This is a genomic window from Corynebacterium silvaticum, assembly GCF_004382825.2.
GTDB classification, from domain to species: domain Bacteria; phylum Actinomycetota; class Actinomycetes; order Mycobacteriales; family Mycobacteriaceae; genus Corynebacterium; species Corynebacterium silvaticum.
On record NZ_SDQO02000001.1, the window covers coordinates 171,515 to 229,185 of the forward strand.

General features: G+C 56.6%; 45 protein-coding genes and 12 pseudogenes (2 of these 57 running past the window's edge). 36 read left to right on the forward strand and 21 right to left on the reverse strand.

Translation table 11 applies throughout. The features are described 5' to 3' along the window. Both obgE and proB read left to right on the forward strand, forming a co-directional pair. Positions 1 to 512, forward strand: the 3' end of a protein-coding gene (gene obgE / locus ET810_RS00845) for a GTPase ObgE (RefSeq protein WP_087454388.1). The gene continues 1,015 nt to the left of window position 1, outside the view; 512 of the gene's 1,527 nt are visible here — the last part of the coding sequence; its start codon lies beyond the left edge, outside the window; its stop codon occupies positions 510 to 512. Between the two features lie 66 nt (positions 513 to 578). Beyond that, on the forward strand, positions 579 to 1,832 hold the full coding sequence (gene proB, locus ET810_RS00850; RefSeq protein WP_134317680.1) for a glutamate 5-kinase: 1,254 nt from the start codon (positions 579 to 581) through the stop codon (positions 1,830 to 1,832). A 37-nt stretch (positions 1,833 to 1,869) separates the two neighbouring features. Here proB and ET810_RS00855 read toward each other — a convergent pair. Both ET810_RS00855 and ET810_RS00860 read right to left on the reverse strand, forming a co-directional pair. Continuing rightward, positions 1,870 to 3,469: pseudogene (locus tag ET810_RS00855) on the reverse strand (aspartate:alanine exchanger family transporter). Between the two features lie 109 nt (positions 3,470 to 3,578). Next, a complete protein-coding gene (locus ET810_RS00860) occupies positions 3,579 to 3,926 on the reverse strand; it encodes a YbaN family protein (protein WP_087454386.1) in 348 nt (115 codons plus the stop codon). 204 nt (positions 3,927 to 4,130) lie between these two features. On the opposite strand from ET810_RS00860, the gene ET810_RS00865 reads away from it, so the two are divergent. The 11 genes from ET810_RS00865 (at position 4,131) to ET810_RS00915 (ending at position 13,777) form a co-directional block, all read left to right on the forward strand. Then, positions 4,131 to 5,045: a D-isomer specific 2-hydroxyacid dehydrogenase family protein gene (locus ET810_RS00865; protein WP_134316295.1), complete on the forward strand. Its 915-nt coding sequence runs from the start codon at positions 4,131 to 4,133 to the stop codon at positions 5,043 to 5,045. A 58-nt stretch (positions 5,046 to 5,103) separates the two neighbouring features. Further along, positions 5,104 to 6,390 (forward strand): glutamate-5-semialdehyde dehydrogenase, encoded by a 1,287-nt coding sequence (locus ET810_RS00870; protein WP_087454385.1) that lies wholly within the window; start codon positions 5,104 to 5,106, stop codon positions 6,388 to 6,390. A 48-nt stretch (positions 6,391 to 6,438) separates the two neighbouring features. Next, positions 6,439 to 7,095: a nicotinate-nucleotide adenylyltransferase gene (gene nadD, locus ET810_RS00875; protein WP_087454384.1), complete on the forward strand. Its 657-nt coding sequence runs from the start codon at positions 6,439 to 6,441 to the stop codon at positions 7,093 to 7,095. 54 nt (positions 7,096 to 7,149) lie between these two features. Beyond that, the gene (gene rsfS / locus ET810_RS00880) at positions 7,150 to 7,617 is read left to right on the forward strand and encodes a ribosome silencing factor (RefSeq protein WP_087454383.1); all 468 of its coding nucleotides are present in this window, start codon (positions 7,150 to 7,152) and stop codon (positions 7,615 to 7,617) included. 4 nt (positions 7,618 to 7,621) lie between these two features. Then, the gene (locus tag ET810_RS00885; protein ID WP_087454382.1) at positions 7,622 to 8,368 is read left to right on the forward strand and encodes a histidine phosphatase family protein; all 747 of its coding nucleotides are present in this window, start codon (positions 7,622 to 7,624) and stop codon (positions 8,366 to 8,368) included. An 11-nt stretch (positions 8,369 to 8,379) separates the two neighbouring features. Continuing rightward, complete coding sequence (locus ET810_RS00890) at positions 8,380 to 9,210, forward strand: DegV family protein (RefSeq protein ID WP_134316294.1); 831 nt, start codon at positions 8,380 to 8,382, stop codon at positions 9,208 to 9,210. Between the two features lie 151 nt (positions 9,211 to 9,361). Next, the gene (locus ET810_RS00895) at positions 9,362 to 10,042 is read left to right on the forward strand and encodes a ComEA family DNA-binding protein (protein WP_087454926.1); all 681 of its coding nucleotides are present in this window, start codon (positions 9,362 to 9,364) and stop codon (positions 10,040 to 10,042) included. Further along, positions 10,039 to 11,718, forward strand: coding sequence for a ComEC/Rec2 family competence protein (locus ET810_RS00900; protein ID WP_134316293.1), 1,680 nt, complete (start codon positions 10,039 to 10,041; stop codon positions 11,716 to 11,718). The genes ET810_RS00895 and ET810_RS00900 overlap by 4 nt, the downstream gene beginning before the upstream one ends. A gap of 47 nt (positions 11,719 to 11,765) precedes the next feature. Next, positions 11,766 to 12,728, forward strand: coding sequence for a DNA polymerase III subunit delta (gene holA / locus ET810_RS00905; RefSeq protein ID WP_087454924.1), 963 nt, complete (start codon positions 11,766 to 11,768; stop codon positions 12,726 to 12,728). 10 nt (positions 12,729 to 12,738) lie between these two features. Further along, positions 12,739 to 13,140 (forward strand): ankyrin repeat domain-containing protein, encoded by a 402-nt coding sequence (locus tag ET810_RS00910; protein ID WP_087454925.1) that lies wholly within the window; start codon positions 12,739 to 12,741, stop codon positions 13,138 to 13,140. Further along, positions 13,130 to 13,777, forward strand: a complete 648-nt coding sequence (locus ET810_RS00915) for a LysE family translocator (RefSeq protein ID WP_087454380.1) — start codon at positions 13,130 to 13,132, stop codon at positions 13,775 to 13,777. Before ET810_RS00910 ends, ET810_RS00915 begins: the two co-directional genes overlap by 11 nt. A 98-nt stretch (positions 13,778 to 13,875) precedes the next feature. Here the strand turns inward: ET810_RS00915 and rpsT are convergent, their stop codons facing one another. Next, positions 13,876 to 14,139 carry a 30S ribosomal protein S20 gene (gene rpsT / locus ET810_RS00920; RefSeq protein WP_023636099.1) on the reverse strand — a complete coding sequence of 88 codons (264 nt, stop codon included), beginning with the start codon at positions 14,137 to 14,139 and terminating at the stop codon, positions 13,876 to 13,878. Between the two features lie 284 nt (positions 14,140 to 14,423). After that, a complete protein-coding gene (locus tag ET810_RS00925; protein ID WP_087454379.1) occupies positions 14,424 to 14,978 on the reverse strand; it encodes a type II toxin-antitoxin system PemK/MazF family toxin in 555 nt (184 codons plus the stop codon). Positions 14,979 to 15,173: 195 nt separating this feature from the next. On the opposite strand from ET810_RS00925, the gene lepA reads away from it, so the two are divergent. The 7 genes and pseudogenes from lepA (at position 15,174) to ET810_RS00960 (ending at position 23,666) form a co-directional block, all read left to right on the forward strand. Next, complete coding sequence (lepA, locus tag ET810_RS00930; protein WP_134316292.1) at positions 15,174 to 17,021, forward strand: translation elongation factor 4; 1,848 nt, start codon at positions 15,174 to 15,176, stop codon at positions 17,019 to 17,021. Positions 17,022 to 17,239: 218 nt separating this feature from the next. Then, positions 17,240 to 17,710, forward strand: a complete 471-nt coding sequence (locus tag ET810_RS00935; protein ID WP_225870268.1) for a hypothetical protein — start codon at positions 17,240 to 17,242, stop codon at positions 17,708 to 17,710. 131 nt (positions 17,711 to 17,841) lie between these two features. Continuing rightward, positions 17,842 to 18,470: pseudogene (locus ET810_RS00940) on the forward strand (ATP-binding cassette domain-containing protein). After that, entirely contained in the window at positions 18,467 to 19,174 is a 708-nt protein-coding gene (locus ET810_RS00945; protein ID WP_134316291.1) for an ATP-binding cassette domain-containing protein, read from the forward strand. Before ET810_RS00940 ends, ET810_RS00945 begins: the two are co-directional and overlap by 4 nt. Then, a pseudogene (locus ET810_RS00950) lies at positions 19,171 to 20,419 on the forward strand (MFS transporter). The gene ET810_RS00945 and the pseudogene ET810_RS00950 overlap by 4 nt, the downstream one beginning before the upstream one ends. Beyond that, positions 20,416 to 21,924 (forward strand): ABC transporter substrate-binding protein, encoded by a 1,509-nt coding sequence (locus tag ET810_RS00955; protein WP_087454376.1) that lies wholly within the window; start codon positions 20,416 to 20,418, stop codon positions 21,922 to 21,924. The pseudogene ET810_RS00950 and the gene ET810_RS00955 overlap by 4 nt, the downstream one beginning before the upstream one ends. A gap of 6 nt (positions 21,925 to 21,930) precedes the next feature. Continuing rightward, a pseudogene (locus ET810_RS00960) lies at positions 21,931 to 23,666 on the forward strand (ABC transporter permease subunit). On the opposite strand, the gene ET810_RS00965 reads toward ET810_RS00960, so the two are convergent. The 4 genes from ET810_RS00965 to ET810_RS12125 form a co-directional block, all read right to left on the reverse strand. Then, positions 23,667 to 24,362 carry an ABC transporter ATP-binding protein gene (locus ET810_RS00965; RefSeq protein WP_225870398.1) on the reverse strand — a complete coding sequence of 232 codons (696 nt, stop codon included), beginning with the start codon at positions 24,360 to 24,362 and terminating at the stop codon, positions 23,667 to 23,669. Positions 24,363 to 24,383: 21 nt separating this feature from the next. Continuing rightward, complete coding sequence (locus ET810_RS12225; protein ID WP_225870269.1) at positions 24,384 to 24,995, reverse strand: FtsX-like permease family protein; 612 nt, start codon at positions 24,993 to 24,995, stop codon at positions 24,384 to 24,386. A gap of 66 nt (positions 24,996 to 25,061) precedes the next feature. After that, positions 25,062 to 25,268 carry a hypothetical protein gene (locus ET810_RS12120; RefSeq protein ID WP_193432997.1) on the reverse strand — a complete coding sequence of 69 codons (207 nt, stop codon included), beginning with the start codon at positions 25,266 to 25,268 and terminating at the stop codon, positions 25,062 to 25,064. 62 nt (positions 25,269 to 25,330) lie between these two features. Beyond that, on the reverse strand, positions 25,331 to 25,783 hold the full coding sequence (locus ET810_RS12125; RefSeq protein WP_194085557.1) for an FtsX-like permease family protein: 453 nt from the start codon (positions 25,781 to 25,783) through the stop codon (positions 25,331 to 25,333). A gap of 477 nt (positions 25,784 to 26,260) precedes the next feature. On the opposite strand from ET810_RS12125, the pseudogene ET810_RS00975 reads away from it, so the two are divergent. Beyond that, positions 26,261 to 27,582 (forward strand): annotated as a pseudogene (locus ET810_RS00975) (YeeE/YedE thiosulfate transporter family protein). Here ET810_RS00975 and ET810_RS00980 read toward each other — a convergent pair. After that, positions 27,579 to 28,277, reverse strand: a complete 699-nt coding sequence (locus ET810_RS00980) for a YggS family pyridoxal phosphate-dependent enzyme (protein WP_087454375.1) — start codon at positions 28,275 to 28,277, stop codon at positions 27,579 to 27,581. The pseudogene ET810_RS00975 and the gene ET810_RS00980 sit on opposite strands and share 4 nt — an antisense overlap. A 9-nt stretch (positions 28,278 to 28,286) precedes the next feature. Then, positions 28,287 to 28,433 carry a hypothetical protein gene (locus ET810_RS11920; protein WP_166741038.1) on the reverse strand — a complete coding sequence of 49 codons (147 nt, stop codon included), beginning with the start codon at positions 28,431 to 28,433 and terminating at the stop codon, positions 28,287 to 28,289. Between ET810_RS11920 and ET810_RS00985 the strand changes: the two are divergent. Further along, positions 28,423 to 29,691: pseudogene (locus ET810_RS00985) on the forward strand (alpha/beta fold hydrolase). The gene ET810_RS11920 and the pseudogene ET810_RS00985 sit on opposite strands and share 11 nt — an antisense overlap. Positions 29,692 to 29,720: 29 nt before the next feature. Further along, positions 29,721 to 29,855 (forward strand): hypothetical protein, encoded by a 135-nt coding sequence (locus ET810_RS12955; protein WP_256219704.1) that lies wholly within the window; start codon positions 29,721 to 29,723, stop codon positions 29,853 to 29,855. On the opposite strand, the pseudogene ET810_RS12155 reads toward ET810_RS12955, so the two are convergent. The 4 genes and pseudogenes from ET810_RS12155 to ET810_RS01010 all read right to left on the reverse strand — a co-directional run bounded on the left by ET810_RS12155 (position 29,847) and on the right by ET810_RS01010 (position 34,623). Further along, a pseudogene (locus ET810_RS12155) lies at positions 29,847 to 31,279 on the reverse strand (ATP-binding cassette domain-containing protein). The gene ET810_RS12955 and the pseudogene ET810_RS12155 sit on opposite strands and share 9 nt — an antisense overlap. Then, entirely contained in the window at positions 31,276 to 32,127 is an 852-nt protein-coding gene (locus ET810_RS01000; RefSeq protein ID WP_134315983.1) for an ABC transporter permease, read from the reverse strand. The pseudogene ET810_RS12155 and the gene ET810_RS01000 overlap by 4 nt, the downstream one beginning before the upstream one ends. Positions 32,128 to 32,131: 4 nt before the next feature. After that, positions 32,132 to 33,082 carry an ABC transporter permease gene (locus ET810_RS01005; protein ID WP_134315982.1) on the reverse strand — a complete coding sequence of 317 codons (951 nt, stop codon included), beginning with the start codon at positions 33,080 to 33,082 and terminating at the stop codon, positions 32,132 to 32,134. Beyond that, a complete protein-coding gene (locus ET810_RS01010; protein WP_134315981.1) occupies positions 33,082 to 34,623 on the reverse strand; it encodes an ABC transporter substrate-binding protein in 1,542 nt (513 codons plus the stop codon). Before ET810_RS01010 ends, ET810_RS01005 begins: the two co-directional genes overlap by 1 nt. A gap of 90 nt (positions 34,624 to 34,713) precedes the next feature. Between ET810_RS01010 and ET810_RS01015 the strand changes: the two genes are divergently transcribed. The 3 genes and pseudogenes from ET810_RS01015 (at position 34,714) to ET810_RS01025 (ending at position 38,075) form a co-directional block, all read left to right on the forward strand. Further along, positions 34,714 to 35,634 carry an AEC family transporter gene (locus ET810_RS01015; protein WP_087454371.1) on the forward strand — a complete coding sequence of 307 codons (921 nt, stop codon included), beginning with the start codon at positions 34,714 to 34,716 and terminating at the stop codon, positions 35,632 to 35,634. 15 nt (positions 35,635 to 35,649) lie between these two features. After that, the gene (locus ET810_RS01020) at positions 35,650 to 36,198 is read left to right on the forward strand and encodes a hypothetical protein (RefSeq protein WP_087454370.1); all 549 of its coding nucleotides are present in this window, start codon (positions 35,650 to 35,652) and stop codon (positions 36,196 to 36,198) included. 45 nt (positions 36,199 to 36,243) lie between these two features. Further along, positions 36,244 to 38,075: pseudogene (locus tag ET810_RS01025) on the forward strand (BCCT family transporter). Here the strand turns inward: ET810_RS01025 and ET810_RS13075 are convergent. The 4 genes and pseudogenes from ET810_RS13075 to ET810_RS01045 all read right to left on the reverse strand — a co-directional run bounded on the left by ET810_RS13075 (position 38,056) and on the right by ET810_RS01045 (position 43,668). Then, a pseudogene (locus tag ET810_RS13075) lies at positions 38,056 to 39,244 on the reverse strand (HNH endonuclease signature motif containing protein). The pseudogenes ET810_RS01025 and ET810_RS13075 overlap by 20 nt on opposite strands. Before the next feature lie 125 nt (positions 39,245 to 39,369). Next, positions 39,370 to 40,356 carry an LLM class flavin-dependent oxidoreductase gene (locus ET810_RS01035; RefSeq protein WP_087454369.1) on the reverse strand — a complete coding sequence of 329 codons (987 nt, stop codon included), beginning with the start codon at positions 40,354 to 40,356 and terminating at the stop codon, positions 39,370 to 39,372. A 7-nt stretch (positions 40,357 to 40,363) separates the two neighbouring features. Further along, complete coding sequence (gene brnQ / locus ET810_RS01040) at positions 40,364 to 41,683, reverse strand: branched-chain amino acid transport system II carrier protein (protein ID WP_087454368.1); 1,320 nt, start codon at positions 41,681 to 41,683, stop codon at positions 40,364 to 40,366. 136 nt (positions 41,684 to 41,819) lie between these two features. Then, positions 41,820 to 43,668: pseudogene (locus ET810_RS01045) on the reverse strand (ABC transporter ATP-binding protein). Between the two features lie 123 nt (positions 43,669 to 43,791). On the opposite strand from ET810_RS01045, the gene ET810_RS01050 reads away from it, so the two are divergent. From ET810_RS01050 to idi, 4 genes and pseudogenes are all read left to right on the forward strand, one after another. Beyond that, positions 43,792 to 44,298: a hypothetical protein gene (locus tag ET810_RS01050; RefSeq protein WP_087454366.1), complete on the forward strand. Its 507-nt coding sequence runs from the start codon at positions 43,792 to 43,794 to the stop codon at positions 44,296 to 44,298. A gap of 302 nt (positions 44,299 to 44,600) precedes the next feature. After that, positions 44,601 to 45,275, forward strand: a complete 675-nt coding sequence (locus tag ET810_RS01055) for a DUF3558 family protein (protein WP_087454365.1) — start codon at positions 44,601 to 44,603, stop codon at positions 45,273 to 45,275. A 3-nt stretch (positions 45,276 to 45,278) separates the two neighbouring features. Continuing rightward, positions 45,279 to 46,822 (forward strand): annotated as a pseudogene (locus ET810_RS01060) (hypothetical protein). Positions 46,823 to 46,855: 33 nt separating this feature from the next. Continuing rightward, positions 46,856 to 47,409, forward strand: a pseudogene (gene idi / locus ET810_RS01065) (isopentenyl-diphosphate Delta-isomerase). Between the two features lie 137 nt (positions 47,410 to 47,546). Here idi and ET810_RS01070 read toward each other — a convergent pair. Next, positions 47,547 to 48,818 (reverse strand): carboxylesterase family protein, encoded by a 1,272-nt coding sequence (locus ET810_RS01070; protein ID WP_134315980.1) that lies wholly within the window; start codon positions 48,816 to 48,818, stop codon positions 47,547 to 47,549. A 32-nt stretch (positions 48,819 to 48,850) separates the two neighbouring features. Between ET810_RS01070 and ET810_RS01075 the strand changes: the two genes are divergently transcribed. Genes ET810_RS01075 through ET810_RS01085 form a run of 3 tightly spaced genes read left to right on the forward strand, consistent with a single transcriptional unit; the run spans position 48,851 to position 51,336 of the window. Further along, positions 48,851 to 50,935: a M3 family metallopeptidase gene (locus ET810_RS01075; protein ID WP_087454363.1), complete on the forward strand. Its 2,085-nt coding sequence runs from the start codon at positions 48,851 to 48,853 to the stop codon at positions 50,933 to 50,935. Then, positions 50,935 to 51,153 (forward strand): hypothetical protein, encoded by a 219-nt coding sequence (locus ET810_RS01080; RefSeq protein ID WP_087454362.1) that lies wholly within the window; start codon positions 50,935 to 50,937, stop codon positions 51,151 to 51,153. The genes ET810_RS01075 and ET810_RS01080 overlap by 1 nt, the downstream gene beginning before the upstream one ends. A gap of 42 nt (positions 51,154 to 51,195) precedes the next feature. Next, a complete protein-coding gene (locus ET810_RS01085; protein ID WP_087454361.1) occupies positions 51,196 to 51,336 on the forward strand; it encodes a hypothetical protein in 141 nt (46 codons plus the stop codon). A gap of 55 nt (positions 51,337 to 51,391) precedes the next feature. On the opposite strand, the gene malQ is transcribed toward ET810_RS01085, so the two are convergent. Continuing rightward, positions 51,392 to 53,578: a 4-alpha-glucanotransferase gene (malQ, locus tag ET810_RS01090; RefSeq protein ID WP_087454360.1), complete on the reverse strand. Its 2,187-nt coding sequence runs from the start codon at positions 53,576 to 53,578 to the stop codon at positions 51,392 to 51,394. A gap of 227 nt (positions 53,579 to 53,805) precedes the next feature. On the opposite strand from malQ, the gene ET810_RS01095 reads away from it, so the two are divergent. Continuing rightward, complete coding sequence (locus ET810_RS01095; RefSeq protein ID WP_134315979.1) at positions 53,806 to 55,641, forward strand: AMP-dependent synthetase/ligase; 1,836 nt, start codon at positions 53,806 to 53,808, stop codon at positions 55,639 to 55,641. On the opposite strand, the gene ET810_RS01100 is transcribed toward ET810_RS01095, so the two are convergent. Further along, positions 55,638 to 55,895, reverse strand: coding sequence for a hypothetical protein (locus tag ET810_RS01100; protein ID WP_134315978.1), 258 nt, complete (start codon positions 55,893 to 55,895; stop codon positions 55,638 to 55,640). The two genes, ET810_RS01095 and ET810_RS01100, sit on opposite strands and share 4 nt — an antisense overlap. A 96-nt stretch (positions 55,896 to 55,991) precedes the next feature. Here ET810_RS01100 and ET810_RS01105 point away from each other — a divergent pair, with 96 nt between their 5' ends. Beyond that, positions 55,992 to 56,672: a hypothetical protein gene (locus tag ET810_RS01105; RefSeq protein ID WP_087454357.1), complete on the forward strand. Its 681-nt coding sequence runs from the start codon at positions 55,992 to 55,994 to the stop codon at positions 56,670 to 56,672. 3 nt (positions 56,673 to 56,675) lie between these two features. Continuing rightward, on the forward strand, positions 56,676 to 57,671 hold the 5' portion of the coding sequence (gene hemW / locus ET810_RS01110) for a radical SAM family heme chaperone HemW (protein WP_087454356.1). It continues 159 nt past the right edge of the window; the window shows 996 of its 1,155 coding nt (coding positions 1-996); it begins with the start codon at positions 56,676 to 56,678; its stop codon lies off the right edge, out of view.

The following is a 57,671-nucleotide window of genomic DNA, read 5'->3' on the forward strand; positions in this document are numbered from 1 at the left end:
TTGTGCAAGAGGATCGGCGCAAGCGTCCGAAGCAGAAGTATGAAGAGCGCATCGTGGTGCGTCCTCAGGCCGTGGACTCCCGTAAAAAGAAGAAGGACTTTGAGATTATCGAGGATCCTGACGTGGAGAACGGCTACGTTGTGCTGGGTGAGAAGCCCGAGCGCTGGATCATCCAGACGGACTTTGAAAACGACGAGGCCGTGGGCTACCTGGCAGACCGTCTCGCCCGAATGGGCGTGGAAGACGAGCTGTTCAAAAAGGGCGCACGTCCTGGCTGCACCGTCAGTATCGGCGAGGTGTCCTTTGAATGGGAGCCAACCACTGCCGCTGGCGTAGAGGTGACCATGTCCGGACGCGGAACAGACATGCGTTTGGACAAAAACACCCGTATGTCTGCCTCCGAGCGCAAGCGTGCCTCGCAGGTGCGTCGTGGTCTTATCGATGAGTTCGACTTCGGCGAGGGCCAGGAAGTCACCCGTGAGTCTGCTAACCGCGATAGGTGGCAGGGTTAGCGTTCTGCTGTTCTAACTCCAAGGGGAATCAAATGTGCGATTCCCCACGGGCTACACTAGATCCTCATGGAGAATAGCCACGATCCCCTTGGTACTGCGGAACTCACCGGAATCGGTTTAGCAAGTTCGCCATACACTGGCGCCACCAGCTCCCTGGGCTTCCCGGAGTTGCCAGCCGAGGTTGCCGACTCACCGGCGTACGGCCACGATTCTCCTGTGCGTGATCGCATCCGTGAGGCGCGTCGTATCGTGGTAAAAATCGGAAGTTCCTCGTTGACAGACGAGAATTTTCAAGTCGATCCGGTACGCATCGATAAGCTTGTCGACGCCCTCCAAGCCCGTATGGAGCGCGGTTCCGACGTCATCGTCGTATCCTCAGGCTCCATAGCCGCGGGCATGGGTCCCCTAGGACTTACGCAACGCCCCACCGACTTGGCCACCAAACAGGCGGCAGCCTCCGTGGGGCAGGTATATCTCGCCCATTCGTGGGGAACCTCCTTTGGCCGGTACGGGCGTTCCATCGGCCAAGTCCTGCTTACTGTCTCTGACGCGGGGCGTCGTGATCGCGCCCGCAACGCGCAGCGCACCATCAATAGGCTCCTCCAGCTAGGGACTGTGCCCGTGGTCAACGAGAACGACACCGTGGCAACCACCGGTATGCACTTTGGTGATAATGACCGTCTCTCTGCCCTCGTGGCCCACCTCACCTGCGCGGACGCGCTGATCCTCCTTTCGGACGTCAACGGCCTCTACGACCGCAACCCCATAGACTCCGATGCGCGTTTTATTCACGAGATTCATGACGGCAATGACCTCAAAGATGTGGTTGCTGGCGATGGGGGGCGGGTAGGAACTGGCGGTATGGCGGCGAAGGTCACAGCTGCGCGCCTTGCCTCCCGTGGGGGAATTCCGGTGTTGTTGACCTCCGCGGACAGCATCGGTGCGGCATTAGATTCTGCTCGCGTGGGAACGGTATTTGATCCCAAGGAAGATCGCCTTTCGGCCTGGAAATTCTGGGTGCTCTACACCGCTGACGTGGCAGGAATTTTGCGTATCGACGCAGGCGCCGTGGAGGCCGTCACCGTGGGCGGAAAGTCACTGCTCGCCGTGGGAATTACAGATGTTGAAGGTGATTTCCAAGCAGGGGAGATCGTAGAGATCCATGGGCCTGAGGGCGAAGTCGTTGGCCGGGGAGAGGTCTCCGTGGACTCTGCTACGCTGAGCGCGCTGAAAGGTCTCCCCATGTCCAGCTTCCCCTGTGGGCAGCAACGCGCCGTGGTGCACGCGGACTATCTTTCTAACTACGCGACACGCGCGTAAGGGCGGCGGGGGCGTCGATAAGCCTAACCGCAGGGCGCTATAGGCCGGCAAGGACCTGCGTAGTGAGGATTTTGGCGATCATCGCGACCGGGTAGATGAGCGAGTAGCCCAGCGCGACGCGAGGATCAAAACCGGTGCGCGAGTTGGCAAAAGCCAAGACCGCAGGTTGCGTCTGCACGCCAGCGATATAGCCGGCTAGTTTGGTGCCTCCCATGCCGAACATCCAGCGCATCACCACATACACGGAGGCGGCTAGGAGAGAGGTCAGGATGAAACCGAGGGTCAAAATGCTGAGCCACTCACCGGAACTGAAGGCGTGAATGATTTGGCCGCCGGCTACGGTGCCGGCTTGGGCGAGGAAGATGAGCAGCCCAAATTCAGAGAGAACGATGGTGGCTGTGTAAGGCAACGTTGTGATTATTGAGCCGATTCGGCCGATCTTTCCTAGGATGAGCCCCACGATGAGCGTGCCCGCTGCCGCCCCGATATGGAATGTAGAGCCGCCACCGGTGGGGATGGGAATGCCTCCCAACAGCAGACCGGCCACCATGCCCAGGCCTAAGATGACTGGATTGATGTCGCTGAGTCCGCCTGCGGAGTCGCCGAAGAATTTAGTGATCTGCGGCATCTTCTTGGTGGGGGCGACCACGCGGACTCTGTCGCCTTCCTGGAGGACTAGGTCGGCTTGGGCAATCATGTCTACGTCCCCACGGCGAACGCGAGAGATCGTGGCATGGTAGTCGTCGGTGAGGTTCAACGATGAGACAGTGCGCCCGGCGATCTTGGGGTCGGAGATCGTAATGCGACGGAAGTCTAGCTGAGAGCGGTCTTGTATCAGTGAGCGGGTGGAATCGCGGTCTAGAAGCGTTGCGGCACGATTGATGTCTTTGCGCGGACCCACAACGGTAATCAGATCCCCCTTAAGCAGCACACGCTCGGGGGCGGCGTGTTGGACCGGTTGGTCGCCACTTTTTACGCGGGAGAACGCTACTTTGTTGTCTACCAGGGTAAGAATGTCTTGGATAGTTGGCTTATCAGTGCGATCGACCACCACTGTTTGATTATCCAAAGGGGAAGGCGCGTCTCTATCAGTGCGCGAGTATCGCAGAGCAAAGAGCACCGCGATCATCATCCCTACGACGCCATACAGATAAGACACTGAGTATCCCACTGTTGTGAGGGCGGGTTCTCCCGATGCTGCGCTGGCAGCGGCGAGGGAAGGTGTATTTGTTAGCGCGCCGGCGTAGGTACCGGCGACGACGGCGATGTCTAGGTGGAAGAGGTGGACTCCTACGCCGTAGGCCACAGCGGCGACTGCGCCAAAGAGAACCACGGTTGCTAGCAGCGGTAGCGGTACGAGAAAGTTTTTCACACTGTGGAAGAAACTCGGCCCAGCGGTGATGCCGATGCTAAAGGCAAATAAAGCAAGACCGAAATGACCAATGTCGCTGGGTAAGGCCAGTTGCACCCCCGTAGCGGGGAGCAACAGCGGAGAAGAGGATCGCGCAGAACAACACACCCGCTGCGCCGAGCCCAATAGCGCGTAGTTTGATACGGCCAAGTGCCATACCTAATCCGCAGAGCAAGAAGACAAGAACTACTGGATGGTCAGCCAAATAGTGGAAAAGACTGGACACAGCAGCGTACCCCTTAGCGATTCAAGTGTTGTATCACAAATCATGGTACTGGCTGTGAAGCAAAATTTAAGGGTTTTTGAACAACGATCAATTGACTCGTTGTTTTAGTTCATCTTCCGAGCCGCACGATATGCGTGGAGACAGCCGCACCGATACACATAAAGACAAACCACATCACAGGCTTGTCGACGAGAAACGCTGACACCAATAATCCTGTCCACATCAGCGTGAGCGTGCGTGCCTTGTGCGAGGTGGTCATCTTCCCCTCGTAGTAGTTGCTGAGGTAGGGGCCAAACCATCTGTGATTGAGCAACCAGTGATGGAAACGTTCAGAGCTCCGTGCAAAGAAGAAAGCAGCCGCTAACAGAAAGGGTGTCGTGGGAAGTATCGGTAGGAAGACCCCGAGCATCCCAAGTGCCACGCACAGCATCCCCAATGTAATCAGAACAAATTTCACAAGGTGTGATTGTAGCGGAGAACGTGGAAAAAATTTAGGGGACGCTAAGTTTCGGGTTGGGAATCACTCGCGGGATCACTTGCCGGAGCATCTGTTGGAGACTGCCGTGGGAGACACGGCGGGAAATTCCCCACGGGGAATAAAAGCGTACCTTGTGTGGCAAGACACAAAGTGACAGATCCGCGACAAGAAAGGCAGCAACCGATGAAGTTTGTCATGTACCCGGAGATCTGGGAGAAGGCCACTGGACAGCTGGAAGCAGCCGGACATACCCGAGTGGACGACCTGGATGAGGCGGATTTCCTTGTCTTTAATGGCACGGGTCGGCAGTTTCCGGAATTGCCCGCAGGCTTGAAGTTTGTGCAGGTGGCCTTTGCTGGCGTTGACGGGCTCGCAGAGGCGGGGGTGCTCACCCCGGAAGTACGGTGGGCCAATGCAGCTGGTCTCTATGCGGATTCAGTCGCTGAGTCCACGCTCACCATGTTGTTGTCGGTGCTGCACCATATTCCGGCAGTGGTGCGGGCCCAGACGTGGGGCATAAGAAAACTGCCAGATGAGAAGACTAATTGGCTCTATGACAACAAGACCTTGGTTGTGGTGGGTGCGGGAGGGATTGCTCGCCGTCTGTTTGAACTTGTGTCTGGTTTTGGGCTGCACACGATCGCTGTCAACCGTTCGGGGCGGCCGGTGGAACAAGCCGATGAGACGGTGAGTTATGTGGAGCTGGACCGAGTACTCGGTGTCGCGGATTATGTGGTGCTTCTTGCGCCCTTGACCTCCGAGACCCGTGGCATGGTGGATGCGCGGACCCTAGGGATGATGAAGCCGGAAGCCGTGCTGGTGAACGTGGGGCGCGGTGGTCTCGTGGTTACGGAAGACCTTGTTCATGCGCTACAGCAGGGCACCATAGCCGGAGCGGCTCTTGACGTTACAGATCCAGAACCGCTGCCCGATGGGCATCCGCTGTGGTCAATGGACAATGTTCTTGTCACCCCACATGTGGCGAACACGAAGGACCGCATGCATGCGCTCAGCGGCGAATTGTTCGTGGCCAATGCTCGGGCGTTTGAGGCGGGGGAGACGATGCCCACGGAAGTGGATGTGGCAGCGGGGTATTAGCAGGCAGCCCGGCGCTGCGCACGACGCTTAGCTGTGACGTTGGGTACGGTAATACGTTATGACCAACGCAGATATCCGCAGCATCGAGCGTGACGACGTCCTAGCCAAGGCGCGCGCAGCGCATGCCATTTCCCCACGGGTGGCACGTTTACGTAGCTCACAGAAAAACGCGATCCTTCTTGCCGCCGCTGAGGCCCTCTGTGCCCACACCCCGACGATTCTTTCGGCGAATGCCCGCGATGTGGAGGAAGGGCGCGCTCACGGGATGAGCGAGTCGCTCATTGACCGTCTGAGCCTGGACGAGGGGCGTATTACTGCTATGGCTGATGGGCTGCGTCAAGTCGCGTCTCTCGCAGACCCCGTGGGCAATGTCGTGGATGGTCGAGTAATGCCTAACGGCATCCAGATGCGTCAAGTACGCATTCCTTTGGGCGTTATGGGCATGGTGTACGAGGCTCGCCCTAACGTGACGGTGGACGCATTTGGTTTGGCGCTGAAGTCGGGAAATGTGGCTCTGCTGCGCGGTTCCAAATCTGCCCGTTACTCCAATGCTGCTTTGGTGAGCGTGCTCCAAGACGTGCTGGTTTCTCATGACGTCCCTGCGGAGGCCGTGCAATTGTTACCGTGTGATACCCACGAGAGCGTGCAAGATCTGATCACTGCACGTGGACTTGTCGACGTCGTCATTCCACGGGGCGGCGCAGGACTCATCGAAGCTGTGGTCACGGGAGCCACGGTTCCCACAATCGAGACTGGAACAGGAAACTGTCATTTCTATATCGATAGAGACGTCGCCGATATCGACCAGGCCATTGAGATGTTGCTCAACGGCAAGACACGGCGTTGTTCGGTGTGCAATGCAACAGAGACTGTCTTGATCGATGGTGCATTGCCGGTGGAAACGCAGCGGAAAGTGATCGACGCCCTGCAGCAGGCTGAGGTGACGGTACATGGGGACGTCGACACGCTAGGACAGCTGGGCGTTAGCAACATCGTGCAGGCGAAAGAGGAGGATTGGGCCGAGGAATATCTTTCCATGGACATTGCCGCGCGCATCGTTGATGGCATCGACGGCGCACTTGACCATATCCGAACCTATTCCACGGGGCACACCGAGGCGATAGTCACCGGAAACATCGTGACTGCACAGCGTTTTGCAGATGAAGTAGACGCTGCAGCGGTCATGATCAATGCTTCCACGGCGTTCACAGACGGTGAGCAGTACGGGATGGGGGGCAGAGATCGGGATCTCTACCAAAAGCTGCACGCCCGTGGCCCGATGGCGCTGCCGGAGCTGACCACCACCAAGTGGATCTTGCAAGGTACCGGCCAGACGCGCCCCTAGTCGGAGACTTATCGGAATCTGATTGGAATAAACAGGAAGGATACGGCCATGACCGTCATCGAGCATCCGCGCCGGGTAGGGATCATGGGCGGCACCTTTGACCCGATTCACCATGGTCACCTGGTGGCGGCCAGCGAGGTAGCCGCCAGATTTGATCTGGACCTGGTGGTATTTGTCCCCACGGGAACATCCTGGCAGAAGGAAGAATGCGATGTGTCGCATGCCGAGGACCGCTATCTGATGACGGTGATTGCCACCGCTTCTAACCCACGGTTTAGCGTGAGTCGGGTAGACATTGATCGTCCAGGGGCAACCTATACCGTTGACACCCTGAAAGATCTGCAAGAGCAATATCCGGATGCGGAACTGTTTTTTATCACCGGTGCGGATGCCTTAGGTAATATCCTTACGTGGAAAAACTGGGAGCGCGTTCTTGAACTTGCCACGTTTGTGGGGGTCACGCGCCCCGGATACGTGCTTAAAGAGGACATGCTGCCGCTGAAGTATCAAGAGCGCGTTGAGCTCATTGAGATTCCGGCCATGGCTATTTCTTCTACGGGGTGCAGGCGCCGTGCGCGTGAAGGCCTGCCCGTGTGGTATCTGGTACCCGACGGAGTTGTGCAATACATAGCAAAACGCCGCCTGTACCATCCCGGTGGTGCGGACACATATCGTGATCCAACTCCGAAACCACGAACCAGTTAGCCAATCATGGCTATTACATGGAACAATTAGGCTCGATTTAGGAAAGGACCCCCTGTGACCGCAACCCAAGACACTATTCGCTTGGCTTCCAGTGCAGCACTTGCCGCAGATGAGAAACAAGCAACCAACATCGCAGTGATTGATGTCTCCGATGTCATGGCGATCAGTGAGGTATTTGTACTGGCCTCCGCAGACAATGAGCGTCAAGTACGCGCCATCGTCGAGGAGATCGAGGACGTTCTCACCGCAGAAGGATACGAGCCAAAGCGCCGTGAAGGAAACCGCGAAAACCGCTGGGTGCTTCTGGACTACGGCATGCTCGTCATTCACGTCCAACGCAACACCGAACGCGACTTCTACGGGCTGGATCGCCTCTACCAAGACTGCCCGCTTATTGAGATCGAAGGCGTAGAGACGATGAACCGTCCCGAAGAATGGGCCGATGACATCGATGTACGCAACGTAGAGTCTCTCGACGAGATCCCCCTCGCCGGTGAGGAACCCGCCGAAGAGGAGTTCTAGTTCCATGACCCGCCGTCTCATCCTGCTCCGCCACGGACAGACTGAATACAACGCGACGCGTCGCATGCAGGGGCACCTCGATACTGTGCTTTCCGATGCCGGTTGGTCGCAGGCTGAAGCGGCGGCGGACTTCCTGGCTACACTTCCCATCGGAAAAATCATCTCCTCAGATCTCGCCCGTGCTCGCGACACGGCTGCCGTGGTCGGCAAGCGCCTCGGCATCGACGTGACCACCGACCCTCGGCTTCGGGAAACCGACTTGGGAGAGTGGCAAGCCAAAACCATAGGCGAGGTGGATGCTGACTATCCCGGTGCGCGCGCTGTGTGGCGTCACGACGCCACCTGGGCACCTCCCCGTGGGGAATCGCGACTCGACGTGGCACACCGGGCACGCCCCGTTGTCGACGAGCTGATGCGGGATTACCACGACTGGGATGACACAAGTGTGCTTATCGTTGCCCACGGTGGGACGATCAGCGCGTTGACCTGTCATCTCCTAGGCCTGGAGGTCGGTCAATACCCGATATTCTCGGGCCTGAATAACACCTGTTGGGCGCAGCTCACAGCACGCCCTGAGTTCAAAGACCCACATAGCGCGAGCCAAGAGGCGGAAGAAAAGGCCTATGCCTCCCAGCTGACAGCCCGTTTCACCCCAGAGACCGCAGCGCATGCGCAATGGTATCTCGACGGCTGGAACATGGGCGTGAGCCTCGGGCGAACCAACGTTACTCCTTCGTCTCAACCACAGTAGGGGGTCAGTCGATGCCAGTCAGAATTATCACTGACTCCTCGTCTGGGCTGCCGCAAGACGTGATAGAGGAGTTGGGGATTACCGTCCTTGACCTCCACATCCTTCGTGGGGAATCAGAGGTATCAACGTCTGGGCTCACTGCCCTGGAACTTGCCGCTGCCTATGCGCGTCAACTGGAACGCGGCGGCGACGACGGCGTGGTTGCTCTGCACCTTTCCAAGGAACTTTCCGCTACCTGGTCGGCTGCTGTTGCTGCTTCCGGCGTTTTCGACGGATTAGTCCGCGTGATCGATACCGGAACCGTTGGTATGGCTGTGGGGGCTGCTGCTATGGCTGCTGCCCGCATTGCGCTCGACGGGGCTTCCTTGGACGACTGCGAGGCGTTAGCGCGGGACACGCTCACGCGCTCTGATACATGGCTTTACCTGCACCGAGTAGATGAGCTGCGCAAGTCGGGGCGTATTTCTGCGGCCACCGCGGTGGTATCCGCTGCACTGGCTACCAAACCCATTATGAAGCTGCACAATGGAAAAATTGAGTTAGCTGTAAAAACGCGTACGCAGTCGAAGGCCTTTGCCAAGCTCTCTTCCGTCATTGTGGAACGCTGCGCAGACCATCCGGCGTTCGTGGCGATTCAGCACGCCGATGCAGAAGAAGCTGCACACAGCCTGGCAGAACAGCTGAGGTTAGCGCTGCCTAGTGGGTCGAGTTTTATGATTACCACGCTTGATCGCAGCGTGACGGTTCACTGTGGCGCAGGGGCTTTGGGAATTTCCGTTGTCTTCTCTGAGTATTCTTCCCCGGAGGAAGACACAGATGATCCCGAGCCTAATAAAAACTAGTCTCACTGCATAGCGCCCCACGGAGTTATCCACAGCGAGAGGGGGTGGTGAAGCGTTATCCACAGGCAGAGGCGCTTCTCACGCTAGGCAGTGGCAGTCCATAGCGCCCGGAGTTTAGTGTGACCCCATGAAGCGGGTGCAGAAAAAGGCTATGGGGAGGCTGCGCGAGCTCACACGTCCGACGGGGACTGAAGACGTGATGGATGTGGATTTTCCCCACGGGGTTCGATGGGAGATCAGTAAAAAGCACGCAGTGATATGGGCAATCGTTCTGATCGTGGCGGTAGGAGCGATAACGCTAGCTCGCGGTGGGGGACCCACGGCTACCGACAAAGCGCTCAAACCTGCGGATCTTGCTGCAGAGACCCATATCCATCAACAAAGCGTGACTACGACAGCAGAGACGACGGTCGTGGTTGCCGTGGTCGGGGCGGTGGAAAAATCGGGGCTTTATACTCTGCCTGCCGGGGCACGTGTCGCGGATGCCCTCCGGTTGGCCGCACCATATCCTGACTCGGATGTGCGTTCCTTGAATCAGGCACAAAAGCTTGTCGACGGCACCCAAATCAGCGTTCCCGGCGCCGGCGAGCCGCACGCCGCGGTAGCACCTAATGCAGCTGGGGCATCTTCGCAAGAGGGAGGGAAAACATCTCTGAACAGCGCAACAGCGGAACAACTGGCTCAGCTTCCTGGCGTCGGTGGGAAAACCGCCGAGGCGATCATCTCGCACCGCCAACGAATCGGCGGGTTTAAAGATATTGGTCAGTTGAAAGACGTCAAGGGGATAGGTCCCAGGAAATTTGAGGCCTTATCGGGGAATGTGATGTTATGACAGAGCTTCGGCTAGTTCCCACTGCAGTCGTGGTGTGGCTGTGCACGTTAGCTGTGTTGTGGAGCCGAACCCCGTGGTGGGGGTTGATCATCGCAGGTATAGGAGCTGTAGCGGTGGTGCGGTGGGATCGCGGGCAGGCGATTGCTGTGGCCGCTGGAGGGGCGTCGATAAGCATAGGGTGCTGGCTGCGGGTCATCGCGGCAGACACTGCACAGTTTGGTAGGGAAATCACTGCGAAGGTGAGTACTACTGTGCAAGAAGTGCGTTCCGGTTGGTTGTTTCGCGCGCATGTTCCGGGGTTTCCCGAGCCAATACCAGTGTTGCTACGAAAGCCAGTAGCAGGATTAACTCCGGGAACGGACATAACCATGACTGGCACAGTGACAACGAGCCGTTCTGTGGGGTTGGGGCGGAGGTTTTTCTTTGCCGACGACATCACAGTGACAGTGACACATGGCCCAGACGGAATACATGCGATAAGTGCCCTTCTGCGCACTCGCTTTAATGAACGCGTGGCGGCGCTCACTGATTCGCCGTCGCAGGGCCTGGTACCCGCCATGGTAATGGGGGACACGTCGCTGCAAACGTCGGAAGAAAAGCAGGAGTATATTGCGACCGGCCTTGCACACCTTTCCGCTGTGAGCTGGGGAAACGTCACTATTCTCATCACCACCGTTATGTCACTTTTGGCAGCATGCGGTTGTAGCCCGCGCGTGCGTAGATGGGCTGCAGGCAGTGCGCTTGTGGCTTTCGTCTGCGTTGTTGGCCCAGAGCCTTCCGTGTTAAGGGCCTCTGTCATGGGAGGCGGGGGTCTTATCGCGGCGATGAATGCGTCAAGAACCCCACCGATTCACGCTCTGTGTCTCGCTGTGGTCTGCCTCCTCCTCTGGGAACCCGGGCTAGCGGCGCACTATGGTTTCGCTCTTTCTGTAGGAGCGACTGCTGGGATTATCACTCTGCACCCCCTGATCTACCGGCCTCTGGCACGCGCCAGTCTCCAGCGACAACGAACACAATTGGGTATCCCTGACATTATTTTGCGGTCGATAGCGGTTGCGATCGCCGCAGAACTCGTGACCGTCCCACTCGTAGCCATGATGGCAGGTCGTATTTCTTTGGTGTCAGTCCCCGCCAACGTTATCGCCGCACCTGTCGTGCCTCTCATTACCGTGATCGGCCTTGCAACCGTCGCACTCGTGTGGATTCCTCCCTTCGATTGGCCGGCGATTCAGCTTCCTGATCTCCTCGCCAGCTGGATCGGCCTGGTCGCCCACACCTGCGCTTCCTGGCGAGGCTCAACGTTAGGCGTACCCCTGCCAGAATCCACGCTGCTTGGCACCTGCTGGGTGATCGTGGTTGCGCTATGGGCTTTGTTGGCTTTCCACTCTCACAAGGCGTGGCCGCTGGGCATTGCGCTGCTCGTTGCCGGGCCTTTTGTCGTACACACCCCACGCGAAGTCGATTACCGCACCTTAAGCATCGTCGTAGTGGAAACCTCCGCCGACGCTGAGACCGCTCCCACCGGCGTTGACTTGATCGTGGTCAAAGAAAAAACAAAACCACCCAAACGGCCCGTGATGCGTCTCGACGGCACGCCTGTCCTCTTTCCCCACGGGGACGGAAACGTGGCTGTGCTTATCGACGGCACCCAGAAAGCCTCCGACGGACGCTTCTGAGGAACAGTGCCCGCCTCTATGGCACTATTGTCTGCGTGGGTACAACAGTGGGACCGGTCCATCTTGTTCTTGGCGACGACGAATTTCTAGCCGAACGCGCACGTCTGCGCGTCATCGACAGCATCAAAGCTCAAGCCGGCGACGACATCACCGTGTCTTCTCTCCGGGCCGGTGAAGTCAACCAATCGGAACTCATCGACTTATTGAGCCCCTCCCTGTTCGGCGAAGACCGAATCATCGTGCTGAACAAAGTCGAAGAAGCCGGCAAAGAACCAACCCAGCTCATTCTCTCTGCTGCCGTCGACCCCGGGCCCGGCATATACATGATCATCGTGCACTCCGGTGGCGGCCGGCAAAAAGCGACGATCCCCAAATTCAAAAAAATCGCTGAGGTTCATGAGGCCAACAAACTCAAACCCAGCGAACGCATCCCGTGGGTAAACGCAGAGTTTCGTGCACACGGAATTCGTCCCACGCCTGACGTCGTTCATGCGCTTCTAGAAGGCGTGGGCTCTAATCTACGAGAGCTGGCATCCGCGATTAGCCAGCTGATAGCGGATAACAATGGCGAGATAACTGCCGCGAAGGTCCGTGATTACTACGTAGGAGTTGCCGAAGTCTCCGGGTTCGACGTGGCAGACCTGGCATGCTCAGGGCAAACGCAGCGAGCAGTGGCGAGCGCGCGCCGGGCATTGCAATTGGGGGTTAGCCCTGTGGCGCTGGCGGCGGCATTGAGTTACAAGATCGGCGGAATCGCAAGGCTCTACTCCGCCCGCGGCCGGATTGACTCTGCGGGGCTTGCTCGCCAATTAGGTATGGCGCCTTTTGTGGTTGAAAAGACGGCTAAAGTCGCGCGCGCATGGAATGGCGATGCAATTAGCCAAGCAGTCATTCTCATGGCTGACCTTGATGCGAGCCTCAAAGGACATGGCCCCAACGGGACCCTAGGCGGCGACCCGGATTTCGAAATAGAGAATGCAATCCGGCGCATCTCTGAGCTGGCCCGCTAAAATATTGACCGTGAATGACAAATCTGTACCCGAAGACGTCCAAGAGCTGGCATCCAAGCTTTTCGACATGGCCCGCAACGGCGACACCACCAATCTCGCCGCCTACATCGACAACGGCGTAGACCCCAACCTCACCAACCAAGACGGCAACAGCCTGCTGATGCTCGCTGCATACGCCGGGCATCATGAGACACTCGACGCCCTTATCTCCCGTGGAGCAAACGTCAACCAGCTCAATGGTCGCGGGCAGTCACCTCTTGCGGGTGCCGTGTTCAAACAGGATATGACGGTGGTGGAAAAGCTACTCAACGCCGGCGCATTTCCCCACGAAGGGCATCCGAATGCCATCGACACTGCCCGGATGTTCGGATTAGACGAGCTAGCCGCCACGCTTTCCCAACATGGAGCTTAGCCAGCTCGGGACCTTGGTCGTCATCAGCCTGGTCGGCATGGTGACACCTGGATCCGATATCTTTTTTGTCACCCGTCTGGCCACCAAGTCGCGTCGACACGCGTACGCCGCGGTGTGCGGCATTACGATTGGCGTTACGATCTGGCTTACGTTGACCGTGTTTGGTGCGACTGCGTTATTGACTGCTTATCCAGCTATTTTGAGCACGATTCAGCTGGTAGGTGGCCTGTGGATTTTGTGGATGGGAAGCCGGTTGCTGTTGTCGGCGCGGGCGCAGTTTCGCGATGGTGGGGTTACGGTGGCCGCGAATCTTGATTCCCTCGTGGGGACTCCGGCGAGTTGTCTCCGACAGGGATTTTTCACAAATTTGTCTAACCCCAAGATTATTCTTTACCTTGCGGCGATTATTGCTCCGTTTCTCCCCTCGGAGCCAAGCATCGGCACGGCGCTGTTGGTCATTGTGACGCTGGTGGTGTGTACATTCGGCGGCTTTATGCTTCTGGCTACCGTGATTAGTACTAACGCGATGCGGGTGAAGCTGCTCAAGGCTGGCCCATGGATAGACCTGGGCGCTGGCCTTTTCTTTATTTTTGCGGGTTGCGGTTTGGTCTTTACCGGAGCGACTTCGTTGTTCTGACCAAAGCAGCGTGCACCGTCCTCTGTGTTCCCCACGAGTAAGCGCCCGGTATCGTGAAGCAAAACTCCAGATACCGGGCGCTTACTCGTGCGTAAGACTTAAGCCATCTTGTTCAGCGCGTGAGCCATGTTGGACTTCTTGTTTGCCGCGTTGTTGCGGTGGAAGACGCCCTTGGACACGGACTTGTCCAGTGCGCGGGATGCGACGCGAAGCTGGGTCTCAGCTGCGGTCTTGTCGCCGGCAGCGACAGCCTCACGGAACTTGCGGATCTCGGTGCGAACAGCGGAACGAATGGTCTTGTTACGCAGACGAGCCTTCTCGTTGGTGAGAACGCGCTTTTTCTGGGACTTGATGTTTGCCATGGCAATACCTCTTAATTTTCTGTTGAGCCTTTTGTTGGATTGCGGTGAGCTGACACGCGGAACGCGCTAGCTGAGCTGTTCTCGCTATGAAAGCGGACCCAAGGTCCTGACCGCCTTGCGGGAACATCCACCAAAAGGACATTAATGGACAACGAGCGGAAATTTTACCAGCTCGTGGGGGCGGGAACAAACTATTGTGGTCGTGTTGAGAAGGCTAGGGGTGAGGATGCACTTATAAAAAGCTGCCGTGGTGGAAGTCAGTGGTCAGTTATAGGTTTTCCGTGTTATTCCCAGCCGAATTCCCCACGAAGGCGGTTGGCGATGCGATCAAAGCGCCTAGACGGCATGACCGCCCCTGAGCGTCGAATATCGGCTTCTGGCACGGAGACGACTTTGTCTAGCCGTACCCAGCTTTGTCGCCCGGCTTCATCCCAGGGGCCGGCGCCGATGTCGAGCCAGTGGTCGTCGTTGTTGTGCGTCGGGTTGGGGGAGATGAGCAGACCGAGAACTTTGGGGCCATGGCGCCCTACGACCACGATGGAGCGTTCGCGGAGTTTCTTGGGGGAGTTGTCGCTGGGGGCCCAGAACCATACGACCTCTCCGGGGTCGACTTGTCCGTCCATGTTGGGGGCATAGAAGATGGTGCGCGCGCATTCGCCGGAGGGGCGTACTTTGCAGGAGACGATATCCATCCGGTGGAAGCGTCGGTGTTCGTGGTCGAGTCCGATTCGGTCGTTAAGTCTGTCCAGGCCGCGATCGAGTGGGATAGTGGATTCGCGTGTGAGTATGGCTGCGAGTCTGCTTAGCCAGCGCATCTTCACTAGGTCTTTCATGCCCATGCTCCCATACCCTAGCCCTCGCGTAGTGAGTTTGCATGTGTTGTGTAGTTTTGGGGACTTTTGTGGGGGCTGTCGCGTTACGCTTTTGTGTGTGGGGGTGGGCTGCTGAGATGCTAACGCTGCATTGTTCGAGTGTGGCGTGGGTCGGGTAGTGTTAGGGAGAATTCACAAGGAAAGGTACGAGTAGTAACGCCCATGGCCGATAAATTCGCGGAGACGACGTTTACGGATCCCTCGCAGATTCGAAACTTCTGTATCATCGCTCACATTGACCACGGTAAGTCCACCTTGGCGGACCGAATTTTGCAGCTGTCCAATGTTGTCGACGCCCGGGACATGCGTGACCAGTATCTGGACAACATGGATATCGAACGTGAGCGTGGCATCACCATCAAGGCGCAGAACGTGCGTTTGCCGTGGGTTCCGCGTTCTGGCGCGTTTGCCGATCAGCAGATTGTCATGCAGATGATCGACACCCCCGGCCACGTGGACTTTACCTACGAGGTTTCCCGCGCACTTGAGGCCTGCGAGGGCGCGATTTTGCTTGTCGACGCCGCCCAGGGGATTGAAGCCCAAACGCTTGCGAACCTTTATCTAGCTATGGAAAAAGACCTGGAAATCATTCCAGTCTTGAACAAGATAGACCTACCCGCTGCCGACCCCGAGAAATACTCGTTGGAGATAGCCAACATCATCGGCTGCGAGCCTGAGGACGTCTTGAGGGTTTCCGGTAAGACCGGTGAAGGTGTGGCGGAGCTCCTGGACAAGGTTGCCGAGCTGGTTCCGGCCCCCGCTACTGATTTTGGCTCGGAAGCACCCGCCCGCGCGATGATTTTCGACTCGGTCTATGACATCTACCGGGGCGTCGTCACCTACATTCGTATGATCGACGGCAAGCTGACCCCGCGCCAAAAGATTCAGATGATGTCTACCGGCGCAGTCCACGAGTTGCTGGAAATCGGCATCGTTTCCCCCACGCCTAAGAAATGTAAAGGTCTGGGCCCTGGCGAGGTGGGGTACCTGATCACCGGTGTGAAGGACGTGCGCCAGTCCAAGGTGGGCGACACCGTTACGTGGGCCGTCCACGGGGCAGAAGAGCCGTTGCAGGGGTACGAAGAACCGCGTCCCATGGTCTACTCCGGTCTTTTCCCGATTTCCCAGGCTGATTTCCCGGATCTGCGCGATGCTCTGGAAAAACTACAACTTAACGACGCCTCCCTCACCTACGAGCCGGAAACCTCCGTGGCTCTGGGCTTTGGCTTCCGGTGCGGCTTCCTCGGACTTCTGCACATGGAGATCACCCGTGATCGCCTGCAGCGTGAGTTTGACCTCGACCTGATCTCCACGGCACCGTCGGTAAACTACCGCGTGGTCGCCGAAGACGGTGCAGAAACCCGGGTTCATAACCCTTCAGATTGGCCTGCCGGAAAACTGCGTGAGGTTTATGAACCGATCGTGAAGACCACCATCATTGTTCCCTCAGATTTTGTGGGCACCACCATGGAGCTGTGCCAGACTAAGCGCGGAATCATGGGAGGAATGGATTATCTCTCCGAAGACCGCGTGGAGCTGCGCTACACCATGCCGTTGGGCGAGATCATCTTTGACTTCTTTGATCAGCTCAAGTCTCGTACTAAGGGCTACGCCTCCCTCAACTACGAGGAATCAGGTGAACAGATGGCAGACCTGGTCAAGGTAGACATCCTCCTGCAAGGCGAGCCGGTCGACGCATTCTCCGCCATCGTTCACCGAGATAACGCTCAGTGGTACGGCAACAAGATGACCAAGAAGCTCAAGGAACTCATCCCTCGCCAGCAATTCGAGGTCCCCGTGCAGGCAGCAATTGGCTCCAAAGTGATCGCCCGCGAAAATATCCGAGCCCTGCGTAAAGACGTCCTCGCCAAATGCTACGGCGGCGATATTTCGCGTAAGCGCAAGCTGCTGGAGAAGCAGAAGGCCGGTAAGAAGCGCATGAAGAACATCGGCTCGGTGTCCGTGCCGCAAGAAGCCTTCGTGGCAGCTTTGTCCACGGACGAGGGATAAACACCGCCTGTAACACACACGAGTTCTCCCGATACCATACCCCCTGTATCGGGAGAACTCGTTTATTATTCCCCACGGGGATAGTTTTTGAATCTATGGACATAGGATCACTAGCGGAATGGGCGGGAGCTTTGAGCGGCCTCGCGGCGCTGTTCGTCGCGGTTCAGGCGAATCGGCAGTCGAGAAAATCTGAAAAGTATGCCTGAGAGACAGAAAGCTTGAGCGTTGAACTCAATAGGCATATTCGTGAGGAACAACGACAAACCGAGCTTGCTATGCACAAGCGCGAGCAAGAGCGGGATCACCGAGATATGGAACGCGATCGTCGTCTGATCGCAGGGGGATTACAGGCCTGGTGGTCCTACCGTGACCAACAAGACACATGCCAGCAGTGGGGCCTTGTTGTATCCAATGAAGGCTCGCAGGTATCGATCTTCTACAACGTACAGATCGACGTAGAGGTTCAGGGAATCACCACCCGACCTTTGTGCATAAAAGTACTTCCACCAGGTCGTTATTTTGCTATCAATAGGTTTGAGCAGGGATGGGAGCTTCCGGAGGAATGTGGGTCTTCGCAGACACACGCGCTGTTATCGAGTACCAGGCATCAAGTAGTGAGGATTAGCTTTCAGGATTCCTTGGGAAAGCGCTGGGTGTGGAATCCTCAGGAAGGCCTGAATCCGGGTTAGGTGCACACCTGTGTCTGTGCTAAGCTAGCCGGCGGCAGAACTATTGAAAAGCGAAATACGTTCAATAGCGTCGGTGCGCCGTTGACGGGTCGCGCCGGGAAATAACCGCCCAGGCCCGTGAGGAGTAGATCGTGGAACGCGACCCCGCTGAGCCGATCGTTAGTGTACGGAGTCTCACCATAGCAACAGCGTCTGGTACGACGCTGCTGAGCGTGGATAAGCTTGATATTTTTTTGGCGACAAAATCGCGATCACTGGTCGCAGCGGCTCAGGAAAAACTATGTTGTTGCGTGCGTTGTGTGGGGCGACGACGCCGGGAATCGTCGTCACAGGTGAGATCACACGCGCACGACGCACGGCGCTGATCATGCAGGATTCTTTGGGCTCGCTTAATCCGTTGGTGCGCTGCGATAAACAGGTGCGGCTCATGGCAACGTCCAACCAGGTGGCAGAGCGAGCTTTGGCTAACTGCGGTATCACCAGTGAGCTGGGACATCGCTATCCATTGGAGTTATCGGGCGGTCAGCGCCAGCGCGTGGCGATCGCGGGAGCTCTTGCGTCGCACCCCGAGCTTTTGCTTGCCGACGAGCCCACCTCAGAACTCGATCCCATAGCCACCCTTGCTGTGATCGACGCATTGGACGCATTCCATGAGGCCACGGGCGGCGCAGTAGTGATCTCCACCCATTCGCGGGGAGTTGCTAGGCGATTAGGCACCCGGCAGTTGCATGTTGCCGACGGAAAGGTGACACAGCTATGACCAGACGCGTTCTTGTAAAATTTTGCGAGGCTACCGTGGCTGGGCGCGTCGAAAAGCTATCTTTTGAGGTGAATGCGGGCGCGAAACTCGGAGTCATCGGCCCCTCGGGTGCCGGCAAAACCACGCTGATTTCCCTCATCACAAAAATGATCGCCCCGGATTCCGGCAGCGTGAGCGTCGACGCGGCAGTGGTGGGCTACATTCCTCAAGATCCTGGTTCCTCACTGTGCCCACGGATGACAGTGGCCGAGTGCATCATCGAACCGCAAGTGATTCGGCTTCGTGGGCAGGAGGGGAGCGCGGAAAAACTCAACCACCTCCGTGGGGAAATACCCGGTCTTCTGCAGGCGCTTGGGCTGGACCCGGCGGTAGCACAACGCAAGCCCAGGCAGCTCTCTGGCGGGCAGCGGCAACGCGTGGCGATCACCCGTGCGCTGCTGGGATCTCCTGAACTCGTGATCGCGGACGAGGCCTTTTCGGCCTTGGACGGCGAGACCGCGCGGCTATTGCAGGCGCTGCTCTTGGAATCCGATGCAACAGTTATCTTTGTCTCCCACAATGTTGCCGCGCTGCGCGCCACGTGCAGCCAGCTTCTTGTGATGGTCGGTGGAACAGCGCGCTATGTCGGGCCAGCCGATCACATAAAAACAACCGACCCTGAAGTACAGGTATTTCTCCGCGCTGCTTTGGAGCTTGACCAGTGAAACTAACCAATCTTCCTATCCATATCTCTACGCTGCTTGTCACTCAGATGCTCTTTAACATCGGGTTTTACTTAGTGGTGCCGTTTATTGCAGTTCAGCTTTCAGAAAACCTTGGGGCTGCGGGAGCCGTGGTTGGCCTGGTTTTGGGGATTCGTACCTTTAGTCAACAAGGGCTGTTCTTCCTAGGCGGCGGGCTGGTAGATAAATGGGGCGCTGGTCCCATTTTGCTGGTGGGCGTTGCCATCCGGGTGCTGGGCTTTATCACCGTGGGCATGGCGACGGGTGTGGGGTCGATGACGCTCGGCGTGGTGCTCATTGGTTTTGCAGCAGCATTGTTCTCCCCGGCAGTGGAATCCATTTTTGCCTCTGAAGGCTTCACGCTGGAAAAACAGGGCGTGATTACGCGCGCACGGTTGTTTGCCCTAGACGCGTCCTATTCCCGGGTGGGCTCGTTAACAGGGCCTTTGCTGGGAGCGTTGCTGATCCCCCTCGGATTTTCCACCGTCTCGTTTGCCGGCGCCGCCATCTTCGCTGGCATCTTTGTGATGCACGCGTTGCTATGGCGCCGGTGGAACAAGAACCCAATTCCCCACGGGGAGAGTGCACCTTTGGGGATGGTCGCAGTATGGGCGAGCGTGATCACCAACAAAAAGTTCGTGGTCTTTGCGATTTTATATTCCACGTATCTGCTCGCATACAACCAACAGTATCTTTCGCTGCCGGTGGAGCTTCGGCGCGCTGCTGGCTCGGATAGCTCATTGGGCTGGTTTTTTACAGGCGCTGCGATTTTTGTGATCGCGCTGCAAACGAGTGTGACCCGCTGGGCTGAAAAGCAGCCTACCAAGGTGGTCTTAGGCGGCGGCTTTGGCCTCATGGCTGCGAGCTTTGCCGTGGTTGGTGCAGCGTCAGGGATAGACATACACGGCTGGGCAGCGTACCTGCCAGCCGTGATCATGATGGTGCTGCTGCATACCGGAATTATGATCGCGGTCCCGATAGCCCGAGATCTTGTTGGCGACCTAGCCAGCAACGAGAACCTGGGCTCTTACTACGGGTTCCTTAACGGCTTCGGCGGCTTGGCAGTTCTGCTGGGTTCTGTGGCCGTGGGGGCGACTCTGGACAAAGCGGAAATCACTCAGCCGGCGGGCCGCAATCCCGTGGCTGACTATGACTGCGCTGCTTGCCGTCTCGGCGGTGGGGCTTGCCAAACTTAAAGAACAAAAGAAAGTAGACGTTCAACAATGAAAATGAAGAAACTCGGATTGGCAGTTGCCACCTTGACCGTTGCCGCGACTCTGTCTGGCTGTTTCACCAACTCAGGTTCTGACTCCGCCGACGGACAGACCTTGCGCGTTGCGCTGCAGTTCAAGCCCGTCGCTGGTTTCTCCCTGTTCTCTGACGATTCCGTGCTTAACCTGCGTATGGGTGTCGCGGAGACCCTGGTCACCCTTGACCAGAACGCCAAGCTCAAGCCAGTACTCGCTGAGAAGTGGGAGATGAAAGACGACCGCACTGCTGTGCTTAGCCTGCGTCAGGGCGTGACCTTCCACGATGGAAGCAAACTCGATGCAAAAGCCGTGAAAAATGCCCTTGAACACGCTCTTTCTGCAGCTACCCGACCAAAAGGCCTGGGCAAAGCAGACCTGAAAGTCGAGGCCACCGGCGAGCATGAGGTGACCGTCACGTCGCCTAAGGCTGACCCCATCTTGGTTCAGCGTTTCTCTGACCCCGGCACCGCCATCCTCGCGGAGGCCGCATATCAGGGGGAGAATCCCGACCCATTTGCCCACGGGACGGGGCCCTTCAAGCTGGTCAAGAAAGAAACCGACGGTTCCGTCACCGCTGAGGCCTTTGGCGACTACTGGAACGGCAAGCCCAAGACCTCCGCTCTAAAAGTCTCCTTCATTGAAGACGGCGCAGCTCGCGCCAATGCTTTCCGTGCTGGTGACCTTGACGTGGTCAAGGGCGTCCCTGTGGTCTCGCTGCCAGAGCTTTCCGACGCTCACATCACCGACGTTCACCTCCCACGCGCCGTGCTGCTGCACCTCAACGCTGAAAAGGGCGTGTTCGCAGACGCTCACCTGCGCGCTGCTGTCGCGGGCGCCATCAAGACAGAACCCATCGTGGAGAAAATCTACGAGGGTAAAGCCAATAAGACGCAAGGCTCTCTCTTCAACCAGGACACCGAGTGGGCTGCAGCTCAGAAGGCTAAGCCGCTTGCATCGGAGGCTCCTAAGGCCGACGCGAATCTCGGGGCAGGCAAGACTGTTCGCCTAGCCACCTGGGACTCTCGCGCCGAGCTCCCCGAAACCGCGAATCTCATCGCCGACCAGCTTCGTGCTTTGGGCTTTAACGTGGAGATCACGGTCGCCGACTATGCCTCCCTGGAAAAGCAGCTTCTCGACGGCTCCTTTGACGCCATCATCGGATCCCGCAACTACATGTCTGGTGCTGGTGACCCCCTCGCATTCCTAGAGACCGATTTCTCCTGCGAGGGTTCTTACAACCTGTCGCGCCTCTGCGACCCGAAGATCGACAAGGACATTGCCGACGCTAAGGGCGAGAAAGATCTCAACACTCGCCTCCAGAGCGCCGCATCCATCGGCGCAGACGTGGTATCCACCGGAGCCGTCGTCCCGCTGGCCCACGAGCAACTACTGGTCGCTTCCAAAAATGTAGAGGGCCTGTCCACCGACCCCATGGAACGTTCCCTCATCACAGAAAAGACGGAACTTTCCGCTAAGAAGTAACCCCACATGAGATCGCCTCGCTTTCGCGCACGCACGCTCACCACGGTGGGCATTGCCGTAACAACATATCTGCTAGCCCTCGTAGCCACCGCCTTATTGCCGTGGTTTACCGGGCGCGAGCCGGCTTTCGCCGTCCTCCGAGCCCGCGAACGCGAACGCGAGGCAACTCCCGAATTACTCCAAGCGATCCGGGAGGAATTCGATCTTCCGCAGACTCCGTGGGAATCGGTGTTGCGGTGGTTTGCCGGCCTCTTCCGTGGGGAATTTGGGGTTTCAACCCTGCGCAGGATGCATGGCAGCAGGCCACCCACGGATTAGGAATTACCGCCACCCTCACTTTTGCCTCCACGATGCTGTGTTTGGTGGTGGCCCTCATGATCGTGGGGCCGCGCCTGGCCGGGGCCGCTCGCGGTAAAAGCGCCGGGGCGGCAGCGCCCCAGGTGTTGGCAGCGCTGGCGGCGCTTCCAGACTTTGTTGTCGCTGTGATCGTGTTGTGGTTTTTTCCTTGACTCTGCACGTGTTACCCGTGGGCGGGTGGTCGTCGCCGGCACATATGGTGTTGCCGTCGTTAGCCCTGGGGGTATGCGCCGGCGGTGTCTATGGGCGAGTGCTGTTGATTTCATCTGATTCCGCGATGCAAGAAACGTGGGTGGAATCCTGGCGGATTAATGGCGTGGCACATTCTCGTATTGTCCGCCAGCTACTGTGGCGTTCATTGGTACCCACGATTCCTCTGCTCACCCTTTTCTTCGCCGGTACTCTTGCGAGCACTGCAGCCGTCGAGGTCACCTTTAACATTCCTGGCTTTGGTCGCACCGTGGTGGAATCCGCATTGAGTTCCGATCTTCCTGTGTTGCAAGCTGCAGTGTTTGTGGTGCTTGTTGTCGGCGCAGTGAGCGGCATCGTGGCGAATTGGCTGCGTCGCTTCATCTTGCGACGTCTGGAAAGCGACGTGGCTGGGGTGTCGTTAGGCACCGGCGTGAACGCAGGAACCAGCGCGGTGTTCGATCGCATCAGCCTTGCTGTGGCGCTGCTTCCGCTTATCGCAGTGGGCGTTGGCGTTGTGCACAGCGGTGCGATTAACACCGACGACCGTTTTTCCGGGTATTCCCTTAGCCATCCGCTGGGTGCAGATCAGCTTGGCCGCGACATCTGGGCCAGGCTTGCCGACGGCTTTGCCTATTCCATAGGAGTCGCCATCGCAGTGACCGCCGCCTGTGCACTCATCGGGCTGATCGCTGGGCATATGGGGTCGTGGGTGCTGCACATCGGCGATGCTCTCAACGCTTTTCCCGCCGTCCTCCTCGGCCTCATTCTGGCTGGTGTTAGGTCCTTCCACCACCACGGCTGCCGTTGCAGTGCTATCCGTTGGATGGATTCCGCTGGCCTCTCACTGCGCAGCGGTGGTGCAAGAGGCCAAAGCCAGCGGGCATTATCGTTTCGCTGCAACGATGGGAGCCACCCGATGGCATCTGCTGCGCCACCATGTTGTGCCGTGGACTGCGCCGGCAGTAATCCGCCACTCCGTGGGGAGAATCGCTCACAATGCGATCTCGCTGGCGGCATTGGGATACTTAGGCGTGGGGGCCAGCGTCGGAAGCCCTGATTGGGGCGTGATCCTGGAAGAATCTACGCGTTATCTAGAACGCGCCCCGTGGATGGCACTCGGGCCGATGGTGTGCCTCGTGTGCTTGGGGGTTGTGGCGGCTGTGGCAACCGATACTTTTGAGCGGAAGCGGTGATCACACGCCTTTATCCGCTGTCTGCCCATGAATGCGCGCAAAAAGCTCGGCAGAAGAGGGCGCGTTGAGGACGGCACTGTTGTGCCCGTTTTCCAGGACGATAACGCGATCGGCGGAAGCCGCAATGTCGAGATCATGGGTGACCATGGCTAAAGATGTGCCTGCCGACGTGACCCCGCGGAGCAGATCCATCACGGTGGAACTTGAAGTTACGTCGAGAGAACCTGTGGGCTCATCGGCGAAGAGCAGGGGTGGACGACGCAGCAGGGATCTCGCGATGGCAACACGCTGGCGCTGCCCGCCAGAAAGCTGGTGAGGGTGCTTTTTGCCGATGCCTGGCATCCCCACTTGCTCCAATACGTTATCGACCTTCTTTTTGCTCACTCTTTTCCCTGCCAGCTGCGAAGGGAGCCGTACGTTATCTGAGACATTGAGCGCACTAATCAGATTGAGATCTTGGAAAATAAAGCTCATCGTGGCGCGCCGAATACTGGCCAGCTGCGCCCGAGACGCGCCAGCGACGTCATGCTCGCCGAGACGTATGCGGTCTTCGTCAGCTTGGTGCAAACCGCAGAGGCAATACAACAGCGTCGATTTTCCGGAGCCGGACTTACCAACGATTGCGACGAACTCGCCAGGGTAGGCGTCTACATCGACGCCGCGTAGGACGTCGATACGCTGCGAGCCTGAGCGCAACGAGAAGGGGCCTATTCACGATTACTTACTCCCTATGACGATAGATACTGAATTCTTGCGTGCGCCCCTGGCCGCGATGACCAGCAGCATAATGAGCAGCAACACAATCCCAAGCACAATCACAGCCACTGGTTGCCACCCCGGGGCAGTGAAGGAAGCGACCGGGACGGGGCCGCTTTTAAGAGCAAAGACCATAGCAACCTCGTTGACCGCAACAATGATGCAGGCGCACACTAGCGCAGTTATACCGTACACAACGGATTCCGTTATCGCTTTGGAATACATCATCGGTGGAGTTGCCCCAGAGACCAACAACAGGGCGTTATCCTCGGAACGCTGGTTATACGTTGCAAAGACAACCGCAGCTGCCGAGACACATGCAACCACAATTGGACCACCCAAAAGAAGCGCCATCTGCTCAGGAGGCGCAGACACCGAATCCTCAGCACCATAACCTTGCGTGAAGACCGCTGTGAGTTTTCCTACCCACATGGTCATCACACCAACCGCAGCGGCAGCCAAACTGACTGGCATGACCAAAGAACGCGTAAGCGGTGGGCGAGCGGAGGCCTCCCGGGTGGCCAAAAACCATGCATTGGACTTCACCGGAATGAACCGAAGCAGTGAGATCACCGGAGGAATGACAGCCCCGCCTAGCATTGCGAAAACAAAGCAAAGCAAAATTCCCATACCTGGGTACTACGTAAGGAAATTTCCTACGGATTGAGCCGAATCTGGTTCCGGCGCGCGAGACAAAGCCACATAGAGGCTTAACACCCCGAGTATCAGGATGACTCCTTCCAACGCAGCGATGATGCGTCGAACACGAGATTTTGTTTCCCCGTGGGGAAACCCGGCTGAAGATGAGAAGGCGTGAACAAGGTTGGACTGGACAACCTTAAGCACACTGCGGATACCTGTGACCACATTTACTGCCGCGGTAAGCGAGACCCCTATGACAAGGGCAATCAAAGGTAGCGGGGCAGTAAGGACATCGCTCTGCGGAAGACCACTATAGAAGCCACGAAAGCGGCGTACGCGGGCCACACGGCGATAGCCACAAGGGCTCCGATCACCGCTGATAGCGCGCTCACTAAGAGGACCTCAAGGAGCAAAATACTAAAAGCGGCCTTTGGCATAACTCCCACGATCTGCCAAAGCGCGACATGCCGTTGTTGCAACCGGATACAAATACCGACCACCAGAACAAAAGAAGCAAAACCGGTAAGAGCAGTAAAACCAAGTGCCACGCCGCCCATAGCGATAAATGCCTGTTGCGCTTTACCATCGGCTGCCACCCCAGCTGCAACAAGCCCGATATTGAGAGAAAGGACAACAGACAAAGCGATGGAAGAGATAAATAATGCAATCCAGGTGGTCGAAGACCGAACTACAGAACGAACAATGAGTTTCCCGAGCATGTAATTCCATCCTGCTTTGGCGATTGATCAACTTTAAGGGCTGTGGAGGGAGGGGTACATCTGAAAATTTCTAGAAATAGGACTACCAAAATACATTAGAGAAATTTCAGCGTTTCATAAGTTAAGGATATATATCTAAAAAGGATAAAGGAAGATGTGAGGGGTGCTTTGCTGAATAGGGGGTGCAACATTGTCGCTTTTGAGAACGCTAAAAATTGTGTCCTGGGGTTTTGTAGGGTGTGTACGCGCTAGCGTTCTCAAAAACGACAAACAGGTGAGGGAAAGGGGATGGAACTCGGCAAAGGGGAGGAGAACGCTGCACAGTTTCCCCACGGGGTTAAAGCTGAATTTTAAAAAATCGCAGCAAACCCCTATTTATTCAAAATAGACAGAATTGTCTTTAAAATCCTTGTAGTTCTAGACGGATAGGTCTACCGTGTGTGGGGTACGCAACCCAGACCAAAGGAATATCCCCTCATGATTGCAACAGGTCTTCTCCTTGGCGCAGTGCTCGGCGTTGTTTTACAGCGTGGTCGCTTCTGTGTCACCGGAATGCTCAGAGACATTTATCTTTTAAAAACGTGGCGTGGCTTTGTGGCGCTTCTTATTGTGATTTCCGTGCACGCGGTGGGCTTATCAGCGCTACGCACGCTCGGCGTCATCACCACTCCAGTGGATGCGTTCGCGCCTCTTGCTGTTGTTGTAGGTGGCTTTATTTTCGGTATCGGCATCGTGTTGGCCGGTGGCTGTGCTTCTGGGACGTGGTATCGCTCAGGGGAAGGATTGGTCGGATCCTGGTTTGCGCTGCTTTTCTATGGCATATCGGCTGCTGCGATGAAGACCGGAATTCTCCACGGGGGAGCGACCTGGCTCAAGGGATTTACCATTAACGCAACCACCATCCCTGATACGTTTGGGCTCTCCCCGTGGTGGTTCGCGATTGGGCTTTCGCTGCTTACGGCATATTCGGTGTGGTATTACCGCAGTAAAGACGGGGTGAGTGTGGCTACGCTGGGGCGCACCGGATGGAAGCGCCCGCTGAGCCTGAACACGGCTGGTCTCCTCGTGGGGATTCTCGGGGTGCTTGCCTGGCCGCTGTCGGCTGCTACTGGACGTAACGACGGCCTAGGCATCACCACCCCAACAGCGCACTTGACTAGCTGGCTCACCACGGGCGATGCAAAATTCCTGAATTGGGGGACGCTGCTTGTTGTGGGAATCCTTGTAGGGTCGTTTGCTTCGGCAAAGGCCACGGGTGAGTTTCGGGTGCGGGTGCCGGATGCGACGACCTCGATACGCTCGATCGCAGGCGGCACACTCATGGGCATAGATGCGGCGCTTGCCGGCGGATGCACCGTGGCAATGGCATGGTACAGACCAGTCTGTTTAGTTATCAGGGGTGGGTGGCGCTGCTGTTTATCGGCCTAGGAGTTGCTGCTACCGCGAAGGTATGGCTCAAGCCTACGCAGAAAACTCGCGTGAACAGCGCCTTTGAGGTGGCGCCGGCGGGGGTGAAGGTGGGCGTCGATAAGCAAGGATTGCGCGCAGTCGCACCGGGCGCATACGTTATAGACACGCTGGGCGCGGTGTGCCCGTTCCCTCTTATCGACGCAAAAACCGCCATCAACCAGCTCAGCGACGGGGAAGCGCTCGTCATTGACTTCGACTGCACCCAAGCCACCGAAACCATTCCACGATGGGCCGCCGACGACGGTCACGCCGTCACCGATTTCCATGAGGTCGGCAGCGCCGGATGGCAGATCACCGTGGTGAAACACGGCGCCCTCCTGCGCACCTAACCCAGATATTCCCCACGGGGGCCAAACAGCGCGCTGCCTACCCGCACGCTCGTTGCGCCCTCCTCGATTGCCCATTCAAAGTCGCCGGACATGCCCATCGACAATTCGGTTGCGGTGGGGAAGTCCGGCTGGAGGGCATCGTGAAGTTCGCGCAGCTGAACAAACGACGACCTCACAATGGCTTCCTCGGGGGAATTCTGAGCCATCGTCATTAGTCCTCGTACGTGGAGGCGGTCATAGTCGGCTAGCTGCCCTAAAAACTTCGCAGCCTCGGCCGGAGCAATGCCACCTTTCTGAACCTCTCCGGAGGTATTGACCTGTACAAATACTTCTAACGTGCGGTCTGCGGTCTCTAGCCTTCGCTGCAACGCCTCCGCCAGGCGTATCGAATCCAACGCATGGAACTCCTGCGCCCACGCCGCCACCTCCTTGGCCTTATTGCGCTGCAGCCGGCCAATCGCGCACCACGTCACCCCCGACACCTCGCTGGCCTTAGCCGAAAGCTCCTGTGGCCTATTTTCTCCCAGCACCGTCATCCCCGCCGCCACTGCATCTCGTACGGTTGCCACCGGGTGAGTCTTGGTCACCGCGATAAGACGGACCTCTGCGGCGTCGCGGCCGGCGCGCTCGGCAGAATTGGCGATTCTTTCCAGGACGGCCTCGTGGGCGAGGCGGAGAGCTTCCACGTTTTCCATGCCCCAATCCTATCGTGGGGAAATAGAGATCTTGGTGCACAGGTGCGGGCCAGGCGCGAGTCCTGCGCGGGTGCGGGGCATGCGGTTCATGTGGTTCATGCGGTTTGGAGGTGCACGGCGAGGAATAAGGGTGCCTGCGAATACGATGGGTGCCATGAAGACCCGTTACCTTGGATGCACAGTTTATGAACACACCCTGGAGGTCCCTTGGGATCCGCAGAACCCGGAACTGGGGACGTTTGAGCTCTTTGCTCGCGAGTTAGTGCCCGCTGGGGAGAACACTATCCGGCCTTTTGTATCTCCAAGGAGGAACCGGTTTTCCGGCCCCGCGCCCGATTTCTATCAGTGGCGTGATCAAGGAAGCTCTGAAGACACATCGCGTGATTCTTTTAGATCAACGTGGAACCGGTCGTTCGCATCGCATCGATTGCGACACCCTCGGCACAGACGCAGACAAACTGCACCTTTTGCGCCAAGAATTTATCGTCCATGATGCAGAGGCATTGCGTAAAGCTTTGGGAATCTCCGCATGGACTCTGTACGGACAAAGCTTCGGCGGATTCTGCATTACTTCTTATCTTTCCCTGTACCCAGAATCGGTTGACAAATCCTATATCACTGGTGTTCTTCCAGCCCTTGAAGCTCACGTGGACGATGTGTATCGTGCCACCTACGCAGCCATCGCACGCCGCAGCGAGGAATTCTATAGCCAATTCCCGTGGGTTGAAGCGCGCATCAGGGAAATCTGCCATCACCTTGATAACTCCGACGAGAAACTCCCCACGGGGGAGCGGCTTAGCTCAAGAAGGTTCCGCACCATCGGCATTACTCTCGGCAGGTCGGCGGGATTCTATTCCTTGGGTATCTCCTTGAGAGTCCGTTTCAGAAAAACGGAGAGAAGAAACTCAGAACTGATGTCCTGGCAGAAATTGGTGCACAGGTCAGTTTTGCGAGTGCCCCGCTCTACGCCGCGATCCACGAGTCAATTTATGGCGGGATTGGCGGGTCGCAGACGGCGTGGTCCGCCCACCGCCTCCGTGGGGAAATAGAGGGGTTTGCGCAAGATGTTGATCCACGGTCTGCGGAGAAGTTTTATCTCACCGGCGAGCACATTTATCCGTGGCAGTTCGAGGAGGATCCGGCCCTGGTTCCGTTTACTCAGGCTGCGCAGGACTTGGCCATGCGTCGGTGGGATGCGTCACCGTATCGCCCGGAAGCGCTGACGCAGAGCCCCGTCGCAGCCGCGTGCGTGTACGTCGACGATGCGTTTGTGCCCTATGAGTATTCGCTGCACACCGCGGATAAGCTTTGCGACGCCCGCCTCCACATCACCAACCAGTATCAGCACGACGGCATCCACTGGGCTGGCGAGGAAATCCTGGCGCTTCTCAAAAACAAGGTTGCGGATCACTAATGTGAGCCCCGTGGTTTACACTCATTCTCATGAATAATCCCGTTGTTCTTTCCGCCCACGAAGTCGAGGCGTTTGATCAGCTGGCCCACGTGGTAGGAGGGCTTAACTATTCTGAGGAACACATTCTTGATCCCAGCGTGTTGCTGTATATAACGTCATCCTAAGTGGGGGATCGCCGCCAAGAGTTGCTTGGTGTATTCGGCCTTGGGATTGGCAAACACCTCGTCCACAGGGCCGGCCTCCACGATACGACCTTCGTGCATCACCACCACAGAGGAGCACACGGAGCGGATCACGTTGAGGTCGTGGGAGACAAACAAGAGGGTGAGATGGCGCTCGTGAACCAGCCGGTCTATGAGGGCGAGGACCTTCTTTCTTACTGAGACGTCGAGGGCTGAGACGGGCTCATCGGCAAGCAGAATATCCGGTGACGCAATCAGCGCGCGAGCTATAGAAATGCGCTGGCGCTGCCCGCCCGAGAACTCGTGGGGAAAACGGTCGAGAATCTCCCCACTGAGGCCTACTTCTTCTAAAACCTCAACGATGCGCTCGTCGCTGGCACGCGGGAGCGGCTCGGCGACGATCTCGCGGATGGTCATGCGGGGATCCAGAGACCGCATGGGGTCTTGAAAGACCATCTTTTTGGTGCCGGAGACGGAGATGCTGCCTGACGTGGGGCGTATGAGTCCCGCGATCATTTTCAACAGCGTTGTCTTCCCCGAGCCCGAGCCGCCCACGATTCCGACTCTTTCCCCACGGGAGACGTGGAGATCAATGCCATCGACCGCTTTGTGGCGTCGATAATGCTTGTCGACGCCCCGCGCCCGCACCATGGACTCATCAGTAATCATGGCGGGCGGGCGGGAGGGAGCTGGGAGGCGTCGATAAGCGTGCGCGTATAAGAGTGCGCAGGGGAGTGGAGAACCTGCTCTACGGTTCCTTCCTCGATGACTGCGCCGCCTTGTATCACCAGAATGCGTTGGCACGTGGCGGCCACCAGACCCAGATCATGAGTGATAAAGAGCAGGCCAGTTCCGCGCTCGGCGACAAGACGCAAAATCAGGTCGACAATCGCCTTTTGAGAAGTCACGTCTAACGCAGTTGTTGGCTCATCGCACATCAACACGTCGGGGTCGTGGGCCAGGGCCATGGCAATCAATACGCGTTGACGCTGCCCGCCCGAGAGCTCGTGGGGAAAACGCTTGCCGAGTGCAGGGTCGAGTTCCACGCTCGACAGCAGCTCCGCAACCTTCCCCCGTGGGGAAACAGAATGAACTTTGAGCACCTGAGCGATCTGCTTATCCACTCGCATAAGCGGGTCGAGAGCCGTCATGGGTTCCTGGAACACCATGGCAATTTTGCGACCCCGGATACGGCACATCGCTTTCTCCGACAGCGCCGTGAGCTCTTGTCCGTCGAGTCGAATGGAACCTGACGCGTTGATGAGTCGCATGATGGACAGCGCGGTCATCGTTTTGCCGGAGCCGGATTCCCCAATCAGTCCGACGCGCTCGCCGCGGTCGACTGCCAGAGCCACATCCTTCAGGATTCCCGCAGCAGTGAGATTGCGGACTTGGAGAAGCGTCATGATGAAGACTCCTTAGAAAAACCTGCGGAACGGCGCGCGGAACGGGGGTCGGTGAGATCGCGGAGGCCGTCGCCAAGCAAATTAAAGCCCAAAACGGTCAGCGCGATAGCCAGACCTGGCCACACAGCCAACAGCGGTGCGGTAGCCAGCGATGATTGCGCAGATTGCAGCATCCGACCCCAGCTAGGATCGGGCGGCGGAGTGCCAAGGCCTAGGAAGCTCAGGCCGGCTTCGGCAAGAATGGCGAGGGCAAAAGCCACCGACGCTTGCACCACCACCACACTCAAAATATTGGGAATCACGTGGCGCACTGCAATGCTCAATTCCCCACGGGAGGAGTCGCGGGCTGCAGCAACATAATCCTGCGCCATCACCTGCATCGTCGCCGCGCGCGCCACACGAGCAAAAGCCGGAATATTGGCCACTCCAATAGCCATCATTGCGGTCAACGTGGTGGCCGAAAACATCGCGATGGCCACAATCGCCAGAAGCAGGCCCGGAAACGCAAGCAGCAGATCTGCGCCGCGCATGATCACCGAATCTATCCAGCCGCGCCGCATCCCTGCCCACACGCCGAGCGGCACCCCCACGAGCGCTGCCACAGACACTGCGACAATCCCCGCGAGGAGAGTGATGCGAGATCCCACCATCACCTGCGACAACACATCTCTGCCATAGCGATCCGTGCCCAAAAGATGGCTTATCGACGGCCCCTCCAACCGCGACCCCGGCATAACCCGGAGCGGATCATAAGGCGTCCACACTAAGGAAACCAACGCAATAACAGCAACGACAATAACGATCCCCAGCCCGATCTTGCCGCCGAGCGAAAAACGACTACTACGCATGAACCTAGGCCTCCCTTCGAGTGCGAGGGTCCACCACAACATAAGCCATATCCACGATCGCATTGACCACGATGGCAAGGACAACGAGGATCATCACAATCGTCTGCACCGTGGGCAAATCGCGGTTTGTTACAGCGGTGAGCAGCAGACTGCCCAGGCCGGGAATAACAAAAACCCGTTCAATAACAACCGCGCCCACCAACAGGGAGGTGAGCTGCAAGCCCGTCACCGTCAGAACTGGCAGGGCCGCGTTGCGCAGTCCATGGCTGCGCAGGGCCTGCCACGAGCTCAGGCCAATGGCTCGTGCGGTGCGCATGAAATCTTCGCGCATCACATCCATGACGGCCGCCCGCACATATCGAGTCATAATCGCAGCCTGAACAATCCCAAGAGACACCACCGGCAGCACAAGGCGCGCCAGGAAACCGCTGAAATCTTCATTCGGCACCGACCAACCGTTGGTGGGCAACCAGCGCAAGCGAACCGCAAAAAAAGAAATGAACAGTATCGCAGCAAGGAAACTCGGGACCGCAATCCCGACCTGGCTGAGTGCGGAGATAAGGATGCCGTCGATATGCTCTGAGCGCCTGGCCGCCCACAAACCCAGCGGGACGGCAAGCATGAGGGCGAACAGCATCGATAAAACAGCGAGAATCAGACTGACCTGAAGCCGATCCGCGACGATGGGCGAAATATCCGTCGAGCTAGTCAACGAAGTCCCAAATTCCCCACGAAGGAGGCCACCGATCCACGACACATACTGCTCCCACAGCGGCTTATCGATCCCCATCGTGGCGCTTAGCTTTGCGACGGCCTCCGGCGTCGCGGTCACACCAAGTGCCACCTCTGCCGGGTTCCCTGGCACAATCCGAAGCGCGACAAAAATGACCACGCTGGCAATAAACAACGTAAGCGCGTACTTAGCTGCGCCTCGTGCAAGTCTCGCCGCAATCACTAGTGCGTTACCTTCCTTGGTTCTTCTTTTGCGATAGCAGCCAACAGGAGGCCGTCGCCCACAGCGTTGATGGGAACACCGCTGACGTTCTTCGCCGTCACCACAATGTTGGGCAGATTGAACAAGTTATCGGCCGCGGCCTGATCCAGGATCCGCGTGACCGCCTTTTTCATCGTGGGGACGTAGTCGGATTCATCCACGGTGTCTGCTTGGGCGATAAGCTCTTGAACTTTTTTGTCGTTGTACCCCAGGTAATACTTTGGGTTAGCAAAAATATTGGGAATATCGCGGGCCTCGGTATGCGCAATCACCGACATGTCATAGTCGTGGCCCTTATAAACTTTGGCCAACCACACGGACGGAAATTCGGTGGACTCGATGCTCACGTCGAAGCGGATGTCTCGAAGCTGCGAGTACAAAATCTCAGAAGCCGTGGCAGCATAGGGCAACGACGGCACCGAAATAGTTATTTTGGTCCCCGTCGCCCCGGCCTCATCCATCAACTGACGCGCACGGTCAGGGTCAAACGGATACTGCTCCGCCTTTTGATACCACGGATCCGTCGGCGGCACCGGCGCGCCCCCGGTGTCAATTCCGTAGCCCTCCCACGTGGTATCAATGATTGCTTGCCTATCGACGCCAAACATCACCGCCTGCCGGACGCGGAGATCATTGAACGGCGCCCGCGCATGATTCATCGTGAGCAGCACCTCACCGTTGGTCGTGCCCACGTTGACATCGAGGTCACCATCGCGCTGTATGGACTCCAAGAGCTCAGGAGACTGCAAACCGATCACAGCGTCAACGTCTCCGGAGCGCACAGCATTAGTCAGCGAAATCGCGTCCGCGAAATAGCGCAACACAGCCCGCTTATTCTTGGGAGATTCTCCCCAATATTCCCCACGGGAGGTGAAGGATAGTGACGTCCCCACCGCCCAGTTATCCACCTCATAAGGTCCCGTGCCCACCGGTTTCGTGGCCAACTCCGACACCCCCCGTGGCGACATCATCGCGCCAATCAATGTGCCCATCGACCACAACCAGGTGTTTGAGCGCTGCGCGAGCGTGACTTCGAGGGTGTGGGTGTCGATAACCCGGGTGTTGGTCACCTTAGACATTTGGGCTTTTAGGCCATTAGTCCAGGCGTCGGAAAGCACCCGATCGATGGAAAACTTTGCAGTGTCCGCCGTGAAAGCGTCGCCGTTGGAGAAGCGAACGCCCTCGCGAAGGTGAAACACATACCGTGTGCCGTCCTCCGACACATCCCATGATGACGCAAGCAACGGCTCCACCTCACCACTTTGATTAACCCGAACCAGTCCCTCATACACATTGCCCATCAGCGCCTGCGGAATGGCAGCGCCAGAGGTAGTAGTGAAATCGAGGGAGCTGGGGGGTGCCGTCAAACCAAGAGTCACACTGTGATCATTGGACTCACGCACCAACGAATTTTGCGACGCCGTCGAACCAGCAGAGCACGCACTCAAACCAAAGATCGCCAAAGTCATCATCGCGACCACGCGCCGGGGGAAAGAGAACATGACAAGCAGACTAACCGGTGAATGCATGAGGACAAACTTGTTTTTAGCGGGGGGTGCCTCCCGTGGGGAAAGTAAAGCACAATCTACGGTATGGAGAGTATTTTCCGTGGATTCTTTGTGATTTTTCTTGTGATCGGCTTAGGCGCGATCCTCGGCAAGAAAAACGTATTAGGCAAAGGCGCTGCCGCTTCGCTAGGGAATTTTGTCTATGTTGTCGCCACCCCGGCGCTACTGTTCGACAAAATCCTGCACTCCGAGCTCTCTGAAATTGTGTCGACCAATTTTATGGTTGTGTGCATCAGCGCCACGGGCATCGCGCTTCTCTCCTTCAGCATCAGCACTGTGCTCCTGCGCCGCCGCGTCGACGACGCCATAATCGGGGCACTGGCAGCAAGTTATGCAAATGGCGGCAATCTTGGAATCCCCATCGCCACCTATGTGCTTGACGACGCCACCCTCGTCATCCCGCTCATGCTCTTCCAAATTGCTTTCTACGCACCACTAGCCATGACCTGGCTAGATTTTCTCCACAACAAAAAAGACGCCAACCTCCTAGGTAATCTCGTGCGGACCCCGCTGCGCAACACAATGTTCCTTGCATCAATAACCGGCCTAACGATTGCAGCAGCCGGACTGCACGTGCCCGCAGCCCTTGCCGAACCGATCCGACTGCTTGGCGAATCATCCGTGCCGCTGGCCTTGATCCTCTTTGGGATGTCCCTGTCCACCACCTTTCCCCGTGGGGAAACAAAGGTGATAGACACCATCGTGGCTTGTGGGCTTAAGAACTTTGCTCATCCCGCTCTAGCGTGGGGAATTGCTTCGGCGATGGGGATGACGGGCCGGGCCTTGCTCGTCGCGACGTTCTTGGGGGCGCTGCCTACCGCACAAAATGTGTATGCGTATGCGTTGAGGCATGGAACGTCGGAAAGCTTGGCCAGAAACAGCGGCATCATCAGTACACTCGTTTCTTTACCGACCCTCATCGCAATCATGTATTTGTTGGGATAAACCTGTGAAGAAACTATGATGTGCTTGATGGCGATAACAGTGAGAACTTCCTACCGCGCTTTGGCCCAATCGAAGGCCACGATCACGTGCGCGCTCTTTGTGATTCTCATGACGAGCCTTCTTGGCGTGCTCCTCGTCGCGCATCACAACGCAACAGGAACCATGCGAATGCTTTACGCCGCCTCCAGTGTTGCACCTACCGTGGGGATTATCAGTGCTCTGGCTTCGCTCGGGGCTTTCTTTGCTCGACGACGCCGCCCCATTCTCAAAATCAGTGACAAAGTGCACATAATACACTCCGGTGCGGCCTTCTCCATCGAGGACCTTGCTCACATTCGGATCTGGAGCGACGCAAAAGCGAGCTTTCTTACGATGCTGCCGACCAATGCCATCCAGCAAAGAAGAAGCGAAAACCTCTACACAGTCGAATTCCCTGCAGGAGCGACGCCGCGGCCCTACGAAATAGCAGATGAGCTGGGGCGGAGGAATGCTGGGGTTGTGGTTGATAAAGTCGGCCTGCTTCCCCCGTGGGGAAATGAAGTTCGAAATCCCCCACGGAATTAGTAACGTGTGACCGGTACCTGTAGGACTACCGGAAACGTTTATTTCATGAATTCCCCGATTTCTTCGGAGCCAATACCGCAAAGAAAGCCCTTTTTAGGGCTTAAGACTGACCCCTTTATTTTTCTCGTATCGCTAGGCTTTGTCACAGTGTTTGTCATCGGGACGATCGCCCTAGGAAGTGCTGCACGAGACACTTTTACACGAGTGGCCTAAGGACTTCTCACAGGGACCGGATGGCTCTACATCGGTGGTGTGAGTTTCATTTTTCTTTTCTTGGTCGGAGTGTTCATCTCACGATTCGGTCGGCTGCGTCTTGGCGACGACAACGATGAACCTGAGCACGGCCTTATCGCCTGGTTTTGCATGCTTTTCGCAGGTGGGGTGGGCGCAGTACTAATGTTCTGGGGCGTGGCTGAGCCACTGAACCATGCAGTGAACGTCCCACGGCAAGATGCAGAGCCGCTACCGGAGAAAGCGATAACTGAAGCTTTTGCTTTCACTTTCTACCATTTCGGTATTCATATGTGGGCTATTTTTGCGTTGCCTGGCCTTGCGCTCGGTTACTTCATTTACAAGCGCAAGCTTCCCCCACGGGTGAGTTCTGTATTCGCGCCGATTCTGGGCTCGCGTATCTATGACATTCCCGGAAAGCTTATCGACGCCCTCTCCATCATCGCAACGACTTTCGGCATCGCAGTCTCTGTTGGTTTGGGCGTACTGCAAATCAACTCTGGACTCCAACGTCTGTGGGGATTACCAGAAGTAAGTTGGGCGCAGCTGCTTATCATTTTGGTCATCACAGCAATCGCATGTGTGTCCGTTGCCTCTGGACTGGAGAAGGGCATCAAAATTCTGTCGAATGTCAACATTAAACTCGCAGTGCTGCTGATGCTTTTTGTCTTGATTTCTGGCCCGACACTGACGCTGTTACGTTTTGCCACTGAATCGTTCGGTATTTACGCTAAAGCGCTTCCCGACATGATGTTCTGGGCTGACTCATACGGAGATAATCCAGGATGGCAGGGAAAATGGACCGTGTTCTATTGGGCATGGACGATCTGTTGGTCTCCCTACGTGGGGATGTTCGTTGCACGCATCTCCCGTGGGCGAACGGTTCGTGAATACATTGGCGGGGTGTTGGCACTACCAGCCATTTTCTCTGTGATCTGGTTCGCGGTTTTTGGGCGTGCAGGAATAGAAATTGAGTTAAATGAGCCAGGTAAGTTGTCTGGCCCTGTCGTTCACGAGGGGAATGTTCCCTTTGCCCTGTTTGGGTTTTTCCAAGAATATCCTTGGACAAGCGCTGTCTCGACGTTGGCTCTTGTAATCGTGGTGATTTTCTTTATTACGTCTATTGACTCAGCCGGCATGGTGAATGACATTTTTCGACAGGGGAAGAAGAAGTATCGCCCGTCGGCTATCGAATCCTGTGGGTGGTAGCTATTGGCGCTGTCGCAGGAGCGTTGTTGATTGTGTCTCCGTCTTCCGGCATTGCGACGCTCCAAGAAGTCGTAATTATTGTTGCATTCCCGTTTTTTATTACGCAGTTCATCATGATGTACTCACTGATGAAAGGGATGATGGACGATTCAGCTGCAGAGCGCAGAATTCAGACTCGTCAGTGGCGGAAGACAGATACTGCGGAGAAGCTAGAAGCACATGGGGCTATGCCTGCTCTGGGATACGATGAAGATGGCAATGAGCTGCCTGTTGTTTCATTGGCACACGATGAAGACGGGAACATTGTTATCCCAGGAAGCGTAGTCATCGAAGGGGATCTTGGGATTACCGGCGATGTTGTCGATGATCAAGAGGATTCTGCAGGAGTTAAAATCGTGGAGCAGTCCCGGCCCCAGCCTAAGGAGAATTGGGAGTAATTTCCCCACGGGAGAAGTGGTGGAGCGCCCACATCCTGGCTGATTTGTTGGCTAAAGGGTGTTCGTTAAATTGCAGAGGTGCCTCGGGATCGGGTGGTTGCCAGCCAACACGCCCGGTCGTGGGGAATTTTGCGTAGTGCCCATTGCGATGCTTGCCGAGGATATGATCGTCGTCGTTTTGGGCGTTATGAGAACCGCATACCATGGCTAAATTTTCCAGGTTTGTGTTTCCTCCGTGTTTCCATGCATCAATGTGGTGACATTGTGCTCAGAAGGCGGCGCGGCTGCAAGAAGGGTAAGTGCAAAGAAGCTGGTCGGCTGTAAGGATGATGCGTTGTTTTGTATTTGCTAAGCGCTGAGTTCGAAAGAGATCGACGGGTTCGGCGTTTTCGTCGTATAGCAGGGCGTAGCCAAAATCAGCGAGAAGATGATTGGCAAGATCAGCGGTTTTGATTGTGGCCCCATCAGTGGTGGCTAGTTCACCGCCGCCATTGTTTTTCCAACCATCCGCTGGCAAGAAGGATCAGGCCTTCGCGAAGTGCGTTGCCATCGGGGGAGCGGGAGTCGTCGTGAAGCAAAGTGCCAGTGATAGCGTCAGCGAGCGCTTGCTGGCTTGACACGGTTTTGTTTTTAAAGCGGCGTGCGTAGTCAACCATGCGGGATTCGATGGCGGTCATGAGTTCTTCAGGGAGAGATAAGAATAAATACCGCATATTGTTGGCATCGGGGGCATGGGAGAAACGTGCGTAGCGCAGCGCCTGGGAGTGCGTGGGGGAAGGATTGTTTTCTTCCTGTAGACGAATGTCGGCATGCTGCTTTAGGACTGTGAATGGGTGTTTGCATGCGAATAATAGGAGCTCAACTCGAAACGCTTCTTGGTTATCAGGGTCGCGTAGGCGTGAGACTTTCGTATTAATCAGTGCGATTGTGTCTAGCCCCAGATTTCCTTGTCGAGCAATAGCCAGGGCTTCTTCCCGCATAGCGCTGTCCCTCGTGGGGCCAAACAGAGCTTTTGCAGTTTTGATGTATCGGCCCATAGTCGTTGGATCAATGCCAAATAGCGCAGAAAGCTCCACCTTTGCTCGAGGTTTTTGGGAAACCGAAAAGATATATTCGGCTAATGCAACTCCATTTGCGGCTAAAAACTCGAGGCATTCCTTGACGTTCATGCCTTGGAAACTAAAAGGTGGAGGTGTTAAAAGCTAGGGGCGCGCGATAATGCTGTGGATAACTTGTTTTTGGAGCGAGAAGTAGCCGGAGTTATCCACAGGTGTGGCCTGGGATATTTACCTAACTAAATCCATGTGCTACCGAGCTCTTCTACAGCTTGTAGCTGATTGCCCCACGAAGAAGTACGGAATAAGAGCATCAGTTCGTCGGCATTTGTGCGCGCAACAAATTGCTGCAAATAATCCACCACTGTTTGGGTAGTGCCGACAGCACTGAAACGTAGCATTTCGCGGACGTTATCTCCGGCGTGAGTATTGGCTAATGCGTCCAGTTGAGAATCGCTAAGAGATTCCCCACGGGGTGAGATAGAACGAAGGGTGCTGCGGAAGACTTCATCAAACTCTTCGTGGGCTTTCTGCATGGTTTCTGCCCAAGTGACGTTTACTCCAGCGATCACATACGGTTTATCTAGGTGCGATGACGGGCGAAATTCCCCACGGTAGGTGCGAATTGCCTCATTGAGATACTTAGGTGCGAAATGAGACGCAAAGGCGTATGGAAGCCCTAGTTCTGCCGCAAGACGTGCACCAAATAGTGACGAGCCCAAAATATAAAGCGGTACTTGCGTGCCGGCGCCGGGGATTGCGCGAATACCCGGAATTGGAGATTGATCTGAGAGATACGCCTGGAGCTCGGCCACATCGTGGGGAAACGAGACAGAGGAGTGAGGTGAGCGTCGAAGAGCTTTGCCAACGGTGTTTTGGTCCGTTCCTGGGGCACGTCCGAGGCCTAAATCTATGCGCCCGGAGTGGAGCTCAGCGAGGGTGCCAAATTGTTCAGCCACAATATAAGGCGAATGGTTAGGCAGCATGATGCCGCCAGCGCCTAGCCGGATGTGATGGGTGTGGTTGGCAACGTGGGCGATGAGGATTGCGGGTGACGACGAAGCGATCGTCAGCACGTTGTGGTGTTCGGCGTACCAAATGCGCGAAAACCCCAGTCGCTCTGCGGCACGAGCCAGTTGGATTGATCTGGTGAAACTTTTTCGTGCGGTTTCCCCACGGGGGATGGTGACAAAGTCAAGTATTGAGAGCGGTACTGGGGTTTTCATGTGGGGATTAGCTTCTTCGCGTGTAGTCGATTATTCCGCCGATTGCGAGGAACGTGAAGGCGGGGAGTAGCCAGGCGAGGCTGACGTCGTGAAGCGGTGCCCAGCTGACGAGGCTTTCTGCCGCGGTGATGCCTTGAGCGCCGAGAGTGGTCAGTGCTGACCAGATGGTGACTGCCCAGACGGGGAGTCGGAAACCCCACAGGAGCTTCAGTTTCCCCACGGAGAGTTCCAGGATGGTGATTGCGACCAAAGTAATCGCCACCGGGTAGATAAAGGTGATGAGCGGAGCCGCGATGCTCAGAACTTTAGCGAGCCCCATGCTGCCCACGAGGAAGGAGATCAGGGAGAAGATCACCAGCCATGCTTTATACGAGATGCCTGGGAGCAGACGGTTAAAGAATTCGCTTGTGGCCGCGAGCAGACCCACTGCTGTGGTCATGCAGGCCAGGAGGACGATGAGTCCGAAGACGACTTGGCCGGGAGTTCCCATGGTGAGTCGTGCGGCACCGGAAAGTAGGGATGCGCCATCTTGGTAGCTTTGGCCGTCGGGCATGATGCGCCCCACGTAGCCGAGTCCCAGGTAGATGATCGCGAGCAGAGCAGACGCTATCAGCGATGCAATGATGGCCGGTTTGATGAGTGCCTTGCCTTCGCTACCACTCTTATATTTGAGTGAAGAAATAACGAGGATGCCGAATGCAAGTGCAGCGAGGGAATCCATCGTCATGTAACCCTCGAGCAGTCCGGTGGTCAGCGGCGCGGTGGCGTATTTTTCGGTGGCGGGGGAGACGTCGCTGTGCAGATTGAAGATCGCCAGCACCACCAACACAGCCAGCAAGATAAGGAGCGCTGGGGTGAGGAATTTGCCGAGCTTGTCAACGATCCCCGTGGGGTTAAGCGCGAGAAGTAACGCCACGGCGAAGAATAACGCGTTGAACCCCACGGAAGCCAGTGTGGAATCTTGCTCAAGTACTGGTTGGACGATCATCGAGTAGCTCACAGCGCTTGTACGCGGCATTGCGTAGAAAGCACCGATGGAGAGGTAGACGATGACAGCAAATGCGATATTGAACCAGTTTCCGGCGCGGACGCCAAGATCCCGGATGTCGCTTCCCGACATAGTCATCGCAATGATGGTGACGGCGGGGAGCGCTACGCCTCCGAGAAGGAAGCCGATGATGGCTGGCGTGAAATTTTCGCCAGAGCTCGTGCCGAGGACCGGCGGGAAAATGAGATTTCCAGCGCCGAAGAACATCGAGAAGAGCATGAGCGCAGTCGCGACGATAGCGCCGGTGGTGAGCTTACTTTCCTTCGTGGGGAGCGTCATGATGTGGATCATCCTTCTTATCTAATGGATGACCCATACCCTACAACCTCTTTTCCCACATAGTGGAATTCTGGTACCAAAAAAGGGGCAATATGAGATGTAAGTCACTATTTTGTGGGGCTTTGTCTTCGTAGTGTTACGCCTGGAAACCGAATTTTTTCAGTTTCTCCTTGTTTGCCTCGCTGGCATCCGCTGTCAATGCGAGCAACTCGGCGTAGATGCCGCCGGAATGTGCGAGCTCTGCAGGGGAGCCGATTTCGTCGACGGTGCCGTCGCGAAGCGTGACGATAGTGTCCACATCCGCAATCGTGGAGAGTCTGTGGGCAATGATGATCGTGGTGCGCCCCACCATGAGTTGTTCAAGTCCCGCCTGAACCGCAATTTCTGACTTTGTGTCCAGTGCGGAGGTGGCTTCGTCGAGAACGAGCACGGGAGTGTCTTTGAGCATCGCGCGGGCGACTGCGATTCTTTGTTTTTGGCCGCCGGAGAGGCGAAGGCCGCGTTCACCGATCAGCGTGTCGTATCCGTGGGGAAACGCGCTAATAAAGTCATGCGCATTTGCGCGCTTTGCGACGCCCACCACGTCCTCCAACGTCGCATCAGGATGGGAATACGCAATATTTTCTCTAATAGTTCCGGAGAACAGGCTCGATTCCTGGAAGACTACGCCAACCGATGCGCGCAGCTGCTCTGAAGACAATTTAGATACATCATTCACCGCACACCGATAAATGGCCGGTGCTCGGCTGGTAAAGACCAAGCAGTAAGTTGACGATCGTTGATTTACCACCACCCGATTCCCCCACGAGGGCAATGCGCTGCCCTCGGCCGGCCGCAAAGGACACCTCGTTGAGGACTTGTTCGCCTTCGTTGTAGGAGAAGGACACGTTTGAGAACTTGACCACCGGTTGCTCTCCCCGTGGGGAAAGCGGCGGGATGGTGTTGTCGTGGAGGAGTGGTTCGTCGGAGGCTGTTGTGGCGGCGGCGATGTCTGGGTTAACGGTTGCTTCGAGGTCCTTTTCCATAACCTCGAAGTAGTCTTTGGAGCCGGCGATGGCCCGTTGTGTGGTGTCTACAACCCAACTCATCATCGTCATGGGTATGCGGGCCATGTTGACGAGTTGGATGAGCAACACCATGTCGCCGAGCGAGAAGTGCCCGTGGAGGGTTCTATAGAAGAGGACGAGGTAGATTCCGAAGAAAATAACGTTCATGGCCCCAGTGCGGAGGGCGTCCATGAAGTGCCAGAAGGTTGATTGTTTGCGAGTGAATTCAACGGTTTTGGCGTATTTGTGGCTGAATCCTTTGAGCTCGCGGACCTCGGCGACAAAGCTTTTGACTACTTTGACTTGACTTACGACTTCTGCGAAGCGTCCGCCGGCAAGGTCGACTTGTTCATTCTTTTGTCCCTCGATGACTTGCCATTTTTTACTGGTTAGTGATGTCAAACACATGTAAACGGGGATGATGATGGCAAGCAGGACTGCCAATGGCCAGTAGTAGCTTGCAGAGATGCCCAGTACTGCCACCACGGTGATGATCATGGGGAAGAAGTTGTTGGACATCGCTTGCAGCGCTTGGGTGATTGATGTGATGGAGCGGTCGAGACGCGCGATTATTGTGCCGGTGACTTGGTCGTCAAAATATCGCTGAGGCATGCCTAGGAGTTTGGCAAAGTAGCGCGTGGACAAGATCTGCCGCAGCCGTGCTGCCATCACGTCGCCGATATAGCCTCCGACATTGGTAAAAGCCGTGTTTGCGAGTTGCGTGATAAGCAACGCGACGGCAAGCCACATAACGTGGGGGTTAGCCTTTTCGACGCTCATCTCGCCATTGACTGCGGAAACGATGGTGTCAGTGGCGTCTTTGATAATGAAGGGGGTGGCTAGCGCGAGTATGGCAACAAATACTGCGGAGAAGATAACTCCCAGGTAAAAAGGCCAAAGGGCGGAGGCGCTGCGGAGGATTCTGAGGATAGATCGCACGGGTGGGGTGACTGCTCTCTGAATAAAATGGCTGGTTGGGAGACATGTAATGCTCTCACATCGTCTCCGTTGTTAAAATTATGGGAAGTTGTTCGTTATTCGTCGTAAGCGTGAGGATATTTGATGCGTATTTCCCGATCTCGGCTTGTTGCTGGTGCTATGGTGGGCGTCGCAACGCTAACTTTAAGCGCTTGTGGCGGTGATGACGTATCAACAACCGTCTCTGTTACTCCAACGACCACAACGTCCGTTCAGTTCCAGCCCAAGCAAGTTTCGCCGATCAAGGTCGACCATATCAATGCCCCTGAGACTGATCCGGGGCTCAATGTGAAGTGGGAAATCCTTGGCACCAGCGCCAATAGTCAGGGTTCCGGTTCGGTGATCTATGTGAAGATTACTAACCTGAACGATCTTGCACTACCCAAAGACGCATTCCCTGCGCCCACTTTGCGCGTGAATGGGGCGGATATGTCGCAAGTGGACGCTGGCACGGTGGGGCTGGATTTGCCGCTGGGTGCTGGTGCGTCGACGAACCTACAGTACGCATTCAATACGTCCTATGGCACGCTTTACGACGCCACCTTCCAGATAGGCAACGCAATTTTTGAGGGAAATCTCAATAGCATTTAGCAATATATTATATTTCTCTTGGTCTAAACTCCCCCGTTTGGGTGGAGTGTATTTTTTGTGGGGAACGGAAGAATAGGACTCCTACCTGCGCTATTTAGATGCCCAAAGGCTAATTCTCCAAATGGCGGAACCGATCGAGGTCCTTCTGTAGTCTAAATAATCTGAGTACGGCTGTTGCGGGCTTCCACAAGGAGGCCGGTGGCCGGCGGACCGCACAAGTTACACCGTGGTGACCGCCTCCGGACAGCGCCCTCACTCTGAATTGGAGGCACCAGAGTGACAGCGCGAAGGGGGAGTCCGACATGGGCACAGGGGGTTTTCTCATGCACTGGCTAAACCTTGGGACTGACTCGCAGCAGTCGTACTCTTTCATGCGTCGATGTTCATTACTACTGACGCTCATGATTATCTGCGCACTCATGTTCACCGCATGCGTGCAGAACTCTCCTAAAGAATCTGTGTCTGTGGAAGCACTCCGCGCGAATCCGACAACGGAAAACACACATCCTGATTTTCCTGAGGTTAGGGAACCGAATCCGGCAGACCCCAATTTCTCATTTTTCGACCCGTGCACGGATGTGCCGGCGGAAACTTATGAGCGGGCGGGGATCGTTGCTTCAGGGTCACGTTCTCCACAGTTCAATGGCTATAAAAGATCGTATTGCCATTATAGGTTTAAAGTCACGCCTGATCCTGCTGCCGTGATTCAAATAGGTGCGGATGTCCTTACAGATTCAGACATCAATAACAGTAATGACGTTCTGCTAAATGTTAAGAACATTCAAGGAGTTCCGACTGGGGTTTATTTTACTTCTGCGGAATTAGGGGAAGAAGATTATGAGTGTACTGCAGTAATGCCAACGTCTAGAGGTCGGATTTGGGTTTCCCATTTGTTCTTTGGAACTGGGAATTTTACTCAAGAAGACGCTTGCCCTAAAGCATGGGAAATATTAAAAGAAATAACAAGGGGGATCTAGAAAATGGATATGCAGGTAAACAAGGATTTGTTAGAGCGACTTTGCCAAGAACTAAAGGAAATAACTTTAGTTGCGGGAGAAATCAAGAGTCATCTAGCAAAAGCCAACATTTCCGGCGCGTATTCTCCGCTCATTGGGCTTGATCAAATCGGGGCAAATCACGGGATAGTTCTTAAAGGGGGAGCTGGGTCGGCGTCAACGGTGCTGCAATCGCTGACACAACAGATCAGTTGGCTGCATGATGCGCTTCGTGCAAGCCATGGGGCATTGACCGGCCAAGAAGATCATGGTCGGCGAGGAATGGATATTGCGGATGAAGGCGGTTCGGTGGGGAGAGAAGCAGTCCGTTTCCCCACGAGGCCAGAGACTGCTTATGAAAATTTCTCTTTTTCGCATCCAATAGTCGTACAGCCAGCGACAATGGATGCTCTTGTCCAGGGGCTAGCCGCTACCCAAGAGCAAGAGGTGTTTTTTGGAATGCAGAGCTGGTCAGATATGTCTCGACTGGCTTCAGAGGTTGCGATGCGGCTTCGTAAAGTGGCAACAGATTTGTCTGAGGGAAATAAGGGTGAGGTGATTGATCGGGCTGTCGAACGGATCAATGAGGTAGCTCAGACCAGCGAGGTTTTCTCCGGCAACGCGAAAGTCATGGCGGGGGAGGTCTCTAAGCTCATTGGTATTAAGACAATGCTGTGGTTGGAAGCTGCAACGGCGAACTCAGGGATTAAAGCTATGACGGATCCTGCCGCGAGAATTGCATCGGAAAGGGCCGCTCTTCTGCATTTTCAACAGAAACTTCAACGTATCGTCGATCGTTCGGTGCCGGACATTCGCAACTTGATGGATATGAACACTTCGACTGCAGGCGGCGGAGGCGGCACCGAAATTGGCATGGATGATATTGCAGGTAATGGGCGGGTCTCCACAGCTGGACTTGGTGCGATAGGAGTCAACGCGGGGACCGCGTCGATACGCAAAGCACGCATTTTTCAGCGCCGTCGTTTGATTCTGTGAATAATGCTCAGCATCAGTTACAGAAAGTGGGAGCAAACAATGTGGGAACTCACATGGCGCAGGCGGCTGGATTTCCCCACGATGTACCTCGATTTGGGGCTGCACACACCGTCCCGCATGCGGTCGGGGGTGCAGCTACTAGCAACGGATTGAACGCGTTAGGCCTGCCACTTGCAGGCATGAACGCACATAAGAGTTCGCCGGGTACATCGCGTTTCACCGTGGGAGGAAAGAACCACATTCCTCATGGCATCCACCACGCTGCAGAGGCTCTGCGTCAGACTGGAGCCAGACAGCAGTGGACTGGGCATCCAATGCACGGCGAACCTCCCGGCAGCGCCACCCGCCAAAACCAAGCGGGAGGACACATGATGCCGATGATGGCGGCACCAGCCGGAGTATCGCAGGGTGATAAACGCGGAAAAGTTAAATCAGTGACGAGCGCAGTCGAAGTCGACAAAAATATTGCCGCTCTCATCGGAGAACGCAGCGCCGTGGTCCCCGGAGTCATCGGCAGCTGGGTGAGGCAATAATATTTTGGCGCGGGAGCGGATAATGTGGGAGGAATGAACGACGTCGAGCTCGTCGTGCTTGTCGACGCACAAGGTAACCCGACCGGCACCGCTCCCAAATCTACAGTCCACACCAACGAAACGCCTCTCCACCTGGCGTTTTCCTGCTATGTCCTGGGGTCCGATGGAAAAATCTTGGTGACCCGGCGAGCATTGAGCAAAAAACATGGCCGGGTGTGTGGACTAACTCAGCCTGTGGACATCTACTTCCCCACGAAACAGCCGCCGAAGCCGCCTTACGACGCGTTCCCCACGAGATCGGCCTCTCCCGTGGGGAATTAAAAAATCTGGTGTGCGTTTTGCCAGATTTCCGGTACCGAGCAACTGATTCCCAGGGAATCGTTGAGTGGGAAATCTGCCCTGTTTTTGTCGCATACATTGACGAGCCTCTTCTCCTGCAACCTAGAGCAGACGAAGTGGATTCACTTGCTTGGATGAAACCCGAAGACCTTTTCAATGCCGTGGACTCTGCGCCTTGTGCCTTTAGCCCATGGATGATCGAACAACTTAGGCATGAAGCATTACGGCGCACACTAATCGGCAAATAGTTCGCCAGCTTCTCACAACGGCTTCTGCCCCACGATGGGCGGTGCCGTTTTTCTTATGCGACTGCACAAGAACCTACCGTTGCGGGGTTGAGGATCCAGAGGATGGGACTTGGCCGAGCAACGTTCGTGGGGAATTTTTACTCAAATTCCCCACGGAGGGGGTCAACGAGCAACTGGGCCCCCACCCCATCAATACAGATCCCCAGCCCGCTGCCGTCTTTACGATAACGGGGCCAATCCGGTGCGCCTCCGCGAGCGAAGCTCAGAAGTATCCCCCGTGGGGAATCGGGCTGGTTGTCTCTGGATTGGAAGAGGAGGCTGAGGTCGCTGCAGTGGGTGGCTTCGCGATTGTCTGAGCTGGTGTAACGGATGTACCAGGTGTCGCCGTATGTGCGCTTGAGTGTTTGCTTTACCCAGCGGTGGATGAGCGAAGTTCCGGTGAGGGCACGGAAAAAGTCGGGTTTAGTGCAGTTTTGGTGAATGTAGTCGGTTGTGGCACCCATGTGTCGGGCGATGCGCGTGCGCAGCGGGTGCAGCCATGATGAGGCGTCGGCTCGTTGAGCGGCGGGCAGTTGGTAGAGCTCGCGGTCGGTGGAGCTGACGATGATGGGTATTGCTGTGAGTTCGTTGGGGTCGTAACCCCAGGGGCCTAGGGCTAAGTCGGTGGGGAAGTAGCGTTTGTAGTGGTTGTAGCCTTTGTTGAGGCGTTTGCGACGTAGTCCTTCGAGGTCAGTTTGGGTGATTGGCGCGGATAGCGCCCACCTGAGTGCTGCTTTGCGGCGTTTCATTTCCCCACGGGGGAAGCTTGGCGACGCCGCCCACACCCGCCGAAATATCCCTCGATAGTGGTCGCGCCGGGCGAGCCAGAGTGCGATTCCTGCTCCTGCGGATTGGCTGAAGAGGGTGACGTTGGTGGGGTCGCCACCAAAGTCTTCGATGTGGGTTTGGATCCATTCGAGGGCGAGTGCGCAGTCGTCGATGCCTCGGTAGTGGTGCGGGGCGTCGTCGTGAAAGCGCGCAAAGCCTTGAATACCGAGGCGATAGTCGATGCTGACCACGATGATTCCCGCTTGGGCTAGCTCGGCGCCGTCGAAGGAGGGTTCGTTGCGGGAGCCGGAGTCGTATCCGCCACCGTGGATCACCGCTAGGACCGGAAGGTCGTTGAACTTTGTGGCGTGAGCTGGGGCCGTGACGGTGAGGTGGAGCTGTGTGCACAGGTTGTTGTGCGCTGCGGGGTCTGCGCTCTCCGTGGGGGAATACACGTGGAGCGCGGGGGCAAATTCGCTGATGAGCTTCCCGTAGACGATGGGGTCATAGGTTGCCACGCTGCCATTGGCGTGTTGGCGGACTGTGCCGGTGAAGGTGCCACCGGGGCAGGTAATGAGCTGCGAAGATGCGCTTTCGGACATATCGGTTACTTTAGCAACTACGATTGTGATCTATGACGTTACCTGTATCGAATCCTTTGCTAAAAGAGTCCTCGCTGCCGTACCAGCTTCCGCCATTCCGATATATTTCAGTGGAGCATTTCCTCCCAGCATTTGAGGCAGCGCTGGCCACGCATGACCAAGAAATCGCACAGATAGCAGACAACCCAGAATCTCCGTCGTGGGAAAACACGGTGGAAGCGCTGGAGCGCAGCGGGCGAGACTTAGAGCGCGTGGCGTCGGTATTTTTTAATCTTCATGCGACGGACTCTTCTGAAGCCATGGACAAGATCGCAGCTCGGGTTGCTCCTTTGCTGGCTGAGCATTCGGATGCGATCTATCTGAATCCTGCGTTGTTTGCGCGTCTAGAAGCGGTCGCGGCTCCGGAGGACGCCGAGTCGAAGCGGTTGCACGCGCATGTGCTGAGGACGTTTCGTCGGCACGGCGCAGATTTAGATGAGTCCGATATGGCGAGGTTACGAGAGATCAATGCGCGCTTGTCCGTGCTTGCCGACGCCTTCGGCCGCAATCTACTCGCCGATACTAAAGCACTTGCCGTCCAGTTTCCCCACGGGGAGGAATTGGAGGGGCTGAGCCCCGGACGCCTCGCCTCGGCGGCAGCGGACGCACAGTCGGCAGGTGTGGACGGGTTTGTCATCCCGCTTGAACTTCCCACTGTGCAAGCTGAGCAGGGCAGTCTTGCTCGGCATGAGGCGCGGGCGCGGTTGTATGAGGCGTCGCAGCGCAGGGGCGCTGAGTCGAATGTGGGCATTGTCGTGGAGACCGTGCAGCTGCGGGCAGAGCGGGCTGCGCTATTGGGCTATGAGACTCATGCCGACTATGTGATTGCGGAGGAGACAGCGGGGTCGGCTGCGGCTGCGCGAGACCTGCTGTTTGATTTGGCTCCGGCAGCGGCGGCGAATGCGCGTGGTGAGTACAAGCTTCTCGACGAAGCCTCCCGTGGGGAATCTGAGGAGTGGGTGCAGGAATCGACGATGGATGGGGCGGATTGGCCTTATTGGGAGTCGAAGGTGCGCGCTCGTGATTTCGCCCTCGATGAGGAAAAACTCTCACAGTATTTTCCGTTGCAACAGGTGCTGCGCGACGGAGTCTTCTACGCCGCTAATCGCTTGTATGGAATTACAGTGGTTCCGCGCTCAGATTTGGAGGGCTACGCGGAGGGCGTCGAGGTGTGGGAGGTCAAAGACGCAAGCGGTGAGGGCATTGGCCTGTTTTTGACGGATTATTTTGGGCGTTCGTCGAAACGCGGTGGCGCGTGGATGAGCAGTTTTATGGATCAGTCGGATTTGCTGGGAACCAAGCCCGTCGTGGTGAATGTGATGGGCATTACCAAGCCCGCAGATGGCTCTGATGCTCTGCTCAGCATCGATTCTCTCCGGACGGTGTTCCACGAATTCGGCCACGCGTTGCACGGGCTGCTGTCTCAGGTGCGGTACCCCACGTTCTCGTGGACTAATGTTCCGCGGGATTATGTGGAGTTCCCTTCCCAGATTAATGAAAACTGGGCGTTTGACCCCGCCATCTTGAAGAATTTTGCGCGCCACGTGGATACAGGTGAGGTCATCCCGGACGAGCTGGTCGCTGCGATTGGGAAGGCTCGTCAGTTTGGGCAGGGATTCGCCACGACGGAATATCTGTCGGCTGCCGTTATCGATCTCGCATGGCACTCGTTGACCAAGGAAGAAGCGGCGCAGCTGTCCCCGGCAGACATTGCGGAATTTGAGCGCAAGGCTTTGGAAGACGCGGGATTAGACGTGGAACACGTTGAGCCCCGATACAAGTCCACCTACTTTAACCATATTTTTGCCGGTGGATATTCGGCGGGGTATTACTCCTACCTGTGGGCCGAGGCGCTGGATGCCGACGGCTTTGACTGGTTCACCGAGCAGGGGGCCGCAGGCGTGGCGGCGTCGGAAAGCGCTGCCAGGGACGCGGGGCAAAAGTTCCGCGATCTTGTGTTGTCGCGCGGCGGTGCGGATGACTTCACTGCGGTATTCGAGTCACTGCGGGGTCGCGCTAAAGATGTCGGGCCGTTGTTGCGTCGTCGTGGTTTAACCGGTGCGGTGCAACAGGGGTGATGGAACAGGTGACGGGCTTTCTCGACTCGGTGAGCCAGTTTTTAACGTCAGCGCCCTTGTGGCTGCAAGCACCACTCGTTTTGATCGTTGTGGTGCCGGTGTGCGGCGTGCTGGCTTTAGCGTGGCTTCGGCTTATCGACGTCCTGGGCGCCCGCATTCTTCGCATCCTCACGGTTGTGCGGGCTAGAGTAGAAGCTCGAATGAGGTCAATTAAGTAACTGAGGGGCTTGCACGCCCCACGTATGTGGAAAGTGTGAATAATGGCTAATCCAGAGGAGCTGCGTAAGCAGGATCAGCAGCTTCCGCGTAGGAAGCGGAAGTATCCACAGTCTCGGGTAACTCAGGCTTTATACTTGCTTATTGCGTTAGTCGTGATCGCCTGGTTAGTCAGCCTGATATAGGTTGCACACAAAGGCCCATTTCCCCACGGGGAAATGAGCCTTTGTTCGTACACCGTTAGCGCTTATTTCTCTTTGACGCTTCCGCTACCGCTTGGAACAAGGGGAGGTCGGCGATGTCTTCGATGGTGAGGGCTTGGGTATTGCCGTCGCACAGGGGGATGCACCAGTTGGGATACATATCGGAGGTTGTGCCGGGCTGGTTTTGAGCTCGGCGGTCGCCAACAAGATCCACGAGGGCGGTGCAAGTGAGTGCGGAGGGAGTGCTGGCTAGGAACTTGTGAATAGCCGGTAGGAGGGTATCTGCGGTTCCTCGCTCTTCCCGCGTAAGACCCTGGAAGGTTTCTGGCACGGTGTCGCCGGAGAATGCACCGGAATTTTTGATTTCGTCGAGAATCTCGCTTTGCCAACGAATATCTTGCTCGTGTTCTTGCTCTGGATCGACGGTGAGAATACCGAGATCTTTACGCAACTCGATATGTTCGCCGGCAAGGAGCCCCGCCGTGGGGGGAAGATCGTGTGTGGTCACGGAGGTGAGTGCGAGTTCGCGGTACTCGTTTTGGTGTCGTGGCCCTCCCGTGGGGGAACTCTCAAACCAGAGCACCGACGTGCCCATGATGCCGCGCTGCGCGAGGAATTCCTGCACCCATGGTTCGTATGTGCCAAGGTCCTCGCCGATGACTACTGCGCCGGCGCGTTCGGCCTCAAGCGCGAGGACACCAACCAAGGCATTGTGGTCGTAGTTGACGTAGGCCCCGGTGGTGGGGGAATGCATGCGGGGAATCCAGAAGAGTCGGAAAAGCCCCAGGATGTGGTCTACTCGAATGCCACCGGCGTGCCGCAAGACAGTGCGCAGCAGATCGCGCCACGGCACGTAGCCGGCCTCGGCGAGGCGGTCGGGGTGCCATGGTGGCTGGGACCAGTCTTGCCCTTGTTGGTTGTAATTATCGGGCGGAGCGCCAACGGATGCGCGTGGCGCTAGGGAATCTGCGAGGCTTTGGGCGTCGGCACCGCCGGGGTGGATCCCCACGGCGAGGTCGGCGATAATTCCGATGCTCATGCCGGCGTCGATAGCCGCAGATTGCGCTGCGCCCAGTTGCTGGTCACAGATCCACTGAAGCCACATGTAGAATTCTGCGGCGTCCTCGGGGGTCGGGATTGCAGCGTGAGAGCTGGACTCCATAAGGTGGGCGATTTCTTGGTGCGCGCACCACAGCGCGAAGTCGTAGAGGCCGTCGCCTTCAGCAGCTACGAAGTCACGGAAGTCCTGTTCACGAGCGGGATCGCGCTCGGCCTCAAAAATCGCATGAAGGACCTGGAGCTTTGCGTCGTAAATCGGGTTGCGTTCAATTTTATCGCTGGAGTGATTGAGAGTTTTGAACTCGGAAGAGATCTCCGCGATTTCCTCTTGCAGTTCGTCGCTGAGGCTGAGGTGCTCGGGTATCTCCTCGACACGAATGTAGATGGGATTAATAAAGCGTCGCGTGGTGGGGAGATAAGGAGAGTCCTCGACCGGGGGGAATGGCTCGGCTGCATGCATCGGGTTGACCAGGATGTAGTCCGCGCCAGCCTTGTCGGCCACGACCTTAGCCAGCTCGCCGAGGTCATGGAAGTCTCCCATTCCCCACGAGTCGTTGCTGCGCACAGAATAGAGCTGAGCCATCACTCCGGTGGCTGGGTTATCCACAAACGTGCGTGCGGTGGAGAGCTGCTGTGGAGTGATGATAAGGAAACAGCTGGCAGTGAGCGTGTCGGAGGTCAGCGTGATGGTGTGCCAACCGAGCGGAAGGTCATTGGGGATCTGGAAGGAGGCCTCACCCCAGGTGATGCCGTCGACAGTGCGCGGTGGCGTCCAGTTTTCAATTTGGGTGACGTCTGCTGCGACTGAGCCGTCTTCCAGCGTGATGGTGATGTCCGCGGGGGAGCCGTCGTGAACATGCACGTTGAAGACGTAAGGGTTTCCCTGCGTTGCGACGACGCAGCGGGGCAGCGGGCGCGTGCCTTCTTCGTCGTGACGCCTGTGAAGAGCGGCACGGATCTGTTCCTCACTCGGCAGAGGTGCGTCGAGCGGCATGTGATCGTTTGGACTGTCCTCGGGTTCATTACCAAAGCGAACGCCCAACGCACGAAGTGTTTTTACCAGCGTATCCTCGCTGACTTCGGTTACTTCGCCGCCGAATCCGGTAAATGACCAAGAAACTGCATGTGCTGCTGCGAGTTCGCGCAGCGAATCTGTATAACCCACGAAACTTTATTCTGCCATTGCGGCTACCCATCTGTCCCGTAGTCCGGAGTTTAATTTGGAACACGTCTACCCCAGTGATGACTCTGGGAGCATAAAGGCTGTACATTCGAAGTCTATCAACGGTGTGAGTAAAACATCAGGTTTTGCGATGCACCGGCCCCGTGGGGAACTACGGCGCATGGTGCACGCTGGCAATGCACAATCAAAACAAATGAGGTGTTGAGAAAGTGGTTCAAGAGTCAACCACCGAGGCCATATACGAGGTAGGCGAAAACGAAACCTGCCTAACTGCGTTGCTGGATACGGCTAAAGCGCGTCCTTTTGGAGTGATGTACACCCGGCCGAAAAACTACGAGTGGGTCAACGTCACGTCTAAAGAGTTCATAGAAGAGGTCTATGAAGTTGCCAAAGGCCTCATCAACGCAGGCGTTCAGCAAGGGGATCGGGTGGCTTTGCTCTCGGAGACCCGCTACGAGTGGTCTCTGCTGGACTTTGCCATTTGGGCTGCCGGTGCTGTGTCAGTTCCGATCTACGGATCATCGTCGATTAGCCAAATCGAGTGGATTATCGAGGACTCGGGGGCAGTTTTTGCCATCACCGAGACTCGCGAGCATACGGAATTGATGAAGAACCTGGTTCTGGGTGCGGATGGAAAACCAACATTGAGTGGTTCGCCGTCGCAGCTGCGCAGAATTCTGGAGATTAATTCGTCGGCAGTGACAACGCTCAAGTTTGAGGGACGCTCCGTTGCGGACTCCGAGGTAAATGAGCGCATCGCCAACACCAAGGGCTCCGATCTTGCATCGCTGGTTTATACGTCTGGAACAACAGGCCGCCCCAAAGGGTGCCAACTCACTCACTCAAACTGGCTCTCGGAGGTGCGCGCGCTTCTGACCCACGACATCGGAGCTATCGCAGTCCCCGGTTCGCGCGTTTTGACCTTCCTGCCACTTGCCCACGTCTTGGCTCGCGCAGTGTCTTTGGCTATGGCTATTGGCGGAGCCACCCAGTCGCACTGGTCTGATTTCTCCACGATCGCAGTGGAATTCCAGCGCGCTCGGCCAAACCTGATCTTGGGCGTGCCGCGCGTCTTTGAAAAAGTCCGCAATGGTGCTGTGGCCAACGCTCAGGCCGACGGCGCGCTCAAGGCTGCAATCTTCCGTCAAGCAGAACTGACTGCTCAAGAGTATTCACGGGCACTCGATACCGCAGAGGGGCCAAACCGAGCCCTTACCCTTAAGCACAAGACCTTTGACAAGTTGGTGTACTCAAAGATCCGCGCAGCTATGGGCAATGCGGTGAAGTACTGCATCTCCGGTGGTTCTGCGATGAGCCCAGATTTGATGCACTTCTTCCGCGGCATCGGCGTGCCAATTTATGAAGGCTATGGCTTGACCGAAACCACTGCTGCCGCCACTGTGGACTTTACTAATCAGAAGATCGGTACGGTTGGCCCGCCCGTTGGCGGCGTGTCGATACGCATTAACGACGACGGCGAAATCCTGGTGAAAGGATCGACCCTTTTCGACGGCTACTGGAAGAACGATGAAGCCACCGAATCCTCGATGGAGAACGGCTGGTTTAACACCGGTGACCTCGGCGAAATCCTCGATTCCGGCCACCTCATCATCACCGGACGTAAGAAAGACCTGATTGTCACCGCAGGCGGCAAGAACGTCTCGCCGGGGCCGCTGGAAGACAAACTGCGTTCGCATCCGCTCATCAGCCAGGCGATGGTGGTGGGTGACGGAAAGCCATTTATTGGTTTGCTCGTGACGCTTGACGACGACGCCCTGAAACGCTGGAAACTTAATCGCAACGTTCCAGAAGGCCGTTCGATCCGAGAACTGGCACAGGACCCGGTCCTCAGAGCCGAAATCCAAGACGCGATCAATGACGCCAACGCTACGGTTTCTCACGCGGAATCCATTAAGAAGTTCTACATCCTGGACCGCGATCTCACCGAGGAAGACAACGAGCTCACACCTAGCATGAAGGTGAAGCGTAACGTGGTGGCTCGCCGGTACTCCGACGAAATCGAGGCGCTGTACACCAAGCGCTAGACGCGTTTTTCGCTCCTTTTTCCTTGTGACTTCAGGGAAAAAGGGGCGATTTTTTTATTTTTGCCTCTAATTTTGTCGTTTTTGAGAACGCTAGAAATTTCATCCTGGGGTTTTGCAACGCGCATGCCGGCTAGCGTTCTCAAAAACGACAATGCCTCCCCACCGAAGGGAGAAAGAAGCTTCTTTTCCCCACGGGATTTTGGTTTTGCTCGGCGGGGCGCCACCGCTTTCGTCGGTTCCTGTTTTAAAGTCATTACTCGTAACGCATCGCTGCGACTGGCTCCCTCAGATACCCAGTAGCAGCGATGGTGAAGGATGCCTAAACATATGCCTGGAAGGGGGTCAGCTGAATGCAAGTTTTTGATGCCACACTGCGTCATCGTGAGCTGACCCAAGAGATTTTTAACATTGGCGATGAGGTTGCAACCTACATCGAGAATCTCGCTGAGGCCATCGCGGATTGGGATGCAGAGCTGGTTGACGATTGCGTTGCCGAGCTGGAAGAGATCTTTGAAGACGCGCGCCAGGATTCCCGTTCTGTGGTTCGGGAACTCGTGGGGCTGCGTCAGGCGCTGACGTCGGGGCTGGCTTCGGGGACTGTGGCGGCGTCTGCTGCTATGGAAGATGCGGTCGAGCGTCCGGTGTTGCTCAACTCGGAGTCGTTGCGGGAGAGGTTCCCGATTCAGAATTCTCCCGTCATTGTTCGTGAGCTTTCGCAAGCGTTGCAGGCTCGAACCGACTTGGTGGGCGAGTACCTTGCTCACATCGTGTCGTGGGAACTGTCGGAGACGGAAAAAGCGGCGCGCGATTTGGATGCGCTTAATTTGCCGATGTTGTATTCGCGTACGGCCGAGATTGTTTTTGCGGCAGCGCAGGCATGGACTGAAGCCGTGGCGACGGAACACCCGGGGTATACGCGGACGATGCGCGGTTCACATCCGCCGGCATTCCTCAATGAGCGCGCGCGTATCGACGCCGTCGTGGCTAGGGTCATCGCTAAGCGTGCGGGCTCCGGCGAGTATGTTGGCTAAAACATGAGCCAGAAAAACACGCCTTTTGGGGTGTACGTCCATGTGCCGTTTTGTTCTTCCCGCTGCGGGTACTGCGACTTTAATACGTACACCCCCGGTGAGCTGGGAAGTTCTGCTTCTCCAGAAAGCTATATGGATGCTCTAGAAATAGAGCTGGACTTAGCTGCGCAGATTCGGGTGCGCTCGGGTGACACCAGGGAAGCCAGTACGGTTTTTGTGGGAGGCGGCACCCCATCGATGCTCGGGGCCGCTGGCCTGGATCGTGTGTTGCGCGCCGTCCGTAACACCACGGGTATAGCGCCTGGTGCGGAAGTGACTACGGAATCAAATCCCGAATCAACGAGTCCTGAGTTTTTTGATGCCTTGCTGAACTCGGGCTTTACGAGGATCTCTTTGGGCATGCAATCGGCTTCTTCGAGCGTGCTAAAAGTGCTGGAACGCAAGCACACTCCTGGGCGTGCATTTGCGGCGGCTAAAGAGGCGCTCGCCGCTGGATTTCAGCATGTCAACCTCGACATGATTTACGGGACTCCCACAGAAACAGATGAGGATGTTCGTGAGACGCTCGCCCGAGTCGTAGACACGGGCGTGGATCATGTGAGTGCGTATTCGCTGATTGTGGAGGATGGCACGGCGATGGCTCGTAAAGTGCGCCGTGGGGAATTACCGCCTCCCGATGAAGACACATATGCGGATCGTTATTGGATGATTGATCAGGCCCTGTGTCAAGAAGGTTTCTCTTGGTACGAGGTCTCTAACTGGGCTCGTGAGGGTGGCGAGTGCCAACATAATATGGGGTACTGGCGTGACGGCGATTGGTGGGGTGCTGGCCCCGGTGCGCATTCGCATATCGCGCAGCGTCGTTTCTACAGCATTAAGCATCCGGCTAGCTACTCCACCGCCCTCGTGGGCGGGGAATTGCCGATCAAGGAAGAAGAGACCTTGAGTGATGTGGAGCGGCATGAGGAGAAAGTAATGCTGGGCTTGCGTCTCAAAGAA

Bases quoted from the DNA above. Each gene is read 5' to 3' on its own strand.
- proB (WP_134317680.1), top strand. From the start codon at position 579: ATGGAGAATAGCCACGATCCCCTTGGTACTGCGGAACTCACCGGAATC.
- ET810_RS00865 (WP_134316295.1), top strand. From the start codon at position 4,131: ATGAAGTTTGTCATGTACCCGGAGATCTGGGAGAAGGCCACTGGACAG.
- ET810_RS00870 (WP_087454385.1), top strand. From the start codon at position 5,104: ATGACCAACGCAGATATCCGCAGCATCGAGCGTGACGACGTCCTAGCC.
- nadD (WP_087454384.1), top strand. From the start codon at position 6,439: ATGACCGTCATCGAGCATCCGCGCCGGGTAGGGATCATGGGCGGCACC.
- ET810_RS00885 (WP_087454382.1), top strand. From the start codon at position 7,622: ATGACCCGCCGTCTCATCCTGCTCCGCCACGGACAGACTGAATACAAC.
- ET810_RS00890 (WP_134316294.1), top strand. From the start codon at position 8,380: ATGCCAGTCAGAATTATCACTGACTCCTCGTCTGGGCTGCCGCAAGAC.
- ET810_RS00895 (WP_087454926.1), top strand. From the start codon at position 9,362: ATGGGGAGGCTGCGCGAGCTCACACGTCCGACGGGGACTGAAGACGTG.
- ET810_RS00900 (WP_134316293.1), top strand. From the start codon at position 10,039: ATGACAGAGCTTCGGCTAGTTCCCACTGCAGTCGTGGTGTGGCTGTGC.
- ET810_RS00915 (WP_087454380.1), top strand. From the start codon at position 13,130: ATGGAGCTTAGCCAGCTCGGGACCTTGGTCGTCATCAGCCTGGTCGGC.
- rpsT (WP_023636099.1), bottom strand. From the start codon at position 14,139: ATGGCAAACATCAAGTCCCAGAAAAAGCGCGTTCTCACCAACGAGAAG.
- ET810_RS00925 (WP_087454379.1), bottom strand. From the start codon at position 14,978: ATGGGCATGAAAGACCTAGTGAAGATGCGCTGGCTAAGCAGACTCGCA.
- lepA (WP_134316292.1), top strand. From the start codon at position 15,174: ATGGCCGATAAATTCGCGGAGACGACGTTTACGGATCCCTCGCAGATT.
- ET810_RS00945 (WP_134316291.1), top strand. From the start codon at position 18,467: ATGACCAGACGCGTTCTTGTAAAATTTTGCGAGGCTACCGTGGCTGGG.
- ET810_RS00955 (WP_087454376.1), top strand. From the start codon at position 20,416: ATGAAAATGAAGAAACTCGGATTGGCAGTTGCCACCTTGACCGTTGCC.
- ET810_RS12125 (WP_194085557.1), bottom strand. From the start codon at position 25,783: ATGCTCGGGAAACTCATTGTTCGTTCTGTAGTTCGGTCTTCGACCACC.
- ET810_RS00980 (WP_087454375.1), bottom strand. From the start codon at position 28,277: ATGGAAAACGTGGAAGCTCTCCGCCTCGCCCACGAGGCCGTCCTGGAA.
- ET810_RS11920 (WP_166741038.1), bottom strand. From the start codon at position 28,433: ATGGCACCCATCGTATTCGCAGGCACCCTTATTCCTCGCCGTGCACCT.
- ET810_RS12955 (WP_256219704.1), top strand. From the start codon at position 29,721: ATGAATAATCCCGTTGTTCTTTCCGCCCACGAAGTCGAGGCGTTTGAT.
- ET810_RS01000 (WP_134315983.1), bottom strand. From the start codon at position 32,127: ATGCGTAGTAGTCGTTTTTCGCTCGGCGGCAAGATCGGGCTGGGGATC.
- ET810_RS01010 (WP_134315981.1), bottom strand. From the start codon at position 34,623: ATGTTCTCTTTCCCCCGGCGCGTGGTCGCGATGATGACTTTGGCGATC.
- ET810_RS01015 (WP_087454371.1), top strand. From the start codon at position 34,714: ATGGAGAGTATTTTCCGTGGATTCTTTGTGATTTTTCTTGTGATCGGC.
- ET810_RS01020 (WP_087454370.1), top strand. From the start codon at position 35,650: ATGATGTGCTTGATGGCGATAACAGTGAGAACTTCCTACCGCGCTTTG.
- ET810_RS01035 (WP_087454369.1), bottom strand. From the start codon at position 40,356: ATGAAAACCCCAGTACCGCTCTCAATACTTGACTTTGTCACCATCCCC.
- brnQ (WP_087454368.1), bottom strand. From the start codon at position 41,683: ATGACGCTCCCCACGAAGGAAAGTAAGCTCACCACCGGCGCTATCGTC.
- ET810_RS01050 (WP_087454366.1), top strand. From the start codon at position 43,792: ATGCGTATTTCCCGATCTCGGCTTGTTGCTGGTGCTATGGTGGGCGTC.
- ET810_RS01055 (WP_087454365.1), top strand. From the start codon at position 44,601: ATGGGCACAGGGGGTTTTCTCATGCACTGGCTAAACCTTGGGACTGAC.
- ET810_RS01070 (WP_134315980.1), bottom strand. From the start codon at position 48,818: ATGTCCGAAAGCGCATCTTCGCAGCTCATTACCTGCCCCGGTGGCACC.
- ET810_RS01075 (WP_087454363.1), top strand. From the start codon at position 48,851: ATGACGTTACCTGTATCGAATCCTTTGCTAAAAGAGTCCTCGCTGCCG.
- ET810_RS01080 (WP_087454362.1), top strand. From the start codon at position 50,935: ATGGAACAGGTGACGGGCTTTCTCGACTCGGTGAGCCAGTTTTTAACG.
- ET810_RS01085 (WP_087454361.1), top strand. From the start codon at position 51,196: ATGGCTAATCCAGAGGAGCTGCGTAAGCAGGATCAGCAGCTTCCGCGT.
- ET810_RS01100 (WP_134315978.1), bottom strand. From the start codon at position 55,895: ATGACTTTAAAACAGGAACCGACGAAAGCGGTGGCGCCCCGCCGAGCA.
- ET810_RS01105 (WP_087454357.1), top strand. From the start codon at position 55,992: ATGCAAGTTTTTGATGCCACACTGCGTCATCGTGAGCTGACCCAAGAG.